The organism is Streptomyces sp. NPDC028910 (assembly GCF_055564955.1).
On the sequence record NZ_JBVHVF010000006.1, the window covers coordinates 1 to 57,671 of the forward strand.

At 72.4% G+C, this 57,671-nt stretch carries 44 protein-coding genes (1 of these 44 running past the window's edge); 31 read left to right on the plus strand and 13 right to left on the minus strand.

Translation table 11 applies throughout. From position 1 onward, the window contains the following. Positions 1 to 142 precede the first annotated feature (142 nt). A complete protein-coding gene (locus tag ACZ4TV_RS10575; protein WP_468132879.1) occupies positions 143 to 934 on the minus strand; it encodes a metal-dependent hydrolase in 792 nt (263 codons plus the stop codon). Positions 935 to 1,076: 142 nt separating this feature from the next. On the opposite strand from ACZ4TV_RS10575, the gene ACZ4TV_RS10580 reads away from it, so the two are divergent. From ACZ4TV_RS10580 to ACZ4TV_RS10590, 3 genes are read left to right on the plus strand one after another with little or no spacing between them, the layout of a single operon-like run. Continuing rightward, positions 1,077 to 3,599, plus strand: a complete 2,523-nt coding sequence (locus ACZ4TV_RS10580; RefSeq protein WP_468132881.1) for a DEAD/DEAH box helicase — start codon at positions 1,077 to 1,079, stop codon at positions 3,597 to 3,599. Between the two features lie 52 nt (positions 3,600 to 3,651). Next, positions 3,652 to 4,575, plus strand: a complete 924-nt coding sequence (locus ACZ4TV_RS10585) for an acyl-CoA thioesterase (protein ID WP_468132883.1) — start codon at positions 3,652 to 3,654, stop codon at positions 4,573 to 4,575. Positions 4,576 to 4,583: 8 nt separating this feature from the next. Then, positions 4,584 to 4,985: a YchJ family protein gene (locus ACZ4TV_RS10590; protein WP_468132885.1), complete on the plus strand. Its 402-nt coding sequence runs from the start codon at positions 4,584 to 4,586 to the stop codon at positions 4,983 to 4,985. Here the strand turns inward: ACZ4TV_RS10590 and ACZ4TV_RS10595 are convergent. From ACZ4TV_RS10595 to ACZ4TV_RS10625, 7 genes are all read right to left on the minus strand, one after another. After that, a complete protein-coding gene (locus ACZ4TV_RS10595) occupies positions 4,949 to 5,851 on the minus strand; it encodes a DUF6397 family protein (RefSeq protein ID WP_468132887.1) in 903 nt (300 codons plus the stop codon). The genes ACZ4TV_RS10590 and ACZ4TV_RS10595 overlap by 37 nt on opposite strands. A 112-nt stretch (positions 5,852 to 5,963) precedes the next feature. Further along, the gene (locus ACZ4TV_RS10600) at positions 5,964 to 6,362 is read right to left on the minus strand and encodes a roadblock/LC7 domain-containing protein (protein ID WP_328924404.1); all 399 of its coding nucleotides are present in this window, start codon (positions 6,360 to 6,362) and stop codon (positions 5,964 to 5,966) included. A 191-nt stretch (positions 6,363 to 6,553) separates the two neighbouring features. Further along, positions 6,554 to 7,234: a GTP-binding protein gene (locus ACZ4TV_RS10605; protein ID WP_468132889.1), complete on the minus strand. Its 681-nt coding sequence runs from the start codon at positions 7,232 to 7,234 to the stop codon at positions 6,554 to 6,556. Continuing rightward, positions 7,234 to 7,614: a DUF742 domain-containing protein gene (locus ACZ4TV_RS10610; RefSeq protein WP_468132891.1), complete on the minus strand. Its 381-nt coding sequence runs from the start codon at positions 7,612 to 7,614 to the stop codon at positions 7,234 to 7,236. The genes ACZ4TV_RS10605 and ACZ4TV_RS10610 overlap by 1 nt, the downstream gene beginning before the upstream one ends. Before the next feature lie 17 nt (positions 7,615 to 7,631). Next, positions 7,632 to 8,075 carry a roadblock/LC7 domain-containing protein gene (locus ACZ4TV_RS10615; protein ID WP_468132893.1) on the minus strand — a complete coding sequence of 148 codons (444 nt, stop codon included), beginning with the start codon at positions 8,073 to 8,075 and terminating at the stop codon, positions 7,632 to 7,634. Then, entirely contained in the window at positions 8,075 to 10,624 is a 2,550-nt protein-coding gene (locus ACZ4TV_RS10620) for a sensor histidine kinase (RefSeq protein WP_468132895.1), read from the minus strand. The genes ACZ4TV_RS10615 and ACZ4TV_RS10620 overlap by 1 nt, the downstream gene beginning before the upstream one ends. Positions 10,625 to 10,900: 276 nt before the next feature. After that, positions 10,901 to 11,680, minus strand: coding sequence for an MHYT domain-containing protein (locus ACZ4TV_RS10625; RefSeq protein ID WP_468133293.1), 780 nt, complete (start codon positions 11,678 to 11,680; stop codon positions 10,901 to 10,903). A 177-nt stretch (positions 11,681 to 11,857) separates the two neighbouring features. Here ACZ4TV_RS10625 and ACZ4TV_RS10630 point away from each other — a divergent pair, with 177 nt between their 5' ends. Continuing rightward, the gene (locus ACZ4TV_RS10630; protein ID WP_468132897.1) at positions 11,858 to 12,457 is read left to right on the plus strand and encodes a class I SAM-dependent methyltransferase; all 600 of its coding nucleotides are present in this window, start codon (positions 11,858 to 11,860) and stop codon (positions 12,455 to 12,457) included. Positions 12,458 to 12,508: 51 nt separating this feature from the next. Here ACZ4TV_RS10630 and ACZ4TV_RS10635 read toward each other — a convergent pair whose 3' ends face one another. Next, entirely contained in the window at positions 12,509 to 13,423 is a 915-nt protein-coding gene (locus ACZ4TV_RS10635) for an oxygenase MpaB family protein (RefSeq protein WP_468132899.1), read from the minus strand. A gap of 135 nt (positions 13,424 to 13,558) precedes the next feature. Here ACZ4TV_RS10635 and ACZ4TV_RS10640 point away from each other — a divergent pair, with 135 nt between their 5' ends. Both ACZ4TV_RS10640 and ACZ4TV_RS10645 read left to right on the plus strand, forming a co-directional pair. Beyond that, positions 13,559 to 14,338 carry a hypothetical protein gene (locus ACZ4TV_RS10640; protein ID WP_468132901.1) on the plus strand — a complete coding sequence of 260 codons (780 nt, stop codon included), beginning with the start codon at positions 13,559 to 13,561 and terminating at the stop codon, positions 14,336 to 14,338. Between the two features lie 201 nt (positions 14,339 to 14,539). Further along, the gene (locus ACZ4TV_RS10645) at positions 14,540 to 15,538 is read left to right on the plus strand and encodes a polyprenyl synthetase family protein (RefSeq protein WP_468132903.1); all 999 of its coding nucleotides are present in this window, start codon (positions 14,540 to 14,542) and stop codon (positions 15,536 to 15,538) included. Positions 15,539 to 15,653: 115 nt separating this feature from the next. On the opposite strand, the gene ACZ4TV_RS10650 is transcribed toward ACZ4TV_RS10645, so the two are convergent. Beyond that, complete coding sequence (locus ACZ4TV_RS10650) at positions 15,654 to 15,836, minus strand: hypothetical protein (RefSeq protein WP_266938332.1); 183 nt, start codon at positions 15,834 to 15,836, stop codon at positions 15,654 to 15,656. A gap of 182 nt (positions 15,837 to 16,018) precedes the next feature. On the opposite strand from ACZ4TV_RS10650, the gene ACZ4TV_RS10655 reads away from it, so the two are divergent. Together ACZ4TV_RS10655 and ACZ4TV_RS10660 are read left to right on the plus strand one after the other, a co-directional pair. Then, positions 16,019 to 19,030 (plus strand): DEAD/DEAH box helicase, encoded by a 3,012-nt coding sequence (locus ACZ4TV_RS10655; protein ID WP_468132905.1) that lies wholly within the window; start codon positions 16,019 to 16,021, stop codon positions 19,028 to 19,030. 3 nt (positions 19,031 to 19,033) lie between these two features. Beyond that, complete coding sequence (locus ACZ4TV_RS10660; protein WP_468132907.1) at positions 19,034 to 20,296, plus strand: SWIM zinc finger family protein; 1,263 nt, start codon at positions 19,034 to 19,036, stop codon at positions 20,294 to 20,296. 310 nt (positions 20,297 to 20,606) lie between these two features. Here ACZ4TV_RS10660 and ACZ4TV_RS10665 read toward each other — a convergent pair whose 3' ends face one another. After that, positions 20,607 to 21,347 (minus strand): AfsR/SARP family transcriptional regulator, encoded by a 741-nt coding sequence (locus ACZ4TV_RS10665; protein ID WP_468132909.1) that lies wholly within the window; start codon positions 21,345 to 21,347, stop codon positions 20,607 to 20,609. A gap of 214 nt (positions 21,348 to 21,561) precedes the next feature. On the opposite strand from ACZ4TV_RS10665, the gene ACZ4TV_RS10670 reads away from it, so the two are divergent. Genes ACZ4TV_RS10670 through ACZ4TV_RS10760 form a run of 19 tightly spaced genes read left to right on the plus strand, consistent with a single transcriptional unit; the run spans position 21,562 to position 45,654 of the window. Continuing rightward, the gene (locus ACZ4TV_RS10670; RefSeq protein WP_468132911.1) at positions 21,562 to 22,101 is read left to right on the plus strand and encodes a Pvc16 family protein; all 540 of its coding nucleotides are present in this window, start codon (positions 21,562 to 21,564) and stop codon (positions 22,099 to 22,101) included. Further along, complete coding sequence (locus ACZ4TV_RS10675) at positions 22,098 to 22,679, plus strand: hypothetical protein (protein WP_468132913.1); 582 nt, start codon at positions 22,098 to 22,100, stop codon at positions 22,677 to 22,679. The genes ACZ4TV_RS10670 and ACZ4TV_RS10675 overlap by 4 nt, the downstream gene beginning before the upstream one ends. 23 nt (positions 22,680 to 22,702) lie before the next feature. Then, positions 22,703 to 25,261: a phage tail sheath family protein gene (locus tag ACZ4TV_RS10680; RefSeq protein ID WP_468132915.1), complete on the plus strand. Its 2,559-nt coding sequence runs from the start codon at positions 22,703 to 22,705 to the stop codon at positions 25,259 to 25,261. A gap of 31 nt (positions 25,262 to 25,292) precedes the next feature. Continuing rightward, positions 25,293 to 25,742 carry a phage tail protein gene (locus tag ACZ4TV_RS10685; protein WP_468132917.1) on the plus strand — a complete coding sequence of 150 codons (450 nt, stop codon included), beginning with the start codon at positions 25,293 to 25,295 and terminating at the stop codon, positions 25,740 to 25,742. 4 nt (positions 25,743 to 25,746) lie between these two features. Further along, a complete protein-coding gene (locus tag ACZ4TV_RS10690; protein WP_468132919.1) occupies positions 25,747 to 26,211 on the plus strand; it encodes a phage tail protein in 465 nt (154 codons plus the stop codon). A 1-nt stretch (position 26,212) separates the two neighbouring features. After that, positions 26,213 to 26,383 carry a hypothetical protein gene (locus tag ACZ4TV_RS10695; RefSeq protein WP_468132921.1) on the plus strand — a complete coding sequence of 57 codons (171 nt, stop codon included), beginning with the start codon at positions 26,213 to 26,215 and terminating at the stop codon, positions 26,381 to 26,383. Next, positions 26,380 to 27,054 carry a CIS tube protein gene (locus ACZ4TV_RS10700; RefSeq protein ID WP_468132923.1) on the plus strand — a complete coding sequence of 225 codons (675 nt, stop codon included), beginning with the start codon at positions 26,380 to 26,382 and terminating at the stop codon, positions 27,052 to 27,054. Before ACZ4TV_RS10695 ends, ACZ4TV_RS10700 begins: the two co-directional genes overlap by 4 nt. Continuing rightward, on the plus strand, positions 27,051 to 28,790 hold the full coding sequence (locus tag ACZ4TV_RS10705) for a phage baseplate assembly protein V (RefSeq protein ID WP_468132925.1): 1,740 nt from the start codon (positions 27,051 to 27,053) through the stop codon (positions 28,788 to 28,790). Before ACZ4TV_RS10700 ends, ACZ4TV_RS10705 begins: the two co-directional genes overlap by 4 nt. Positions 28,791 to 28,799: 9 nt before the next feature. Next, positions 28,800 to 29,075 (plus strand): PAAR domain-containing protein, encoded by a 276-nt coding sequence (locus tag ACZ4TV_RS10710; RefSeq protein WP_468132927.1) that lies wholly within the window; start codon positions 28,800 to 28,802, stop codon positions 29,073 to 29,075. Next, positions 29,072 to 29,488, plus strand: coding sequence for a GPW/gp25 family protein (locus ACZ4TV_RS10715; protein ID WP_468132929.1), 417 nt, complete (start codon positions 29,072 to 29,074; stop codon positions 29,486 to 29,488). Before ACZ4TV_RS10710 ends, ACZ4TV_RS10715 begins: the two co-directional genes overlap by 4 nt. After that, complete coding sequence (locus ACZ4TV_RS10720; RefSeq protein WP_468132931.1) at positions 29,485 to 32,193, plus strand: hypothetical protein; 2,709 nt, start codon at positions 29,485 to 29,487, stop codon at positions 32,191 to 32,193. The genes ACZ4TV_RS10715 and ACZ4TV_RS10720 overlap by 4 nt, the downstream gene beginning before the upstream one ends. Further along, positions 32,190 to 34,013, plus strand: a complete 1,824-nt coding sequence (locus ACZ4TV_RS10725; protein WP_468132932.1) for a hypothetical protein — start codon at positions 32,190 to 32,192, stop codon at positions 34,011 to 34,013. The genes ACZ4TV_RS10720 and ACZ4TV_RS10725 overlap by 4 nt, the downstream gene beginning before the upstream one ends. Further along, positions 34,006 to 34,851, plus strand: coding sequence for a hypothetical protein (locus tag ACZ4TV_RS10730; RefSeq protein WP_468132934.1), 846 nt, complete (start codon positions 34,006 to 34,008; stop codon positions 34,849 to 34,851). Before ACZ4TV_RS10725 ends, ACZ4TV_RS10730 begins: the two co-directional genes overlap by 8 nt. Positions 34,852 to 34,866: 15 nt before the next feature. Beyond that, entirely contained in the window at positions 34,867 to 36,915 is a 2,049-nt protein-coding gene (locus ACZ4TV_RS10735) for a hypothetical protein (protein ID WP_468132936.1), read from the plus strand. Beyond that, positions 36,912 to 38,243, plus strand: coding sequence for a contractile injection system tape measure protein (locus tag ACZ4TV_RS10740; RefSeq protein WP_468132938.1), 1,332 nt, complete (start codon positions 36,912 to 36,914; stop codon positions 38,241 to 38,243). The genes ACZ4TV_RS10735 and ACZ4TV_RS10740 overlap by 4 nt, the downstream gene beginning before the upstream one ends. Further along, the gene (locus ACZ4TV_RS10745; protein ID WP_468132940.1) at positions 38,231 to 39,535 is read left to right on the plus strand and encodes an ATP-binding protein; all 1,305 of its coding nucleotides are present in this window, start codon (positions 38,231 to 38,233) and stop codon (positions 39,533 to 39,535) included. The genes ACZ4TV_RS10740 and ACZ4TV_RS10745 overlap by 13 nt, the downstream gene beginning before the upstream one ends. Next, positions 39,532 to 44,643 carry a hypothetical protein gene (locus ACZ4TV_RS10750; RefSeq protein WP_468132942.1) on the plus strand — a complete coding sequence of 1,704 codons (5,112 nt, stop codon included), beginning with the start codon at positions 39,532 to 39,534 and terminating at the stop codon, positions 44,641 to 44,643. Before ACZ4TV_RS10745 ends, ACZ4TV_RS10750 begins: the two co-directional genes overlap by 4 nt. A gap of 16 nt (positions 44,644 to 44,659) precedes the next feature. Then, positions 44,660 to 45,289, plus strand: coding sequence for a hypothetical protein (locus ACZ4TV_RS10755; RefSeq protein WP_468132944.1), 630 nt, complete (start codon positions 44,660 to 44,662; stop codon positions 45,287 to 45,289). Further along, positions 45,286 to 45,654 carry a hypothetical protein gene (locus tag ACZ4TV_RS10760; protein ID WP_468132946.1) on the plus strand — a complete coding sequence of 123 codons (369 nt, stop codon included), beginning with the start codon at positions 45,286 to 45,288 and terminating at the stop codon, positions 45,652 to 45,654. The genes ACZ4TV_RS10755 and ACZ4TV_RS10760 overlap by 4 nt, the downstream gene beginning before the upstream one ends. Here the strand turns inward: ACZ4TV_RS10760 and ACZ4TV_RS10765 are convergent. Beyond that, a complete protein-coding gene (locus ACZ4TV_RS10765) occupies positions 45,613 to 46,332 on the minus strand; it encodes an AfsR/SARP family transcriptional regulator (protein ID WP_468132948.1) in 720 nt (239 codons plus the stop codon). The two genes, ACZ4TV_RS10760 and ACZ4TV_RS10765, sit on opposite strands and share 42 nt — an antisense overlap. Before the next feature lie 495 nt (positions 46,333 to 46,827). Between ACZ4TV_RS10765 and ACZ4TV_RS10770 the strand changes: the two genes are divergently transcribed. Continuing rightward, complete coding sequence (locus ACZ4TV_RS10770; RefSeq protein ID WP_468132950.1) at positions 46,828 to 47,280, plus strand: DUF2690 domain-containing protein; 453 nt, start codon at positions 46,828 to 46,830, stop codon at positions 47,278 to 47,280. A gap of 104 nt (positions 47,281 to 47,384) precedes the next feature. Here the strand turns inward: ACZ4TV_RS10770 and ACZ4TV_RS10775 are convergent, their stop codons facing one another. Further along, on the minus strand, positions 47,385 to 48,383 hold the full coding sequence (locus tag ACZ4TV_RS10775) for an AraC family transcriptional regulator (RefSeq protein WP_468132952.1): 999 nt from the start codon (positions 48,381 to 48,383) through the stop codon (positions 47,385 to 47,387). 452 nt (positions 48,384 to 48,835) lie between these two features. Between ACZ4TV_RS10775 and ACZ4TV_RS10780 the strand changes: the two genes are divergently transcribed. From ACZ4TV_RS10780 to ACZ4TV_RS10790, 3 genes are all read left to right on the plus strand, one after another. Continuing rightward, on the plus strand, positions 48,836 to 50,401 hold the full coding sequence (locus ACZ4TV_RS10780; protein WP_468132954.1) for an integrin alpha: 1,566 nt from the start codon (positions 48,836 to 48,838) through the stop codon (positions 50,399 to 50,401). Positions 50,402 to 50,430: 29 nt separating this feature from the next. After that, positions 50,431 to 54,057: a LamG domain-containing protein gene (locus ACZ4TV_RS10785; RefSeq protein WP_468132956.1), complete on the plus strand. Its 3,627-nt coding sequence runs from the start codon at positions 50,431 to 50,433 to the stop codon at positions 54,055 to 54,057. A 183-nt stretch (positions 54,058 to 54,240) separates the two neighbouring features. Beyond that, positions 54,241 to 57,671 carry the 5' portion of an HYD1 signature containing ADP-ribosyltransferase family protein gene (locus ACZ4TV_RS10790; RefSeq protein ID WP_468132958.1) on the plus strand. It continues 3,412 nt past the right edge of the window, so 3,431 of the gene's 6,843 nt are visible here — the first part of the coding sequence; its start codon is at positions 54,241 to 54,243; its stop codon lies off the right edge, out of view.

Below are 57,671 nucleotides of genomic sequence, written 5' to 3' on the forward strand. Positions count from 1 at the left end.
CCCCCCCCCCCCCCCCCACCCCCCCCCCCCCCCCCCCCCCCCCCCCCCCCCCCCCCCCCCCCCCCCCCCCCCCCCCCCCCCCCCCCCCCCCCCCCGCAGGTCAGCCGGTCGCTTCCGCGGCGGTGAACGCCTAGGTGAACGCCTAGACGAAGCCGAGGGCGGACGCGCCGCCGAAGCCGCCCAGCAGGATGAACACCGGCATGAGGAGCTTGAGCTCCACCCAGCTGCCGGCCCGGAAGCGCATCACCTTCGGCGGGCCGATCGGGTACCAGCGCTTTCCGGCGATCGGGAGGGGCCACAGGACCGGGCAGCCGGAGACGGTCAGCGCGTCGCCGATGTCGTGGACCAGGGCCCCGAGCAGGATCGGCAGGCCGAGCCACAGGTACTCCTGGCCGGGTCCGGTGAAGAGCCAGTTCGCGCCGTTGCCGGGCTGGTCGAGCACCCCGGCCAGGATCCACGCGCTGGTCGCACCGAGCAGCCAGACCAGGACGTCGCTGGACATCCGGGCCGCCCGCCACAGCAGGCCTTCGACCGCGAGCACCAGGTGCACGAAGAGCAGCGTGAGCACGCCCCAGCGGTCGGCGGTCACGGCGAGCGCGGAGGCGCCGCCGCCGATCAGGACGGCCCAGAGCCAGGTGTGCGTCAGGGTGCGGTGGCCGCCGGTGCGGCGGGCGTCCTTCTTGGAGCGGGTGGCCTTGTAGACGGCGTAGGAGATCTTGTCGACCACCTCGCACAGGCCTCTGGAGAGCGGGCCGAAGGCGCGCGAGATCGTCGCCGATTTGTGGTCGAGGTCGGGGGCGAGGGCCGCCCCGGCACAGATCAGTGCGCCGACGACGAGGACCGGCCAGGGCATGGGGTGCCCGGCAGCCGCGGTCGCGGCGCCCACCCCCAGCCAGGCCGCTGCCCCGGACAGTGAGTGCGCCGGACCCATCATGGTCGTTCCCCGCCCCGGTGGTGTGCTCGGGCCCTGTTGACTGTTTCGTTCGGGCCGCATCGACGGCACAGCGTACCGTCGGTGATCTTCCTTCCGTCCGCCGGTTCCCTGATCCGGGCGGAAGCCAGGCAAGATGGGGGGTGTGACCCTCATTGATCAGCTCCCGCCGAACGCCGACCCCGACGCCCTCTTCGAGGCTTTCTCCTCGTGGGCGGAGGATCAGGGCATCACCCTGTACCCGGCTCAGGAGGAGGCGCTCATCGAGGTCGTCTCCGGGGCGAACGTGATCCTGTCCACCCCGACCGGCTCCGGCAAGAGCCTGGTCGCGGCCGGCGCGCACTTCACCGCGCTGTCTCAGGACAAGGTCACCTTCTACACCGCCCCGATCAAGGCGCTGGTGTCGGAGAAGTTCTTCGACCTGTGCAAGCTCTTCGGCACCGAGAACGTCGGCATGCTGACCGGCGACGCTTCCGTGAACGCGGACGCTCCGGTGATCTGCTGCACCGCCGAGGTGCTGGCCTCCATCGCCCTGCGCGACGGCAAGTACGCCGACATCGGCCAGGTCGTGATGGACGAGTTCCACTTCTATGCCGAGCCGGACCGCGGCTGGGCCTGGCAGATCCCGTTGCTGGAGCTGCCGCAGGCGCAGTTCATCCTGATGTCGGCGACCCTCGGCGACATGAAGCGGTTCGAGGAGGACCTGACCCGGCGCACCGGCCGGCCCACCTCGGTGGTCCGCTCCGCGACCCGCCCCGTCCCGCTGTCGTACGAGTACGTCACCACGCCGATCACCGACACGATCACCGAGCTGCTGGAGACCCGGCAGGCTCCCGTCTACATCGTGCACTTCACCCAGGCCCAGGCGGTCGAGCGCGCACAGTCGCTCATGAGCATCAACATGTGCACCCGCGAGGAGAAGGACAAGATCGCCGAGCTCATCGGCAACTTCCGCTTCACCACGAAGTTCGGCCAGAACCTCTCCCGCTACGTCCGGCACGGCATCGGCGTGCACCACGCCGGCATGCTGCCCAAGTACCGGCGCCTGGTGGAGAAGCTCGCCCAGGCCGGTCTGCTGAAGGTCATCTGCGGCACGGACACCCTGGGCGTCGGCGTCAACGTCCCGATCCGCACGGTGCTGTTCACCGCGCTCACCAAGTACGACGGCAACCGGGTCCGCACGCTGCGCGCCCGCGAGTTCCACCAGATCGCCGGCCGCGCCGGCCGGGCGGGCTTCGACACGGCGGGCTACGTGGTCGCGCAGGCGCCCGAGCACGTCATCGAGAACGAGAAGGCGCTCGCGAAGGCGGGCGACGACCCGAAGAAGCGCCGCAAGGTGGTGCGCAAGAAGGCCCCCGAGGGCTTCGTCGCCTGGTCGGACACCACCTTCGAGAAGCTCATCGCCGCCGACCCGGAAGCGCTGACCTCGCGCTTCAAGGTCACCAACATCATGCTGCTGTCGGTCATCGCCCGGCCGGGCGACGCCTTCCAGGCGATGCGCCACCTCCTCGAGGACAACCACGAGCCCCGCAAGGCCCAGCTGCGGCACATCCGCCGGGCCATCGCGATCTACCGCTCGCTGCTGGACGGCGGTGTGGTCGAGAAGCTCGACACCCCGGACGCCGAGGGCCGCACCATCCGGCTCACCGTCGACCTCCAGCAGGACTTCGCGCTCAACCAGCCGCTGTCCACCTTCGCGCTGGCCTCCTTCGACCTGCTGGACCCGGAGTCCCCCTCCTACGCGCTGGACATGGTGTCCGTCGTGGAGTCCACGCTGGACGACCCGCGCCAGATCCTGGCCGCCCAGCAGAACAAGGAACGCGGCATCGCGGTCGGCCAGATGAAGGCCGACGGGATCGAGTACGAGGAGCGGATGGAGCGGCTCCAGGACGTCACCTATCCCAAGCCGCTCGAAGAGCTGCTCTTCCACGCCTACGACGTGTACGCCAAGAGCCACCCGTGGGTGCGCGACCACCCGGTCTCCCCGAAGTCGATCATCCGCGACATGTACGAACGCGCGATGACCTTCACCGAATTCACCTCCTTCTACGAACTGGCCCGCACCGAGGGCATCGTCCTGCGCTACCTGGCGAGCGCCTTCAAGGCGCTGGACCACACCATCCCCGACGACCTCAAGTCCGAGGACCTCGAGGACCTGATCGCCTGGCTCGGCGAACTGGTCCGCCAGGTCGACTCCAGCCTGCTGGACGAGTGGGAGCAGCTGGCGAACCCGGAGGTGGAGACGGCCGAACAGGCTCAGGAGAAGGCCGACCAGGTCAAGCCGGTCACCGCCAACGCGCGCGCCTTCCGCGTCCTGGTCCGCAACGCCATGTTCCGCCGGGTCGAACTGGCCGCCCTCGACCACGTCAACGTGCTGGGCGAGCTGGACGCCGAGTCCGGCTGGGACGCCGACGCCTGGGGCGAGGCCATGGACGGGTACTGGGACGAGTACGACGACCTGAGCACCGGCCCCGACGCGCGCGGCCCGAAGCTGCTGCAGATCGAGGAAGACCCCGCGCACGGGCTCTGGCGCGTCCGCCAGACCTTCGCCGACCCCAACGGGGACCATGGCTGGGGCATCAGCGCCGAGGTCGACCTCGCGGCCTCCGACGAGGAGGGCCGGGCGGTCATCCGGCTCACCTCGGTCGGCGAGCTCAGCGCCCTCTGACCCGCTCCGGCAACCCGCCGGCCCGCCCGGACCCGACCGTGGAGATCCTCTGATGACGAACCCCGCCGAGAGACTGGTCGATCTGCTCGATCTGGAGCAGATCGAGGTCAACATCTTTCGCGGCGCCAGCCCGCATGAGTCCCTCCAGCGCGTCTTCGGCGGCCAGGTGGCCGGCCAGGCACTGGTGGCCGCGGGCCGCACCGTCGAGAGCGACCGCCCGGTCCACTCGCTGCACGCGTACTTCCTGCGCCCCGGCATCCCCGGGGTGCCGATCGTGTACCAGGTGGAACGGGTGCGCGACGGGCGGTCCTTCACCACGCGCCGGGTCACCGCGGTCCAACAGGGCAAGACGATCTTCAATCTCACCGCCTCCTTCCATCATCCGGAGGAGGGCAGCATCGAACACCAGCTGCCTCCTCACCACGTTCCCCACCCGGACACGCTCCCCAAGGTCGCGGACGAGATCCGCGAGCACCTGGGGGCGCTGCCGGAGGCGCTGGAGCGGATGGCCCGCCGCCAGCCCTTCGACATCCGGTACGTGAACCGGCTCCGCTGGACGCCCGAGGAGCTCAAGGGCGCCGATCCCCGCAGCGCGGTGTGGATGCGCGCGGTCGGCCCGCTGGGCGACGACCCGCTCGTGCACACCTGCGCCCTCACCTACGCCAGCGACATGACCCTCCTCGATGCCGTGCGCATCCCCGTGGAACCGCTGTGGGGCATGCGCGGTTTCGACATGGCCTCGCTGGACCACGCCATGTGGTTCCACCGGCCCTTCCGGGCGGACGAGTGGTTCCTGTACGACCAGGAGTCGCCCATCGCGCACGGCGGGCGGGGCCTGGCCCGGGGCCGTATCTACGACCTGGAGGGCAGGCTGCTGGTGTCCGTGGTCCAGGAGGGCCTCTTCCGCCCGTATCCCGCCGAGCGGCCCCGCCCGGCCCAGCAGTCCCAGCAGTCCGAGCCCGCCCCGAAGAACTGAGCACGCGCATGTCCATCTCCGCCCTCCCCTGCCCCTGCGGGCTGCCCGCCGCCTACCCGGAGTGCTGCGGCCGCTTCCACTCCGGTGCTCAGCAGGCACCCACCGCCGAGCGCCTGATGCGCTCCCGGTTCAGCGCCTTCGCCGTCGGCGACACCGCCTACCTGCTGCGCTCCTGGCACTCCTCGACCCGTCCGGCCCAGCTCGACCTGGATCCTGGGCAGCGGTGGGAACGGCTGGAGATCCTCGCCACCGAGCGCGGCGGGATGTTCGAGACGGAGGGCTCGGTGGAGTTCCGGGCCCACTACCGGGAGGGGCGGCACGCCGGCTCACTGCACGAGCACAGCAGCTTCTCCCGCGAGGCCGGGGCCTGGGTCTACGTCGGCCCCCTGTCCCCCGTCGACTTCGACTGACCCCGCGCCCCCGTCAGGGCGAAGTCCAGGCTGGTGCGGTACCAGTGGATCTCCCCCGGCGGCCCGGCCTTCAGCAGCCGCTCCGCCACCGCCGCGGCCGCCGGGACCTGCGGATGCCCGTACGGCGGGGGTGGAGCGAGCGCGGCCAGGACGATCCGTTCCGCCGGGTCGGGCACAGCTTCCCGCAGCTCGCCCTCCGGGAGTACGGAGGCCAGTACGGCGGCGCGCTGCCAGGGGTCGGCGGTCCGTCTCAGCAGCAGCCCGACGTGCCGCCCCCGCCACTTGCGCGGGCGCAGATCCGCCTTGGCCGCCATCAGCTCCCGGTCCGCCGGGGGCGCGATCCCGCGCAGCATCCCCGACTCCCGCGCGGCGAAGCCCCGTAGCTCCGCGGCCAGGTAGAGCCACACCACGGCCCGGTACCGGTTGATCCGGTAGCCGACCGGGATGACGTGCCCGCAGCGCGCGAGCCGGGTGAACCGGCTCGGGCCGATCCCCAGCACCCCGGCCGCCGCCCCCGCCCCGGCCACCGTCTCGACCCGCTCGCGCAGCGCGTCCGGCCGGCCGGCGGCCGACCTGACCCGATCCAGCTCGGCTCGCGCGTACCGCGCGGCCCCGCCGATCGTCGGCGGCCCGGCTCGCACGATCCCCAGCTGGACGGCCCTGGCGAACTCGCTCCGGCTCAGCCCCAGTTCCCCGGCGGCCCGCGCACTGCCCACCAGCATGTCCACGTCGCGGGCGGCATCGAGAGCGCCGGCCCCACCGCTGTCGGCGCGCACGGGACCCACGGCGCCCACACTCACGCCGCCCACGGGCATATTCACGGCCACGTCCACGTCGTCCCGCAGCACGGTCCCCATCTGCATCATCACGGTCCTCCCCCACGAGCTTTGATTACTCTGTGTGAAGACCGTAACTCAGCGCCACAACACCCCGCGAGGCCTGTGGATAACTCTCCGAAGAGGGCCCGCCCTGCCGGAATCAACCCCCGGTGATGCGCCGCTCCGCGACCCCAAGATGCTCGCCCACGCGGTTGACCAGCAGCGTCATCTCGTACGCGACCTGGCCGATGTCGGCCTCGGAGGCGCTCAGCACGCACAGGCAGCTGCCCGCCCCCGCCGCCATGACGAAGAGCACCCCCTCGTCGTATTCGACCATCGTCTGGCGGACTTCGCCGGCCCTGAAGTGCCGTCCCGACCCCTTCGCCAGGCTCTGCAGACCGGCCGCGACGGCCGCCAGGTGCTCCGCGTCCTCCCGCGCCAGCCCCGCACTCGCCCCCGTGACCAGGCCGTCATTGGACAGCACGACCGCGTGCCGCACCTGCTGGACCCTGCGCGTCAGGTCGTCCAGCAGCCAGTCCAGTTGCTTGTCCAGTGCCATTCCCAGCCCCTCCCCGTTGACACGGCCGACGCGGCCGCGCCCCACCCCGCGTACTCGTCCCGCAAGCCTTCCCCACCAGCGCCTTTCCGGCAAGGAGGACGTCCCCATGGCGAAGAAGATGACTCAAGAGGCATGGCGGTTCTGCGACGCGGACGACGACCGGACCGAACGACCCTCGAAGCCGGGCCGGTTCACACGGAATCGGCCTGCGGCTCCACCGAGTCCAGGAGCCGGGCGGTGTGTACCCGCCCGGCGTACTCGACCAGCCTGATCAGCACTTCCTTCCCCGAGTCCTTGTCCCGCGCGTCACACAGCACCACCGGCGTCCCCTGGTCCAGGTCCAGTGCCCGCGACACGTCGTGCGCCCCGTACCGCCGCGCGTCCGTGAAGCAGTTGACGGCCACCACGAACGGAATGCGCCGGTGCTCGAAGTAGTCCACCGCCGGGAAGCAGTCCTCCAGCCGCCGCGTGTCGGCCAGCACCACCGCCCCGAGCGCGCCCTGCGACAGCTCGTCCCACAGGAACCAGAACCGGTCCTGTCCCGGGGTGCCGAACAGGTACAAGGACAGCCCGGACCGGATGGTGATCCGGCCGAAGTCCATGGCCACGGTCGTGGTCCTCTTCTGGTCCACGCCACCGGTGTCGTCGACCAGTTCGCCCGCCTCGCTCAGCAACTCCTCGGTCCGCAGGGGCCGGATCTCGCTCACCGCGCCCACGAGCGTGGTCTTGCCGACCCCGAAACCGCCCGCCACCAGGATCTTCAGCGCGAGCGCGGCCAGTTCGGTGTCCTCCCCGGGACCGGTACCGGGACCGAGATCCCCGTCCTGGGCAGGTCCGGCAGGTCCGGCAGGTCCGTTGTCATGCTGTCCCATCAAAGCGCTCGCAATCCCTCGATGACTTCACGCAGAATCCGCTCGTCCGGCAGTTGCGCGGGCGGTACCGGTCGGCTGACCTTGACGTGCCCGCCCTCCAACAGGTCCCCGAGGAGCACGCGCACCACCCCCACGGGCAGGTCTGCGTCGGCGGCGAGTTCCGCCACCGACTGGGTCTGCGACCGGCAGAGCCCGAGCAGTGCCCGGTGTTCGGGGCCGAGCAGCGACTCGGCCGCCTCGTCCGTGACCTCCGGGTCCACCGCGACCAGCGCGATCAGGTCGAAGCGGACCCCGTGGGGTCCTGGCTTCGTACGCCCGCCGGTCATGGCGTACGGACGGACGAGCGGGCCCGCGTCGGCGTCGTACCACTGGCCGTTCATGTGCCGGACCGCCGCCCTCAGCCCGCGGCCGGCGGGCGTGCGGCGAACCGGGGCGGGGTGTAGAGGTGCTCGCCGACCCGCTTCACCAGCCGGGCCATCTCGTAGGCGATCAGCCCGATATCGGCGCTGGCAGCGCTGAGCACCGCGAGGCAGGAGCCGTCTCCGGCGGCCGCGACGAAGAGGAAGCCCTCGTCCATCTCGACCATCGTCTGGCGCACGCCCCCGGAGTGGAAGTGCCGGCCCGCGCCCTTCGCCAGACTGTGGAAGCCGGAGGCCACCGCCGCCAGATGTTCGGCGTCCTCCCGTCCCAGCCCGCTGGAGGCGCCCACCGCCAGCCCGTCGTTGGACAGGACCACGGCGTGCCGGACCTCGCGGACCCGGAGCACCAGGTCGTCGAGCAGCCAGTCCAGTTCGCCGGACCTGCGGATGCCGTCGAGGTCGATCCTCTGGTGTTCGATCATCACACTTCTCCTTCGCTGCCTGCGTGAGGGGAGTTGTCCTGGGCGCCGCGGACCCAGCCGGCCCGGTAGGCCTCCATCCGGTCCCGGGCCTGCTCCGGGCTGCGGCCCGGCGGGTCCTCCGGGGGCCGCGCACCGGCCGGGGCCTTCGGGGCGGGGGCCTCCCGAAGCTGCGGGACGAGGCTGGCCTGGCGCACTCGGCGCGGCAGCTCCCGCACCGAGGCAGCGGGGCCCGTGGCCGCCTGGGTACGGGCGACCGCGCCGCCGGGAGCGCGCGGTCGCAGCGACGCCACGGGGGCCGGGCGCGGCTCCTCGGGTACGGGGGTCCGCTCCGGGGCCGGGATGCCACGCGCGTCCTCCCGTACCGGCGAGGCGTGCCCGTCCTCCCGTACGACGGCCATGGCGGGCGGCCGCTCCGCCCTCGCGAACGCCTTCGGCGCCGGCGGCGGGGGCTCCGGGGCGGGCGTCGGATCGGCCGTCGGATCGGCCGTCGGACCGGGGTCGTGGGTGCCGGCCGTGATGGCACCCTGGAGCACGGAGTTCGGCAGGAGCACCACCGCGGTGGTGCCGCCGTAGGGCGACGTGCGCAGGTGCACCCTCACCCCGTGGCGGGACGCGAGGCGGCTGACCACGAAGAGCCCGAGCCGGTCGCTGTCGAAGAGGTCGAGCGCCTCGGACTGCTCGATCCGCCGGTTGGCGTCGCTCAGGGATTCGCGGCCCATGCCGAGTCCGCGGTCCTCGATCTCGAGGACGTAGCCGGCACCGACGGGTTCGCCGCTGACCCGGACCTTCGTGTGCGGCGGCGAGAACTGGGCGGCGTTCTCGATGAGTTCGGCGAGCAGATGGGTGAGGTCGGCCACGGCGCCCCCGACCACGGCGGCCTCGGCGAGCTGGCGGACCTCGACGCGCGGGTAGTCCTCGATCTCGGAGACGGCGGCCCGTACGACGTTCGTGAGGGGGACCGGCATGCGCCAGGCCCGGCCCGGGGCGGCGCCCGAAAGGATGATCAGGCTTTCCGCGTGCCGGCGCATCCGGGTGGTCAGGTGGTCGAGGCGGAAGAGGTCGCCGAGCTCGTTCGGGTCGTCGGCGCGCCGCTCCATCGAGTCGAGCAGGGTGAGCTGCTTGTGCACCAGGACCTGGCTGCGGCGGGCGAGGTTGACGAAGACCCCGGAGATCCCGCTGGCGAGTTCCGCCCGCTCGACGGCGGCGCTGAGGGCGGCCCGGTGGACGGTTCCGAGCGCCTCGCCGACCTGGGTGATCTCGTCGTCCGCCGGCGGCCCGGGCGGGGTCTCGGCGGTGACGTCGATGTCCTCGCCGGCGCGCAGCCGTTCCATGGCCTGCGGGAGCTTGCGGTGGGCGATCTCCAGGGCGGTGTTGCGCAGCGAGACGAGTTCCACGACCAGGGCGCGGCCGATCCGGACGGAGATGACCAGCGAGGCGGCCACGGCCGCCAGGCCCAGCAGTACGGCAGCGCCTGCCGGGCCGAGCGCCCCCTCGGAGAGCGGGTCGGACCGGTCGGCGGCCGCGGCGTGCGCGGCCTCCTCGATCTCCCGCATGGAGGTGCCGATGCCGTGGTGGGCGGCCTCCCATCCGGCGGGCGCCCCGCGGCTCTCCTTCGCCGTGCCGGCGGCCAGCGCCCGGTCCTCGGCGCCGGTGAGGTCGGCGTAGGCGGCGCTCTTGGCGACGGCCTGCCAGGCGGCCTGCTGGGCGGCGGGGAGGTCGCCGGCCGCGGCGTCGGTGAGCGCGCGGCGGGCCTCGATGGTGCCGGTCAGCTGCCGAAGCGTTTCGGCGCTGCGCGGGCCCGGTACGGCGAGCAGCGCGTCCTCCCGGGACAGGAGCTCCCCGGCTCGGGCGAATTCGAGCAGGACCCGGGCGCCGGGCCCGAGTTCGGCGTCCTCGCCGCCGGTCAGGGCGCCGCCGACGGCGAGGGCGGAGTCGACCACGCGGGTGTAGATGGCGTAGGCCGCCTCGGGGGTGGCGCGGCGGTCGGTGATGTCCTTGCGGGCCGAGGCCAGCGCTTCGGCGGCGGCGACGAACGCGCCGAGCCGGACCACGATGTCGGAGCGGTAGTCGCCGGAGTCGGCGACGGTGTGGCGGTCGCCGAGCCGCAGCCGCCGGACGGCGGTGTCGGTGCGGCGGGCCTGCTGGTCCAGGGCGGCCGCGTCGGCGGCGGGGTCGGCCAGGAGGCGGACGGCTGCGCGCCGTTCGGCCTGGAGTTCGGTGACGGCGGCGGCGACGGGGGTGCGTATCTCGGCGTCGACCTGCTGGACCCGGCTGAGCCGGGCCATGTCCTGGGCGGTGTTGACCGTGGCGAAGGCCCAGAGGGCGAGGAGCGAGACGACCGGGACCATCAGCAGCGAGACGATCTTCGCGCGGACGGTGGCGGGGCGCAGCCGCGGTCCGCTCGCGCGCGGGGCGGCCGGGAGGGGCGGGTGGGTGTGCGGGGCGGCCGGTTCCTCGGCCGGCGGCCCGGCGTGGGCCCGGCGGCCGCGTGCCGGGGGCGCGGGCAGCCGCGGCGCCGCTGCTTCCGGTTTTCTGCGGGGTGTTCGCATGGGCTCCTCGTTCCGGGGCGGTGCGTACGGGTGCGGTGGTGCGGGTGCGGTGGTGCGGGTGCGGTGCCTACGGGTGCGGTGGTGTGGGTGGGCGGTCGTGTGGTGGACGGTGCCTGCGGCTGCCGGTGGTGCAGGGCGACAGCCGTGCGGGGCGACGGTCCTGCGGTGCGAGATCGCTGCGGTGCCCGGTCGTCGAATGCGCGGTTGTGGGAGTGCGCGGTCGTGCAGGACACGGCCCTGGCCCGCACGCTCGTGCGGTGCCGCGGGATCACCCGCTCAGTGCGCCGTCACGGCGTGCTCCCCCAGGTTCTGGACGGAATCGGAGGCGGCCCGCTCGTCGGCCGTCGGGGAGAGCGCGACGAAGGCGGCGGTGATGAAGAGGTAGGAGCCCAGCCCGACGGCGAGCGGGAAGATGAACTGCATGGCCGTGGCGCCGGGCAGGGCCGCGTCCGAGGGGCTGACGCTGACGGCGACGGCCGTCATCCCGGTGTAGTGCATGCTGCTGACCGCGGCGCCCATGACGAGCGAGGCGACGGCGACCGCCACCGGTGACTTGATGTTGAGCGCGGCCCACAGGGCGGCCGTGGCCGCGACCACGGCGATGGCTACGGACAGTCCGACGGTGAGCGGCTCGTAGGAGACGTCACCGTGCAGGCGCAGGGCCGCCATGCCCAGGTAGTGCATGCTCGCGACGCCGAGTCCGGTGGTGAGTCCGCCCAGTACGAGCGACCGGCCGCGGTCCTTGCCGTAGCCGACGGCGAAGACTCCGGCGCCGACGACCAGCATGGCGACGAGCAGGCTGAGGAGGGTGAGCGGCACGTTGTAGTGGATCTCGGTGCCGGTGACCTCGAAGCCGAGCATCGCGACGAAGTGCATCGTCCAGATGCCCGTGCCGATGGCGGAGGCGGCGGTGAGGAGCCAGTTGCGGCGGGCGGTCCCGGTGGCGGCGAGCGCGCGGACGGTGCAGCGCAGCCCGAGGGCGGCGCCGATCGATGCCATCACATATGACAGCGCGGGTGTCAGCCACCCGTAGGCGGCGTGGTCCAGATGTCCCAGGTGTCCCATGGCCACCGGACGCTAGTCCGGGTGAGGGCGCGAACAGGGGGCGCATTTCGAAAGCAGCTGGAACTGCTGGAATATGACAGAGCTACGTTCATCTCCGATCACACCACGTGCCACCTTGCACACCGTCCGCAGGGACACGGGCGTGCGCCGGTGGGGGATCATGGGCGCATGAGCGAAGACCACACACACGTGCAGGAGTTCTTCGGAGCGCGCGCCGCCGACTGGGACCGCAAGTTCCCGGAGGACGCGCCCGCGTTCGCCACCGCCGTGGCCGAGTTCGGCCTGCGGCCCGGGGACCGCGTGCTGGACGCGGGCTGCGGCACCGGGCGGGCCCTGACCGCGCTGCGGGCGGCCGTCGGGCCCACGGGGATCGTGCTCGGCGCGGATCTCACCCCGCAGATGCTGGCCGCCGCGCAGCGGGCCGGGCGGACCGCCGCGGGCGCCCTGATGCTCGCCGACGTGGCCCGGCTGCCGCTGCGCGACGAGGCGCTGGACGCGGTGTTCGCCGCCGGGCTCATCGCCCACCTGCCCGACCCCGCGGCGAACCTGCGCGAGCTCGCCCGCGTGGTCCGCCCCGGCGGCCGGCTCGCGCTCTTCCACCCGATCGGGCGAGCGGCCCTCGCCGCGCGCCACGGCCGGGAGCTGACCCCCGAGGACATGCGGGCCGAGCACAACCTAGGCCCGCTGCTGGCCGGTTCGGGCTGGCACGTGACCTCGTACGCCGACGAGGACCACCGGTTCCTGGTGCTGGCCGTACGTCATCCGTGACATACACCTGTACGTCGGCCCCGCGCCCGGGATCCGCGGACGCGCCCGGGATCACGCGGGAGGCTGTGCCTCGGCTCCGGCGGGCCGGCGGGGATGCGGAACGGGGCAGCCGCCCGAGCCCGGCACCGGGAACGTGCCGAGCTCGCCCACGTCGTAGCCCCCGGGGTAGCTCTTGATCTCCGGGTTCTGGCGGGCGTAGTGCGGCGCCCGGCGCGGGGGCAGCAGCCGCACCGCGCGCCCGCGCAGCCGCAGGGCGCCCCGGACCAGCCGCCGCACCTGAGGGCGCGGGGCCCCGTACCGGAAGGCGTCGAGCAGCGGCTCGTCGAGGAGGGCGAGGCTCGCGCCGCGCACGGCGGGGGCGAGTGGCGTCGGGTACCAGGAGGCCATCAGGTCGAGGGTGGAGTCGGCGACCTCGCGGGCCCCCTCGTCCCACCCGAAGTGGGCTTCCTCGTAGGCGTCGAGGGTGGCTTCGAACTCCTCGTAGGAGCCCGGAATGTCCGTGATGCCCATGTGGCGGCCGAGGGTGGCGTAGTAGTTCGCGCACGCCCGGCGCTCGTGGTGGGTCAGCGGGCGCCAGCCGTAGGCGTCCAGCCAGCGCGCCGGGATCACCACGAAGGTGCACAGCACGTAGCGCATGTCCTCGTTGGAGATGTCGTAGCTGCGGTGCATCTGGTTGACGCGCCGGATCGCGGTGCGCGCGGTGTCGCTCTCGAAGCCGTGCTCGACGACGGCGTCGAGGAGCAGCGCCGTGTCGTCGTAGCGCTTCTGCGTCCGCTCGGTGAACTCGGCGGTCTCGGCCAGCAGGCCACCGATGCTCGGGACGGCATATGTCCGGAACAGGGCGAGTTCCAGGGCGCGGGTGAAGTCCCAGGGGAACTCGTAGGTGGCGGTGAGCCGGTAGATGGCGAGGAAGTCCTTGTCGGGGTCGAGACGGAGGATTTCCCTCAGCCGGTCGTAACGCTGCACCGGGTGTCCCTTTCTGTGGCGGGCTCCCAACTCTACGTGTACGCAGCGACCTTGGAAATCGTGGCCCTCAAGCCCTCGACGGGTGGGTTACCCGCTGGTTAAGGTGCGCCGACGAGAGAGCTACCAGGAGGCCAGGTGTCCGACGACGAGGGTGGCGGCTCGCTGTACGTGCTGACCGCCGTGCTGCTGACCCCCGCGCAGTTCCCCAGCGTCCTGGGCGACGACTTCCCCGAGGCCTGTTCCCTGCTGGGTGTGGCGCCGAACGGGGACGGGTACGGGCTGGTGCTCGGCCAGGACGAGGAGGGCGCGCGCTGGACGGTCGTCGTGGACGACGTCTCGCTCGTGGCCACGGCCATCGCGTCCTGGGACTGCGGGATGGAGTACGACCTGTCCCCCGACGAGCGGACGATCGTGGTCTCGCTGGCGGGCTGGCCGCTGGAGTTGTCGGTGGCCGCCCCGGGCATCCCGCAGCCGCACGATCCCGAGCAGGGCGCGGACGGCACGGGGCGGGTGCCGCTGGCGCCGCCCTCGGCGGAGGCGTGGGGTGCGGTGCAGCGGCGGATGGGCGCGGACCAGATCGCGCGGGAGTGGACCGACTGGCGCGAGCGCGTGGCCACGGACGGCGGGGCGGCGGCCGCCGCGCATCCCGGGCTCGCGCGGGCGCTGGAGGAGGCCCTGGGATACACGCGGACCCCGCCGCCGCCTGGCCGCGTACGGTCCTCCTTCGCGGGCGAGGGTGCCCGGACTCTGCGGGTGGACGGGCCGGGCTGGTCCCTGGTGGCCCGTACCGGCGAGGCCGCGTTCGTCCTGCTGGACGAGGAGCCGAGTGAGGTCCTTGCGGTCCCCCAGGAAGGGGACCCCGACCTGCCGCAGCTGCTGGAGGCGCTGGAGCGCGTCGCGGTCCGCCCCGCGTGAGCGGAGCCACGCGTGCACCGGCCACGCGTGCACGGGTGTTACCGGCACCGACCCCTTAATCGAAAAGAATCGGACAAGGGGGCTGAAAATCGCTCTGGATCCACTTCCTCCGGAATGATCGAATCGGCCAGTCACGCGGCTCAAAGGGTGCGCACGCCGCCCCTTCGGCCCATTCCACGACGGAGGCCACTCTTGAATTCCATGTCGTACCTGGACCTGCACCGGGAAGTCTCGCAGGACATCGATGCGGAGATCGAAACCGCCCTCGAGCGGCTCGGCCCACTGGCGGCCACCACCAGGAGCTCAGTGGCCAAGCTCTTGGAGCACCGCAAACTGAGACATCCCCTCTCGGTTCTGCCGCTGCTCGCGCACGCCATAGAGACCGGAAATCCCAGGCCGGCCGTTCCACTGTCCGCAGTGCACCTGCTGTGGTGGACCTCGGCCTGCTACCTCGACGACCTGGCCGACGCCGATGGCGCATCCATCTCCGGTGAACTCAGCGAGAACGAAGCGCTGCTCGCGTCCGTCATCACCGGAAACGCGCTCCCCCTTCAGATCATTCTGTCGCAGGAGCTGCCGGAGCCGTCCCGCAGCGCACTGATAACCGAGGTCCTGAACGGCTGGATCATAGGCGTCGACGGCCAGATAGACGACATGCGCGGGGACATCGGCGGCGCCTCGCGGAAATCGGTGATCGAGACGTATCGCGGGAAGTCCGGAGCACCCTTCGGAATGATCACGGCAATGGCCGCGATATTCTCGGGCACGACCGCCGAGAGGGTGGAGCTGTGGCGTGAATTCGGGTACGTCTTCGGCATCCTGTGGCAGATTTTCAACGACCAGGAAGACATCCTGTCCGGTCGCGACGAGGACCTGCTCAACGGCACGGTGACGTATCTCCTCGCCTCCGTCCTCGAAGACGCCTCTCCCCGTTCCAGGGATCACATCCTGAGCCTGTGCGCCGCCGCGGGACGCTCGTATCCGGCCAGAGCCGAGCTCGCGAGCCTCCTCCGGACGCCCACCGCCCTGGACCGGTACCGAGCGGAGATCGACGGCTTCCGCGCGGAGGCGTACCGCATCCTGGACGAACTGGGTGGCGACCAGACCTACTTGCCCGTACTCCGGCACCTCGTGGACCACGCGTCTCAGATGCTGCTCGAAACGGACCTCGACCCGGTCGCCGCGAGCGGCGCCGCCTGACCCGGCCGCCCGGGCGGGCCACCCCCAAGACGCCCGCCCCGCGGCCACGCCTGCCGGGCTCCACGCCGGATCCGGAGCCCGGCCAGCCCACCGGACGGCTATGACCCTGCCGCCGTCAGCGGCCGATCTGCTTCCTGGATATACCCCGCAGACGACGACGCTGGGAGGAGTCCAGCAGGAGGTAGGCCGCAGCCGGCACACCGATCAGGACCAGCAGCCCCGCCCAGAACCCCACCGTCCAGAACAACACGATGGCTGCCACGACTCCGGCAACCGCGACCTTTCCGCTCGTGGACATCTGCGGACACCTCCTTCTGTCGTCGACCACTACCCACCTCAACGTGCCGCCGCGACCGCGCGTTCCCCGGCACGCGAACGGTCTTCGACGTGACCCGGGTCACGCTCCGGCGCCGCCCCCGGGCCTCTTGGGTGGGGTAATCTCGGCCGCCCCGGTACCCGGTAGTCAAGTTTGAGGAATGCGTGCTCTCCGAGATCTCCGGCCTCATCCACCACTCCGCCGTCTTCCTTCCCGCCGATCCGGCCCGCGGCGGCCGGATCGCCCTCTGGCAGGCGGACGGCGAGATCCCGTGCACCCGCAGCAGCGGCACCGACCGAACCGACGGAACCGGCAGAACCGGCGGAACCGACCAAACTGGCGGAACCGGCGGAACCGGCGGAACCGGCACCTTCGAGGAACTCACCGTCATCACCCCCGACCTTCGACGGGCCACCGTGAGCGCGCTCGTACTGTCCGTGGACGAGGCCCTGCCCCTGCTCACCCGCGCACGGGCCGCCGCCGACGGGACCGGCACCTCCGCCACCGCCTTCTGGGGCGCCGCCGCGCTGCTGGCCCTACGATTCGCCGCACGCGGGCAGTTGCTGCCGGGGCTGAGCCCCGCCGGCCACGACGCCTGGCGGATCGGACCACTGGAGACCGCCGACCTCGACGAGGTTCGGGAACTGGCCGCCGCCATGCCGCCCGGCGCCCACTGCGTACCGCTGGACACGGACGGGCCGCCCCGGCTGCCCGCCCCGGAGCCGCTGCTGCGCGCCTTCCTCGACGCCGTCGCCGACACCCTGCCCCGCTCCCCCGCCGCGCCCGCGGCCGCCGGCGGCCCCGCCTTCGCGGGCCGCCCGCCCCGGCTCCACCCCGAGCTGCGCGACTGGGCCGCCGAAGTGGCCGCCGGTCACGACGCCGGAGTGCGGATCTCCCTGCGGATCGAGCTCGCCCGGGCCCTCGGCCAGGCCCCCGACCAGCTCCTCGACCAGGCCCCCGAAGCCCCTCCCTCCTTCCGGGCCGTCCTCCAGATGCACGGCCTGGCCGACGCCGCCCTGGTCGCCGACGCCGCCGACGTCTGGGCCGGTTCCGGAGCCGCCGCGGCCGCCTTCCCGCCCGGCGCCCGGATGGACGCCCTGCGCGCCCTGCGCCGCGCCGCCCGGCTCTGGCCCCCGCTCGCCCCGCTGCTGGGCGCGGCCGTCCCGGACTCCGTCGAACTCGCCGACGAGGACGTCACCGAGCTGCTCGGCGAAGCCGCCGCGGCCCTGGCCGCCGAGGGGGTGCAGGTGCACTGGCCGCGCGGGCTCGTCCGCGGCCTGAGCGCCCGCGCAGTCGTGGCTTCGGCGGACACCACCGGAACCGGCCTCCCCTCCGGCCTGCTCTCCCCCGGCGCCCTGCTCTCCTTCAGCTGGCGCCACGCCCTCGGCGACCAGGGCGATCTCACCCGCGCCGAGCTGGACCGGCTCGCCGAGGCCAAGCGTCCCTTGGTCCGGCTGCGCGACCAGTGGGTCCTGATCGACCCGGCCGAAGCCCGCCGGGCCCGCGCCCGCCGGGACCGTGAGGTCGCGGCCTCGGACGCGCTGGCCGCCGTACTCACCGGGTCGGCGGAGATCGACGGCGAGCGGATCGCCGTAGCGGCCACCGGTCCGATGGAGCGGTTGCGGGCGCGGCTCACCGCCGACCCGCAGGAGACCGACGAGATCTGCGCACCACCGGAGCTGCGGGCCACCCTGCGCGACTACCAGCTGCGCGGCCTGCGCTGGCTGGCCCGGATGACCTCACTCGGCCTCGGCGCCTGCCTCGCCGACGACATGGGCCTCGGCAAGACCGTCACCCTGATCGCGCTCCACCTGCACCGCAACCGCCCGGGCGCGGATCCCGCCACCGCCGGGCCCACGCTGGTGGTGTGCCCGGCTTCGCTGCTGGGCAACTGGCAGCGGGAGATCGAGAGGTTCGCACCGGGCACGCCCGTACGCCGCTTCCACGGTCCCGGCCGCAGCCTCGCGGACCTCACGGCCCCCACGGACCTCACGGACCTCACGGACCTCACGGCCCGCGGCGGGGGCTTCGTCCTCACCACGTACGGCACGATGCGCCTGGACGCGCCCGAACTCGCCGTCCCACGCTGGGGCATGGTCGTGGCCGACGAGGCCCAGCACGTCAAGAACCCGCGTTCCTCCACCGCCAAAGCCCTGCGCACCATCCCGGCCCCGGCCCGGGTGGCCCTGACCGGCACTCCCGTCGAGAACGACCTCTCCGAGCTGTGGGCCGTCCTCGACTGGACCACCCCCGGACTCCTCGGCCGCCTCGGCACCTTCCGCTCCCACTACGCCGAGCCGGTCGAAAGCGGCCGCGATCCGCAGGCGGCGGCCCGACTGGGTGCGCTCGTGCGGCCGTTCCTGCTGCGCCGCAAGAAGTCGGACCCCGGCATCGCGCCCGAGCTGCCGCCCAAGACGGAGACCGATCACACCGTCGCGCTCAGCCGCGAACAGACCGCGCTCTACGAGGCCGTCGTACGCGAGACCCTCGCCGCGATCTCGGAGGCGGACGGGATGGAGCGGCGCGCTCTGGTGGTCAAGCTGCTGACCTCCCTCAAACAGATCTGCAACCACCCCGCCCACTACCTGCGGGAGCACCACCCGAGCGAACACGGCGCCAGTGAGACCGGCGGCGCACGCTCCGGCAAGCTGGAGCTCCTCGACGAACTCCTCGACACCATCCTCGCCGAGGACGGCTCGGTCCTCGTCTTCACCCAGTACGTGGCGATGGCGAGGATCCTGGAGAGGCACCTCGCCGGGCGCGGGATCGCCTCGCAGTTGCTGCACGGCGGGACGCCGGTGCCGCGCCGCGAGGAGCTCGTCGACCGCTTCCAGGCGGGCGAGGTCCCGGTCTTCCTGCTGTCCCTGAAGGCGGCGGGCACGGGGCTGAACCTCACCCGGGCCGGCCATGTCGTCCACTTCGACCGCTGGTGGAACCCGGCCGTCGAGCAACAGGCCACCGACCGCGCCTACCGGATCGGCCAGACCCAGCCCGTGCAGGTCCACCGGATCATCGCCGAAGGCACCGTCGAGGACCGGATCGCGCGGCTCCTGGAGCGCAAACAAGCCCTGGCCGACGCCGTTCTCGCGGGCGGCGGCGAGGGTGCGCTGACCGAACTCACCGATGGCGAACTGGCCGAACTCGTGGCGCTTCGCCCGACGACCCCCGGGGAGTGACGGATGAGCACCCGAGACCCGCACCCGCACCCGCACGAGAAGACCTTCCCGGCGCTGCCGCCCGCCCCCGGACGCGGTTTCGCCCGCACCTGGTGGGGTCACAGCTGGCTGCGCGCCCTGGAGGACAGCGCGCTCGACGGGGAGCAGCTCAAGCAAGGCCGCCGGTACGCGCGCTCGGGCGCCGTCGGCGCGGTCTCGGTGCGTCCCGGCGGGCTCACCGCGGTCGTGCGCGACCGGGACGGGACGGCGCACCGGACGGACGTGCTGGTACAGGAGTTCACGGAAGCGGAATGGGACAGGCTGTTGACTCTGGCGGCCTCGGAGTCGGGGTACATCGCGGCGCTGCTGGACCGGGAGGTGCCGCCGGAGCTGGCCGAGGACGCGGCGGCCGCCGGGGTGGAGCTGCTGCCGGGCATCGGGGACCTCGATCCGCGATGCGACTGCGGCGAGTGGGACCACTGCCCGCACACGGCCGCGCTCTGCTACCAGGTGGCCCGGCTGCTGGACCACGACCCCTTCGTGCTACTGCTCCTGCGCGGCCGGGGCGAACGGCAGCTGGTGGACCAGCTGGAGGAGCGGAGCACGGCGGAAGCGGAAGCCCCGCAGGGGCCCGCCGACCCGGGCGTCCCGGCGGCGGAGGCGTACGGGGGGCGGGGCGCCCTGCCGCCGCTGCCCCCGCTGCCGTCGCTGCCGGACACGCCGGGGCAGCCGCCGACGCTGGACACCGAGGGCGAAGCGGAACCGGAACTCGACGTGAGCGCAGTGGAGTTCCTGGCCCAGGCGGCGGCGTCCGAGGCGTACCGGCTGCTGGCGGAGGCGGTGGCTCCCGGCCACGCCGACCGCGTACCGGCGGCCCCCCTCACGGCTGCCGAAGACGCCGTACGACTCACGGCCGAGGCGGATGACTTGCGGGTCCGGTCCCGCTTGGCGGCGGCTACCGGACGCAGCCGGGCCGATATGGAACTGGCCGTACTCGCCTGGGGCTTCGGTGCGGCCCCGGGCCTGGCATCGCTGGAGCACGACTGGACGCCGGACCGGACGACGCTGGCCCGCGCCCGGGCGGCACTGGCCGCGGCCTGGGCGGACGAGGAGGCTCCGGTGCTCCGCCGGGTCCGCGCCCGCTGGACGGAGGCGGGCTCCGGCCGCCAGCTCCGGCTCGGCCGGGAGGGACGCTGGTGGCCGTACCGCCGCGAGGCGGGCCGCTGGATCCCGGCGGGCCCGTCGGCCCCGGACCCGGCCTCGGCCCTGGCGACGGATCCCCCCTGACGCGCGTCGACGCGGACTGGCCGACGTACCGCCTGCCGGGTCAGGTGCCGGGACGACGATCGGGGCACTGCGCTCGGGGTACGCGGCAGCACGGCACCGGCTCCGAGTACCGCGACACCACGTAGCACGGCAGCACGACGGCACGACGGCACGGGAGGGTGACATGGGCGATCCGTCGGGCGGGGCCGATCCAGCCGTCCGCACGCGCTAACTGCGGCGTGCCCATGCCGCGTTCACACGGGACCGGGCGGATCCCGGCCCCGTTTCGTGCGGTCATCGCGAGGTCCTGACGGCGGTGCGCGCAAGTGAGTCAGCCAGCCATGGTGGGTAGGTCGCTGTTCGACTCCGGCAGGAGCGTCTGAACGACCGCGATGAGTTCGCGGCTCGGCCTCAAGCCGAGCTCGCGGCGCAGCATCGTGCGGCACAGCTCGAACTGGCGCAGTGCCTCGGCCCGGTTGCCCAGCCGCGCGTGCGCCTCGATCACGATCAGGTAGGCCGCCTCCCGAAGGGAATCCGCCGCGATCACGGCGCACGCGGCCTCGATCGCCCGGTAGTACTCACCCGCCGCGAGCAGGGACTCCGCCATCCGTTCCAGGCCGCCAAGGCAGAGCAGGCGCAGCCGCTCGCGCTCGACGAGCACCCACTCGTCGTCCCAGCCGGGCAGCAGGTTTCCGCCCATCACGGCGGGATCGACCGGAGGGCGACCGACGAACTGATCGTGTGCCGCCGCGGCGGCCACTCGGGTGTCGAGGCGGTGCGGGCGCAGTGCCACGCCGGTGCGCCCCGCACGCACCAGCGCCTGCTCCACCCCGCAGTTCGCGCGCCAGATCGCCGAACGCAGACAGGCCGCCGCACGTTCCTCGCTGCGGTCCTGCCACAGCGCTCCGGCGAGCTGTGACCGGGTGAGCGCGCTGCCGCGCAGCGCCAGGTAGGCGATGAGCCGGGCGGCCGCGGGGGCGACATCGTGAGCGCGTCCCTCGACTTCGAGTGCGAAGCCGTCGAGCAGGCGCACGCTCATGTACGCCTCGGGGCGGGTGTCAAACAGCGTCATGCGAGGACGATCGGCCGGGCGGCGTCTCTCCACCGTCACCGCCGCGTCAACGGCACACGGTCGGTTTCCGTCAGCTTTCCTCGCTCACGGACGCCGGCCGCCGACGTTACGAGCGCTGCGTCCCCGCATCGGCCTGGCACCGTCACCGGCTTCGCGACGGCCGGGTGACGCAAGGGTGACGATCCGGTGATGGTGTCCGGTCACGATGTCCGGCGTGATCAGGGAGGTGTCCGAGCTGCTCGTCGACGTGGTCAATCGGGCCAGGCCGGCCGACGCGCCGTGGGCCGAGCTGACTTCGCTGTCCGCGGCCGATCCCGACCCGGTGAGCTCCAAGTTGGCGGTCGCGCTGTACGCCGTCGAAGAGCACCCGCACCTGCGCAACCGGCCGTTGGTCCGCTCCCCGAACGGGCACGTGCGCCCTCCGCTGGCGCTGCGCCTGCACTACCTGATGACGTTCATCGGCGCCCACGGCGAGGCGCAGACGCGGCTCGCCCTCGTCGCGGCCGCTTTTCACACCCTGCCGGTCATCGGCGGTGCCGATCTGCCGCCCGACCTCGCCGGGAAGGTCCAGTCGGTCACCGTCCGGCTGGTCAGCCCGAGCAACGACGAGCGCAATCAGATCTGGGGGGTGCTCGGCCGGCCCGGCCGGCTCGCGCTGTACTACGAGGTCGACGTGGCACCGGTCGACCTGCTGGTGAAGGACGGCCCGGGCTCGGTGGTCACGCACCGGATCGACTACGTGGACGCGTCATGAGCGGACTCGGCGGTCGGCAGGTCGGGAGCACCACGGTGCGGCTCGCACACACCGTACGGGTGCTGCACGCGGTCACCGGCGAGCCGGTCGCACCCCTGACGGCGCGGCTGGACGCCCCGCGGCCCGGCTGGTCGGTGCGTACCCGGGGGCACGAGGTGGCGGTCAGCGTCCGTGACGGGGCACCGGCGCGGACGGGCACGCCGGTGCTGAGCATCACCGTGGCCGACCGGGAGCTCGCGGCCGCCCTGGCCACCCCGGCAGTGGACGTCGCGCTCACCGGGGCCGAGCGGGAGCTGCGGCTCACTCCGGTGCCGATGACGCTGTGCGTCGAGCTGACCGCGTCGGACGATCACGCCGCGACCGGGCGGGTGCTGATCGCACGTGCGACGTCAGGGCCGAGTCCGCGGCCGACCGTCGACCTGGACGAGACCGAACCCGGGGTCTACGTCTCGGAGCCGGTCGTGTGGACCGCTGCGTTCCAGCCGTTGGAGCTGTTCGTCGACGAGCACCCGCTCCACCGGATCACGCTCGACGTCACGCGTGGGTCGACCCGTGTCCGGCTCGTCGCCACTGCCTGAACCGTTCATCGAAGGAGCCCACCGTGATCTACCAGTCGCCCGGCGTCTACATCGAGGAGGTCCCTTCCGGGCCCCAGCCGATCGCCGCCGCGTCCACCAGCGTGGTCGCCGCGATCGGCAGCCTGCGCAAGGGACCCGTCAAGGTGCCGACCCGCGTCACCGGGTGGGCTGACTTCGTCCGTACCTTCGGTACGGCGCATTCCCGTGGCTTCACGCCGGAGGCCCTCTACGGATTCTTCGAGAACGGCGGTACGGCTGCCTGGGTGGTCCGTGCCGATCCCTCGGTGGCCGCTGCGTGGCGGATCTTCGACGGCGCGGCCACCGCGGCACCCTCCTTCGACGCCCATGCGACCTCCCCCGGTGCCTGGGCGAACGGCGTGACGCTCGGCGTCTCCCCGGACCTGACCGGCGGCGCCGGGACGATGGCCCAGGCGGTGGTCTCCGGCCCGGTCAGTGTTCCTGCGGGCACGATCAGCATCCCGGTGCGCAGCTCGGGCGGGTTCCTCGCCGGGGACACCGTCATGCTGATCAACGGTGACGGAGACACTGCCGAGGCCACGGTCAACACGGTGGGCGACACCTCCCTGAACGTCACATCCGGCGACCCGATCACTCTCGCCGCCGATGATGTCGTCGCCGCCCGTACCACCGCGGCACCGACCACGATCCTGCTCGCGAGCGGTTCCGGTCTGAAGCCGGGCGACCTGCTCGCGGTCCAGCGCGCGGACGGGTCGCGGGTGACGGGGGTGATCGCGAGCGTGGTGAAGCAGGGCTCGCGTACCGCCGTCACGCTGACCGCTCCGCTCGGATCGGCCGTCGTGGGTGCCGGTCTGGCGCGGCGCATCGCGCGCTTCCGCGGCACCATCGCCGGCGGCGCCGCCACCTTCACGCTCGGCCAGATCACCTGGGAGGCGGACCCGGGCCTCGTTCCGGTGAACTCCGACTCCCAGATGGCCAACGCCCGCGCCACGGTCAGCTCGGGCGCCGTAGCGGAGTTCAGCGGGACGCACTTCGCGATGCCGGGCGGCCAGAACGCCCCGGCCGGGACCGTCCTCGTCGACGCCCAGGTCAGGGCAGCCGTCTTCACCGAGACGATCGACCTCACCGCCAACAGCGTCGGGGACGTGCTCGCCCGCTTCGCGTTCCTGCCCGTGGACACCACGATCGAGCTGACCGCCGGGACCGACACCACCAAGGTCACCCGGACCGGCGAGGCCACCGCCACCACCACCGGCGCGGCCCTGCCGAAGACCTTCACCAGCGCCCGGTTCGTGCTTCCCGCGAACGCCTCGAAGGGTGTGGTGGTGCGCTGTGCCGTGGCGCCGCGCGTCGGCGAGTTTATCGAGTTCGACGCGACGAAGCGGCTGCGCGTCACCGGGGTTGAGAACCCGACCGGCAGCGTGTATGTGCTCCGGTTCGACGAGACGAGCAATCTCTCCGCGGTCGACGCGTCCCGCCGGTTCCCGCTGGTGGCGTTCACCTCGACGGAGTTCTTCCCGGTGCGGTTCACCCTGACGGTGTCGGACGGCGGCACCGTGGCCGAGACCCACGCCGGTCTGGCCCTCGACCCGTCGCATCCGCGGTACTTCGCCCGCGACGGAGTGGTCAACGGGGGCTCGGCCTACATCACCGTGGCGCCGCGGGCCGCCGGGGCGGGGGCGATCAGTGAGACCACGACGCCGGCTTTCGCGACCTCGACCCAGGCGGGGATCGATGTCACTCCGTCCAACGCCGACTTCAAGTCCGGCCTGGACGCGCTGGAGACGCAGCAGGAGCCCGCGCTGGTGATCTGCCCGGACAGCGTCACGCTGGACGATCCGCTGCTCCAGGCGGACCTGGTCGGCGCGGTGGTCGACCACTGCGAGGAGTTCCGGCGGTTCGCCGTCGTCGACGCGCCCGACCTGTACGACACCGAGTTGCTCGACTGGCGCAACAAGACGGTGGCGAGCACGTACGCGGCGGTGTACGCGCCGCATCTGAAGGTGGTCACCATCGATCCGGAGTCGACCGACCGGTTCCGCACGGTTCCCCCGTCGGGTTTCGTGGCCGGTGTCTTCGCGCGGACGGACCGCGAGCGAGGTGTTGCCAAGGCCCCGGCGAACGAGCAGGTCAACGGCATCGTCGGGCTGTCGCAGGCGTACACGACCCGGCGGCAGGACCTGCTCAACCCGGCGGCGGTCAACCTGCTGCGGGCGTTCCCCGGGCGGGGCATCCGCATCTGGGGCGCGCGGACCGCGACGGACGACGTGACCTGGCGCTACGTCAATGTCCGGCGGCTGTTCAACTTCGTCGAGCTGTCGGTGGAGAACGGCACCCAGTGGGTGGTGTTCGAACCGAACACGGCCTCGACCTGGATCCGGATCAAGGTCTCGCTGGAGGGGTTCCTCGACCAGCTCTGGCGGGCCGGTGCGCTGGCGGGCACCAAGCCTGAGGAGGCGTACCGGGTGTCGGTGGGGCTCGGGGAGACGATGACCGAGACCGACATCGACCTGGGGCAGGTGATCACCGAGGTGGCCCTCGCGCCGGCGAAGCCCGCCGAGTTCGTCATCTTCCGGTTCAGTCACAAGCGGCAGTCCGAGTGACCGCGCACCGCCCGTTCCGAAGGAGCCCGAGATGAGTACGCCGATCAACTATCCGCTGACCACCCTGCACTTCGAGGTGCAGTGGGACAACAACCAGACGTCGAGTTTCTCCGAGGTCAGCGGCCTGACCATGGAGGCGGAGGTGGTCGAGTACCGCGGCGGCAACGACCGTGCCCTGACGGTGCAGAAACAGCCCGGTCTGAAGAAGTTCGGCCCGGTCACCCTCAAGCGCGGGATCATCCCGGCCGAGTCGGGCAACGGGCTCTTCGCCTGGTTCAACACCATCGTGGCGGGTAGCGTCGAGCGCCGCGACGTCTCGGTGAGTCTCCTGAACGAGGCGCGCCGTCCGGTCATGACCTGGAAGATCCAGTCCGCCTGGCCGACCAAGATCGAAGGTCCCGGTCTGAAGGCCACCGGCACCGACATCGCCCTGGAGACACTCGAGTTCGCCTGCGAGAACATCACCATCGAGGTGAGGTGAGCCGATGCTGCCCGTCAGCGCACCCAATGTCCGCCCCTACCTCGGCGCGCATTTCGTGCTCGCCGTGGAGGGGCTGAGCGCGGTCGCCTTCTCCAAGTGCTCCGGCCTCGCGGGCGAGGTCGGCGTCGAGGAGTATGCGGAGGGCGGGGAGAACCGCTTCGCGCACCGGCTGCCGACGCGGGCGTCGTTCCCGAATCTGGTGCTGACTCAGGGGACGGGCCCTTCCACGGAGTTGTGGAGCTGGTTCTTCGAGTATCACACGACCGGGGTGGTGACCCCGCGCGCCGGTCAGATCTCGCTGCTGTCGCACGTGGACGGCGCGGTCGTGCCGGTGCGGGTGTGGGCGTTCCGGCGCGCCTGGCCGGTCAAGCTCACCGGGCCCGACCTGGACGCGCAGGCGAGCGCGGTTGCGGTGGAGTCGCTGGAGCTGGCGCACCACGGTCTGGTGCTGGCACCGGTGGGGGTGTGACATGGCGGTGGTGATCTCGGAGATCGTCACGGAGTTCGTGACGGCGCCGCGCCCGGAAGGGGCGGGTAGCGCGCCGGGCGGCGCCGACCTCCCCGAGGAGGTCGTGGACGCGATCGTCCGGCGGGCGGCGGAGCGGGTGCTGGAAATCCTGAGACGGGAGTGGGACCTGTGATCCTCGACGCGGCGCTGCTCACCAAGCTCACCCTGGAGCCTTACCGGGACCAGGAGTTCCAGGAGCCGGCCGGGGCGCCGTGGCGGGCCATGCTCAACCCGACGGAGCTGGCGTTCTCGCGGAAGAACACCTACCAGGCCACGCCGTCCGCCGGGTCCTCGGCGCCGCAGCAGTCCTTCGGCGGCGGCGAGCCCGACCAGGTGCAGATCGACCTGCTCCTGGACGGGACGGGCGTGATCGAGTCCGCCGAGACGGTGGGTGAGCGGCTCGACGCGTTGCTCGCGCTGACCGAGTTCCAGTCCGACACCCACCAGCCGTACTACGTGCACGCGTACTGGGGCCGGTTCGACTTCCGAGGGGTGCTGACCCAGGTCGACGTCACGTACAAGCTGTTCGACCGGGACGGGGAACCGCTGCGGGCCGCGGCGAAGCTGACCCTGAAAGAGGTCGTCGCCCCGCAGGAGGCCGCCGCCCAGGAGCGCCGCGAATCCCCCGACCTCTACCAGACCTGGGAGGTACGGGAGGGCGAGCGGCTCGACACGATCGCGTACCGGGTCTACGGCGACGCCGCGTTCTGGCGGCCGCTCGCGGAGGCCAACCGGCTCGTCAACCCGAGCGGGCTGGTGCCCGGGCAGGTGCTGCTGCTGCCGCCGAAGGCGGCCGACCGGTGAGCCGCTACGGTGACGGGGCGACGCCGGACCGGCCGGAGTTCGAGGTCCGGATCGGCGGGACGGCGCTGGCGCCCCTGGTCCAGCGCGACGTGGTCGAGATCGATGTGTCCGAGGAGGTAGGGCGGCACGGCCGGCTCAGTCTGCTGGTGCAGAACTGGGACGCGGACACCCGCACCGTGCGGCACAGCGACGGGGCCGCTTTCGCCCCGGGTAGCGCCGTGGAGGTGCTGCTGGGCTACCACAGCGACCTCGCCCCGGTCTTCACCGGTGTGATCACCTCACTGACGGCGCACTTCCCGTACGACGGACGTCCGCTGCTGCGGGTCGACGCCCGGTCACGGTCGGCCTTGCTGGCCCACCCGGCGCGCTCGCGTCAGTTCACCGACGTCACCGACGCCGATGTGGCCGCCGCCATCGCCGCCGACCACGGCCTGACCGCTGACGCCGCGACCGGGGTGAGCCGACCGGCCGTGGTGCTCGACCGGATCAGCGACTGGGAGTGGCTGACCGCGCGTGCCGGGGAACTCGGCTGGGTCACCTACGTGCGTGACACCACCCTGGTATTCCGCGCACCGTCCGGCGAGTCCGCGCGGCACTCCCTGGAGTACGGCCTGAACGTCACCGAACTGCACCTCACCCAGGACCTCACCCACGCGGTCGACCCGGTGGTCGCGGCTGGCTGGGACGTGGCAGCGGTGGAGGTGATCGAGCAGGAGGCCGGCCCGTCCCAGGCGGACGTGGAGCTCGGCCGCCGGCCGGACCACGGCGCCGCGCTCTCCGGCGCCGGATGGCCGCTGCGCGGAGCTCGGCTGGCCGATCCGGCCATCGGCTCGGCGGAGGCTGCCGACGCGCTCGCCACCGGAGCACAGCGCCGGGCGGCCCTGGGCCATCTGCACGGCACCGGAAGGCTGGTCGGCAACGCGGCCTTGCGCTGCGACCAGTGGATCTCCGTATCCGGGGTCGGCGAGCGGATGTCCGGTCCGCACTACCTGACCGCGGTGCGGCACCGGCTGTCCGGCCAGGGCTACCGCACCGAGATCCAGGTGGGGCGTCCGCCGGTGCTCGCGCCGCGGGAGGCCCGCGCCGGCGCCGCCCCCGGAGGGCTCGTGGTCGGCGTGGTGGCCTCGTTGGAGGACCCGGAGGGCCTCAACCGGGCCAAGGTGACGATGCCGTGGCGCGGCGACGACGGCGAAGGGGTCTGGGCCCGGCTCGCCACGCTGGACGCCGGGGACGGCTACGGCACGGTGTTCTCGCCCTCGGTCGGCCAGGAGGTGCTGGTCGGGCGGCTGAACGGGGACGCGGCGGAACTGGTGGTGCTCGGCTCGCTCTACAACGGCACCCAGCAGCCGCCGGTGCCGGTCTCGGACGACGCCAACCAGGTCCGGGCGATCGTGACGCCCGGCGGGCACACGCTCCGGCTGGAGGACGGCGACTCCTCGGCCGTGACGATCGACACGCCCGCCGGCAACCGGCTGCTGCTGGCGGAGGCCGACTCCGCCGTGTCGCTCACCCACGGCGACAGCGGGAACAGCCTCACGCTCTCCGGCGACGGCATCGAACTCAAGGCCGCGCAGGGCGACATCGTGCTGAAGAGCTCCGCGGGAGCGGTGAAGCTCGACGGCATCCGGATCGAGGGCGCCTCGACCGGCCCGTCGAAGTTCGAGAGCTCCGCCACCTTCGACCTCAAGGCGTCCGCGACCATGAAGGTCTCCGGCGCCCTCGTCACCATCAACTGAGGAGGGACCATGCCCGCTGCTGCCCGGGTCGGGGACCCGACCGTGCACGCCGGGACCGTCGTCGGCCCCGGCGTCGCCACCGTGCTCGTCGGCGGGATGCCGGCCGCGGTGCTGGGCGACATGCACGCCTGCCCGATCCCCCCGCCCTCCCATGTGCCCTCCGCGCCCTTCGTGGCCGGGTCGGCGACCGTGCTGATCGGTGGCCGGCCCGCCGTACGCGCGGCGGACCCCTGCGGCTGCGGCGCGAGCGTCGCGGTCGGCTGCCCCACGGTGGTGTTCGGATGACCTGGGCCGCCGATCCCCAACTCGGCCGCGGCTGGGCCTTTCCACCGCGCTGGGAGCCGTACGGGGACGGCACTACCGCCGTCGTGCAGAGCGACGGAGCGGCTCGGGTGCAGGAGGCGATCCGGGTGCTGCTGCGTACCGAGATCGGCAGCCGCGTCATGCGCCCCACCTTCGGCGTGGGCGTCGAACGGTACGTGTTCGAGCCGTGCACCGCGGATGTCTGCCACCGGCTGGCGTCAGCGGTGGAGCGGGCGCTGCTGCTCTGGGAGCCACGGGTGATCGTCGACGAGGTGGAGGCCGTGCCGTCGGGTGAGGCCGAGGGCCGGATCGACGTCCGGATCGTCTACCGGACCGACCGGCACAGTCGGCCCGACAACATCGTGCTGCCGTTCTGGGCCGGGGGTCCGGCATGACCGAGGCCATGGGGGCTGGGCAGGACGGCGCGTCGGGCCCGCGTGCCGAACTCGCGATCGTCGCGGGCCTGACGCCCTTCGACGAGGACGGGCGGAGCTGGCGCGATGTGCTGTTCGCGCCGGACGGCAGGTTCTCCCGCGCCGGTGACCCGGACCGCATGCTGCTCGCCGCCCTGCTGGCGGAGTACCCACGGCTCGACCGGCACGCGGCCACCCTGCCCGAACGCGCGCACCTGGACTGGCTGGAGCGCGTCCTCGGGGTGCCCCGACTTCCGGTGCTGCCCGACCGCGTGGTCGCCCAGGCCACCGTCGACCCGCGGCTCGCGCCCGCCGTGATCGAGCGGGGTGCACTGCTGCGCGGCGGGAAGGACGCCACCGGGGCGGAGCGGCGGTACGCCACCGAGGAGGCGCTCACCGCGCACGGCGCGGCCCTGACCGGCGTACGCACTCTGGTTCCCGGCGGGCCGTCCCCGGCGCTGCCGGGCCTGGCCGGATCGGCGCCGGACTTTCCCCTCGATCCGCACGCCGGCTCCCCGGCACCGCACCGGATGCGGGTGCACAGTCCGCTGCTCGCCTTCGAGGGCGGCTCGATGACGGTGGAGCTCGGCTTCGCCGGGGCCGCCGACGCGGCCGGGCTGGCCCCCGCCGTCTGGCACTACCCGCGCCCGGACGGCACCGAGGGGGAGACCACGTGCGCCGTCTCCGCCGCCACGGTCACCGTCGTACTGGCCGGGGGGTGCACGGCGGCCCCCGGCGGGATCCCGTGGATCGAGGCCCGGATCCCGGCCGCGGCGGACCTCCCTGTCGACCTGGCCTTCCAGCGCGTCGAGGTGAAGGTGGTCGCCCGGCCGGTGCAGCCCCAGGCCGGCTACTTCAACGACGGCGCACTGGACGTGACCAAGGAGTTCCAGCCGTTCGGCGCGGTCGCCAAGCGCGGCGACGCCCTGTACCTGCGCTCCGACGAAGCGTTCGGCAAACCCCTTTCGGCGCTGGAGGTCACGGTCGAGGTGCTGCAGGAGGAGGGCGCGCTGCTCAGCGCCGCGTTCGGCGGCAGCGGGGTCCCCTCGTCCGTGAGCCGCGCCGTCGCGCAAGAGATCGAACGCCTCCAGGAGACCACGCCGCTCGGCACGTCCCACCCCGTCTGGCACACCCTGGAGAAGATCCGGGATCACCTCAGACCGGGCTCCGAACCGAGGGTGCAATGGCAACGGTACGAGGACGACGGCTGGGTCACGATCGCCACGGTGGAGGACGCCTTCAGCGGCTTCAGCGCGACCGGTCTCGGCGGTGTCACCTCGTCTCCGAGCCTGGCTGGCGGCGAACGGGGGCACCTCATCCGGGCCTTCCTCGCGGAGGGCGACTTCGGCTGGACCGACTACCAGGCGGCGGTCGCCGACTTCGCGACCAAGGCGGTGGCCGGCGGTAAACCCACGATGCCGGTGCCGCCGGTCGCTCCGGTCTGCTCCCGGATCTCGCTGCGCTACACCACCGTCGCGGTGCCCGCCGCACGCGTCGAGGTGCTCAACGGCTGGGCGAGGCGGGTGAAACCCGCGGACGAGGAGCCGTTCCGGCCGTTCACCCGCACGGTGTCCGACCGGGGGGACACCGGCATGGTCGCGATCGGACTCGACCTCGCGGAGAGCGCCGCCGGCTCGACCGTCTCGCTCTACCTCGACGTCGACTCCGCGGCGCCCTGCGACAGTACGGAGGACCCGGACGCCCGCTGGGAGTGGTGGGGGGAGGGCCGTTGGCGTCCGCTCGCCGTTGCGGATGGGTCCTCACTGCTGCGGGAATCCGGCCTGCTGCGGTTCCTCGCGCCGTCCGGCCGGCCGAGCGGCTGCCCGGACGCCGACGCCGGGAGCGGCCGCTGGATCCGGATGGTCACCACGACCCCGGAACGGATCGGCGGGCTGCGCGCCGTGGTCCCGGACGCGGTGACCGCGGCGTACGTCAGCACGTCGGCGGTGCCCGGGCTCGACCCGAGCTCCCGCGCGGCCCTGCCCCCCGGCACGATCAAGGGCACGGTCGCCAAGGTCACCGGGGTGAAGAAGGTGACCAATCTCGCCGGCGTCGCGGGCCGGGAGCCGGAGGGCGACGCCGGATACCGCCGCCGGGCCTCGGGGCTCACCCGGCACCGCGGCCGGGCCCTGACCGCCTGGGACTACGAGGAACTCGTCTCGGTGGGCTTCCCCGAGGTGGCGACCGTACGCTGCCTGCCGCACACCGCCACCGACGGCACCCGCCGGCCGGGCTCGGTCGGACTGGTCGTCCTGCCGGACCAGCGCTCACATCCGGCGCCGCGCCCGTCCGTCAGCCTCTCCGGACGGATCGCCGACGCGCTCGCGCCCCGGCTGCCGCTGCACGCCTCCCCCGCCGTGATGTGCCCGCTCTACGTCGCCGCGACGGTCGAGGCCGGCATCACGCTGCGGCCCGGGACCGCCGCGCTGACCGGGCTCCGCGACATCACGGCGGCGCTGGAGAGCTGGCTTCACCCGCTGAACACCTCGCCGGCCCGGTGGGGCGTCAGCCTCTACCGTTCCTCGCTCGTGGCCTTCCTCGACCGTCTCCCCTGGGTCGCCGCGCTCGACTCGCTGGTCCTGCGCGGACCGGACGGCGTACCCGCGCAGTCGCTCCCGGTCGACGCCTGGCGGGGCCTGTACTGCTCGTCCGCACTGCACACCCTCGACGTCCGGGAGCACCTGTGAGTGGGGAAGCGGTCCCGTCCGCGGCGCCGCCCGTCGATCCGCTGACGGTGCGCCCGATCCTGGTACGGCGCCCGGCTGACCCGGACGCGGACTGGACGACGCTGCGCGACCGGATCCTCGCCGCCTGCGGTGCGCCCGCCCCGGGCTGGAGCGACCAGAACCCCGTCGACCCCGGCACCACCTTGGCCGAGGCAGGGGCGTTCGCCCTGGCCGATCTGCACCACCGCACGGCGTCCCGGGTGCCCGCCTGGCCGGTGGAGGTGCCCGCGTGGCTGCCCGAGGAGGAGCGCCACTGGTACGCCACGCTGCCCCAGGGTGAGTTGGCCGAGGCCGCCCCGGCCGACGCCGTCACCCCGACGACCGCCCTCGCCGACCGGCTCGCGGCAGCGGCGCCGGCGGCCGCCGGTGCGGGCAGTACCGCCGCCGTCCTTGAACCGGTGATCCGGCGGTGCGGCTCACCCGACGAGGCCGCCGCGGTCCTCGCCCGGGCCCCCTGGGCGGGGCGGTTCACCGCCGAGCAGGTGCCCGTCGTGATCGCGCTGATGCGGGCCAGGCTGGTCCGCGCGGCGGCCCACGAGCTCTCCGGGCAGGTCGCGGACGCGGTGGAAGAGCAGCGGGGGACGGGCGGCACCGTGGCCGAGCGCGACGCGCGCGCGGCGGCCGCGCTGGGGAAGGTGGTGCCCCTGTGGCCAGAGGAGCTCGTGGCGCTGGTACGCCGGGAGCGTCGCCGCCGCAGTGTCGAGACCGTCCTCGGCAGGCTCTCCGAGGTGGCCGCCGCCACCACGCCCGAGGCGGCGGCCGCCGTGCGCGCCCGGCTGTCGGCGCCGGAGTACGAACTCACCGAGGCCGAGGTCGATGCGGCGATGGCGGGCGCCCGGACGCCGCCGGATACGGTCCCCGAGGACCTGGAGTACGAGGACGGCAGGAGCCGGTTCTGGCCCCCGCATCCGGTGCAGGCCCTGACCTGCGAACCGGTCACCGCCGAGGACTACGCCCGCCGCGCCCGCAGCCACCCCCGGGTGGGCCGGGCATGGGCGGTGGCGGGCAAGCTGCCAGGCGTCGGCTGGGACGGACGCAAGGCCACGGAGGCGGAGAGCCGGGCGGGCACCGTCACCCTCGTGGTCGAGCGGGTCGTCGGCACGGGGCCCGAGGAGCCGTTCCTGCGCGAGGTACTGGCCACCGCGATCGGCTCGGAGGTGATCCAGCCGCACCCGACCTGGCGCGAGGATCTGAACGCGCTCGACCCGCGCCGGGTGATCGGCGACGAGGTGGGCGCCGCGCTCCTGCGGAAGGTCCCGGTCGTCCTGCAAGGGTGGCTGGTCGCCGGGGTGGGTACCGACCGGGAGGCGCTCGTACTCCGTGCCCGGTCCCGGGTGGAGGCCCTTTTCGACGAGGGCCCGGAGTCGCGGCGCCCGGCCGGTCAGGGGCGTTCCGCTTCCGGCGCGGCGGCCGCGGAGCGGATCGACGGGCCGTGGCCGCGGGTGGACCAGCCGCAGGCCGGGTGGACGCCCGGTGACCCGATCCGGTTCTCCGATGTGGTCGAGGCGCTGGCCGACGATCCCGCCGTGCTCGGTGTGGAGGACCTCGCGATCGGGGTGGACGGCGCACCGCCCCTCGACTTCTCGGCGGGCGCGGTCCTGCTGCCGGCCGGCTCGGTGCCCGCCGGGTCGGTGCCCGCCGGGTCGGTGCCCGCCGGGTCGGTGCCGGAACCCGCCGGTGCGGTGGCGGTGCCGGCCGGGGCGGTGCCCGATCCCGAGCTGATCGACGTCCGGTGCCTGCGGGTCCGGCTCGCACTGACAGCGGGGTGCGGCGATGCGTAGCGCCGACTACACGCGCGTTGCCTCGCTGCTGCCGCCCGTCTACCAGGAGGACGCGCTCTCCTTCGCGCAGCTGGACGCCTTCCTCGGTCTCGTGGACGAGCTCAACCACGCCTACCTCGAACGGCTGGAGGATCTCGCCCTCGCGCTCGGCCCGGACGCGGCGCTGCGCTGGCCCGCGGGCCTGCCGCTCGACGCGGGCGCAGACGCACTGATCGCCGCGTACCTGGCGGTGTACGACGAGATCGCCCGGCGGGTGGCGTTCACGTTCCCGGGCAGCTGGCCCGCGGACGAGCGCGGCGTGGGCCTGCGGCGGGCGTTCCTCGCCCGGTCGGCCCGGATGTGGCGCCGCCGCGGCACTCCCCGCGGCTTCCTCGACTGGTTCTGCCTGGCCTTCGGGATCGCCGCCGCCGACCGGCCCTATCTGCTGGAGCACTTCAAGGTGCCGGGGCCGCGGATCGCCGAACCCGGGCTCACCGGGACCCTGTTCGTGCCGACCACGACCCGATTCGAGGACCACCACCAACAGGCCGAGGCGATCAGCTTCGTCCAGCGCTACGCCCCGGCACACGTGGCGCTGCGGGTCTGCTGGACCAAGCCGGGATTCGTCCCGCCGCAGCCGCCGGAGCCCCCGGTGCCGGGAGCGGGCAGTGACCTCACGCCGGCCGAACGGGCCGCGTTCGAGACCGGGATCGACCAGTACCGCAACGATCTGCGCGCCCTGCTGTGCTCGATCACCTCCTTCGTCGACCACTCCCACGGCATCCGGATCTGGGAGTGCGTGGACGAGGGCCGCACCATCGACCGTCTCGACGTCGGGCGCCTGCCCGACGAGGAATGACCCGAGGAGCGTCACGTGGAGACCAGTTACCCCGTGTTCGAGGGCGGACAGACCCTCACCGCGGACGACCTCAACCGGCTCGGCTCCTTCCACCGCGATCGCGAGCGCCTGCTCGGTCTCCTCGTCGGCTTCGGGGTCAACGCGGGGCTCACCGGGGCGGTCCAGGGGGACGTCCTGACCATCGCGCCGGGTCTGGGCGTCGACCACGCCGGGGAACCACTCCTGGTCGGGGCCCCCACCACGATCCCGCTGCCGCCCACCGCCTCCGCGGAGGTGTTCCCGTTCGTCGACCCGGCACAGGGCGGCTTCAGCATCGTGCTGCAGGGCACCGACACGCCCTCGGAGGATCCGGACTGCGACGATCCGGACTGCGCCGGACACGCCGTACAGCACACCCGGGGCACGGTGCTCCACATCGTCGCCGGCCGGATCACCGGGCCCCGCTTCGACTTCGGACAGGAACCGCTGCTCGCTGTCAATCCGCTGACGCTCGACGCGACCCCCACGGCGTACGCGACGCTGCGCGAGGCGATCGCCACCCGGCTGACGAATTCCGGTGGCTCCCCGCTGATCTCCCCGGCCGCGATCACCGCGCTGCGCGCCACCTCGCTGGAGACGGGCGACCTGCCGGGGGCGCGCGGCTACAAGGCGGGCTTCCTCGACCAGGTGCTGTTCGCGACCCTGGACCTGCTGCGGATCTCGCGGCTGCTGGCACTGGAGACCGACCGCAGCGCGGTGACCCGGCCCGGTCTCGTCCTCGGCTGGCTGAACCTCGTGGGCACGCGGTGGGAGTGGGACTGCGAGTTCCGGCATGCCTGGGAGCCGCCCACCGGTCTCGTCCGCTCCCTGCTCGGCGGCGGGTGCGGCGATCCGGCGAAGCGGTACCGGGACACGATCGAGGCACTGATCGCCACCTACGCCCCACCGAACCCGCCGCCGGCGACGGGCGGTGGCGGCGGCACCGGGCCGATCGTCATCCATCCGGGGGACATCCACTACTGCCCGGACGGGAAGTGCGTGACCTACTACCCGCCGAAGGTCATCCCGGAGGTCTGGCCGCCGGACATCTACGTCAGGCCGATCGATCTCGTGTGGGAACCGCCGGACTACCCCGAGCGGTTCGAGGAAATCGTCAAGGACGTATACCGGCAGGAGACGTTCGCGTTCTTCGGCGACGGCATGATCGACCAGACGTTGATGCTGGGCCGCCCGGCCCAGACCGTCAAGCCGATCCTGGAGACGCGGCTCACCGAGCTCTCCGGATCGGCCAACGTGGTGATCGCGACGCAGACCGAGGCCCAGGCGCTGGCCGGGTTCGAGGCCGCCGGCAACCTCAACCTCGCCGACACCGCGGTGCTGGTCACCAACAACCAGGGCACCGTGGTGGCGACCGGGCGGATCCCCGCCGCGCACAGCGCCCGGGAGATCGGCACCCAACTGCCCGCGGCAGCCGCGAAGGCCGACCAGGCGATCGCGATGTCCACCGAGCAGGACGCGGCGATCGGCACGCTCCGGACGACGGTGACGGAGTTCTCCGGGAAGATCGAGGACTTCACCGCCTTCACCGAGACCGCGACCCAGAAGTTCGCCACGCTGGACGGCCGGCTCGCCGGGCTGGGTAAGGCCCAGGAAACGCTCACCCCGCTGGTGAACACGTTCCATACCCGGCTGGGCGAGGTCGAGGGCCTGACGAAGAACCTCCAGGGGGCGGTGACGACCCTCAATGCGGTGGCCGCGAAAGGCGGCGGTCCGGCGTTCACGGGCCGGGTCGGCGCCGACGCCGGGCGCGGTCTGGTCAATTTCGCCGGCCTCATCACCGAGGGCCTCACGGCGCTGGTCAACTCCGACAACGAGCGGACCCTCGGCCGTGCCCTCAAGGACGCCAAGCAGGCCGCCGTCGCCCTTGACGTGGTGACGGCCACCGGCGGCGAGGCCGAGATCGGCACGGCGGCCGTCGCCCTGCTGGGCACGATGCGGACGGCGGTCAAGGCCTCCGGGATCGCACCCGAGCAGGCGCGGGCGATCGACGCCCAGTTCCAGGTGGTCAAGGGACTGCTGGGATGACCGACATCGTCGTCGACCGGCTCAGCATCCGCGGCCCGGCCGGACGCCGCCTCGCGGGGATCGCCGCGCGGTCCCTGCCGGCTGCCCTGGAGGAGGCCCTCGGCGATCTGGAGGACGCCGAACTCGGCCGGCTGCACGTGCGGATCGAACTCGACGTCACCGGCTACGACGAACGGACTCTGGCCGTGCTCTGGGCGGACGCGGTGCGCCGCAGCGCCCTCGAAGCGGGGGCCAGGATCGCCGTACGCCAGGAGACCCGACGGGAGGCGGGGCAGCACGCCGCGCCGGCCGGCCCGGGCCTCCCCGGGCAGCCCGTGCGCCCCCTGCCCTCCCGGGCGGGCGGGCACGGGGGCGCCGCCACGGGCCGCGACGCACGCGTCGAGGAGGTGGTCTCCGCCGCCCTGGCCTGGCTCGGCGCGGGGGCGCCGCCGTCCGACGTGCCCGTCGCGGTGCTGGGGGCCGCCGAACCCGACGTGGCGCGGGCGGTCTGGGAAGGGCTGGGCCCCTCGGCGGGCAGGTCGCTGGTCGCACGCCTCCACGGGCTGCGCCGCCCCGGTGGCCGGGCGCCGGCCCGGCCCTCGGTAGCGCCCGGCGCCGCCGGTGTCCCGCGTCAGGCCGGCGCCCCGGATCGGAAGACGGGGCCGGGCGAGGCGGTCGCCGGCCGGTCGGCGGCTCCCCCAAACGGCCGGCCGGGCCCGGAGGCCACCGCATCGGCCTGGGCCGCGTCGCTGGCCCGGTCCGCTTCGCCGCTGCGCGAGCTCTCGTACCTCGCGTCGGCGCCGGGCGCCACGGTCGACCTGCGCCATGTGACCCGGGTGGCCGGCCTGTTGCTGCTCTACCCGTGGCTGCGCGACCTGTGCCGCGAGACACTCACCGGCGACCCGGGCCTCGCTGCCGCGGCCATCGACGCGGAGGGCACCGACCCGGTCGCCGTCGGCCTGCGACGGCGGGTGCTGGCCCGGCTCGCCGACCCGGGCGACCCGGCCCTGGCCGACGATCCGCTGGTCCTTTTGCTCGCCGGGGCCCCGGTGGCCGGCGTACCGCTCCCGCTCGACGCGGACGAGGCCCCGCCCGCGGCGACGGACGAGGGTGCCGAGCGGGTGCTGCGTGGTTTCGCGGCGCTGTTGCCCGGGTTCGGCGCCTCCAGCCCGGAGTTCGTACGCTCCGCATGGCTGCGCCGCGACGGCCTGATCGAGGGCGACGGCCCGATGGTCCGGATCGCCGCGCGGACGCTGCCGCTCGACATCGTCCTTCCCGCCCTGCCCTACCCGCTGGGCCTGGTCCGGCTGCCGTGGACGCCGCCGATGTCCCTGGCGTGGCAGCGGTGAGGGCCGTCCTCGAACTGCGCACCGCGCTGGAGGCACTGGAGGCGCTGATCGCCGTCCGGCTGGAGGAACGCCGTACCGACCCGGCCGACCGGCCGCTCCAGATCGCCGTGGACGACCCACTGCCGCCGCTGGACGGCTACGGCCGTGACGGGCCGCTGGCCACCGCGGTCGCGCGGGCCGGGCTCAGCGCTCCCGAGGCGCTGGTGCTGCTGGCGGCGCTGGCCCCGCACGTGGACGAGAAGTTCGACGTGCTGTTCGGGCGGCTCACCGACCGGCCGGGAGCGGCGGGCCTGACCGGCGAGGTGGCCCGCACCCTGATGGCGCGCAGCTTCGCCGGGCGCCTGCACGCGACCGCGCTGCTCGGGCCGACCGCGCCACTTCGGGCCTCGGGCCTGCTCGTCCTGGAGCCCCCCGGTGATCTCTCGGGCCGGCTCGTGCTCGATCCAGAGCTGCGGGCCTGGCTGCTCGGCCTGCCCGCGGCGGGCTCGTCGCTGCCCGCGGGCTCTCCTGCCCGGCCGCTGCACACCGTGCACACCCTCGACGACGTCGTCCTTCCCGGGGCGGCGCGGCGGCGCGTCGCCGAGCTGGTGGACCGGATCGCCTTCCGTGACCTGGTCGTCGACGACTGGGGTTTCGGCGCGCACCACGACAACGTCTCGGGGCTGATCGTGCTCTTCCACGGCCCGCCGGGCACCGGCAAGACGATGACGGCCGCGGCGCTGGCGCGCACCTGCGAGCTGCCCGCCTACCTGATCGACCTGTCCGCCCTCGTCTCGAAGTACATCGGAGAGACCGAGAAGCACCTGGCGTCGGTGTTCGACCGGGCCTCGCGGGAGCGTTGCGTGCTGGTCTTCGACGAGGCCGACGCGGTGTTCGGCAAGCGCACCGAGGTGTCGGACGCGCACGACCGCTACGCCAATCAGGAGGTCTCGTACCTGTTGTCCCGGGTGGAACGGCACCCAGGTGTCGTGGTGCTGACGACCAATCTGCTGGCCAACATCGATGAGGCCTTCCTGCGCAGGATTCACGTGACCGTCGAGTTCCCCAACCCGGGGCCGGCGGAGCGGTCCCGGCTGTGGCGCAGCGTGCTGCCCCGGCAGCTCCCGGTGGATGAGGCGGTCGACCTCGACGGGCTCGCCCGCGGGTACGACCTGACCGGGGCGCAGATCCGCGACGCGAGCCTGGACGCCGCGTACCGCGCGGCCGCCGATGGGCGGCGGGTCGGCGAGCAGCACCTCCTCGCGGGGATCCGGCGGCAGTACGAGAAGTCAGGGCGGACGGCGCCGCGATGACCCCGCCCACCGCGGCCCGCACGTCGGCGGCCGGGCCGGATGCCGACGCCCGGCACGGTCCGACGACCAGCACCGCGCCGAGCACGGCGACCGGCACGGCGACGAGCACGGCGCAGCCGTGGGAGGCCGCTTCGGCAGCCGCGGCCACGCCGCTGGACCGGGTGCCGGTGGCCGCGGCCGGGGAGCGCGTCGACCTGACGGGCAGGCGCGCGGGCGGCCTGACGGCCCGCCACGCCGAGTGGTCGGTGGCCGGTGGCCGCGTACTGCTCACCGGCGCCGCGCCGTTCGTCGCCCTCTCGGGCCGGGCCGGGGTGCGCTCCGACGGGAGCTTCGACGGCACGGTGGAGATGCGGGCCGCCGTACGGCTGCTCGGGCTCGACGTCGCGGATGCCGAGTGGACGGTGGCGGGCTGGGCGGGCGAGCCCCTCGCGGCACCCGCGGTCACCCTGCGCGGGACCACCCTGAGCATCGACCTGAGCCCGGTCGGCGCCGATGTCGTGACGCGCGCCGGCCCCGCCCTGCCCGTGGCCCGCGAGGGCGCGACGCTCACCGTGGATCTCCCGGCCGGGACGCTGCCACCAGGGCTCCCGGTCGAGCCCCGGATCGTGGAGCTGTTCCGGGGGATCCGCGGATGGGACCTCTCCGGCGTCCGGGTCCACCCCGACGCGCCGGTTGAGGGAGCTCCGGCGTTCGTGACACGGCAGGACCTGTTCTTCGCACCCGGCGCGTACGGCGTCGACAGCCCCGCGACGGTGGCCCTGCTCGACGCCGCGTTCCGCGCGGCCCTGGCCGGTGTGCTGGGCCCGGTGGAACCGACCCCGCCCGCGCCGCCGCCCCAGCCCGCCGGACCGGAGTCCGCTCCGGCCGCCGCCACCTCCCTGGTCCCGGCAAACGTGCCGGCAAACGTGCCGGCGGGCGGGTCGGCGGGCGGCCCGGCCCCGGCCGGTCCGGAGCCGACTGCCGTGCCGGCCCCGCCCGCTGAGGAGGAGTCCGCCGGGGGGGCTCCGGCCGAGCCCACGCCGGAGTACGAGGAGGAGTCCGGCGCGGCGGGGGCTCCCCCGGCACCGGTAGAGCTGCTGATGCCGCCCGCCCCCAGTGCCCTCGGGCCCGCGGCCCGCGCGCGCGGTGACGCGGTCGGAGCGGGTGCGGGAGCCGCGGCGCGGGCCGCACGCGATCTGCCGCCCGCCGGCGCGACGGTCGACGCGGCACGCGGAGCAGTGACCGAGCCGGCCGGCGAAACCGCCGCCCGCGCCCAGCAGGAGCTGGCCGCCGAGCTGGGCGCGCAGCCGGCACCCAGCCCGGAGATCGTCGAGCTGTGCGAGCGGATCCGGACCGCGATCCGGGAGCACCGGCCCGTCGACGAGGACGAGTTGCTGCGCAGCGATCCGACCCGGGAGGCCGCGGCCGCCGGGGCGACGGTCTCCGGCTCCGTCGACACGCAGGTGCGGCAGGCCGGGTCCGCGTACGAGGGCATGGGCAGCCCGCCGGCCGGGACGCCCGCGCTGACGCCGCAGCCGATCACCCCGCCGCCGACTGCCTCGCCGGGTATGGGAGCGGACGCGGCGGGCGCCGCGCCCGACCCGATTCCGGCGGAGAACCTCTCGCTCGACGCCGATGTCGCGGCCACCGACGCACGGATCGCCGAGTCCGGCGTGGACACCCTGGTCACCCGGGAGATTCCCACCGAGCCGTTCTCCGCCGTGCGCGAAGGCCGCGGTGAGCTGGGCGAGATGGCGCAGACCACCCCCCAGCAGCTCGCGGCGCAGCAGGCCGAGGCGATCGCCTCCGCCCAGGCCGACATGGCCTCGCTGCAGGCACAGGCCACGCAGGCGCTGCGTACCGCTCGCGCCACGACGGTGAAGTCGGTCGGTACCGGTCAGGGCGCGGCGGTGACCACCGAGCAGGAGACCCGGGAGGCGGTCTCCCGGCGCGCCCAGGCGATCTTCGACGCCGCGCAGACCCGGGTCGGCGGCCTTCTCGACCCTCTGTCCCGCACCGCCATGGCCCGTTGGGAGACCGGGCTGGCGCGTGTCTCGCGGGAGTTCCACGACTCCCTCGACCGGGTGCAGCGGTGGATCGACGACCGGCACTCGGGGGTCGGCGGCCTGGTCGTCGGGATCGGCGACGCCGTGTTCGGCCTGCCGGACTGGGTCACCGCGGAGTACGACCGCGCCGAGCGCGCGTTCGGCGACGGCGTGTGCGATCTGCTGCTGAGCATCTCCACCGAGGTCAACGGCGTACTGGCGGCCGCGCAGGCGGTCATCCAGCAGGCCCGGGACGACATCGACGCCGCGTTCACGGCGATGGAGGGCGAGTTCCCGGAGTTCGTCGCGCAGGAACGGGCCCGGTTCGGCGGAATGCTGGACGGGCTGACCGAGCGGGTGAGCGCAGCTCGGACGAGCTTCGTGGAGGACCTCTCCCGGCGCGCCACGCAGGCGGTCGCCGAGGCGCAGACGGCGGTCGAGGAGCGCCGGGAGGCGGCCCGCGGGGTGCTCGGGCGGATCGTCGCCGCGATCGAGGCGTTCATCGACGATCCGGTACGGGCCATCATCAACGGCCTGCTCACCCTGGTCGGCATCCCGCCCGGCGCGTTCTGGGCGCTCGTCGCCCGCATCCAGCAGGTCGTCTCGGACATCGCCGACGATCCGGAGAACTTCGTCAACAACCTGGTCGCCGGGGTCAAGCAGGGCTTCGAGCAGTTCTTCGAGCATTTCGGCAGCCACGTGCTGAACGGCTTCTGGGACTGGCTGTTCTCCGGCTTGCAGACCCCGATCCCGATGCCGACCGATTTCTCGGCGCGGGCCCTGTTCTCCTTCGCGCTGCAGCTGATGGGGATCACCTGGCCCCGGGTCCGGGAGATCCTCGTCCGGCACATCGGCGCCCAGAACGTCGAGATCATCGAGGCCGCCTGGCAGTTGATCTCCGTGCTCATCGAGCGCGGCCCGGGCGGCCTGGTCGAGATGGTCAAGGAGCGGCTCAGCCCTGAGGTGCTGGTACAGACGATCCTCGAGGCCGCCGTCGAGTACCTGGTCGAGACGCTGATCCAGCAGGTCGTCGTACGGGTGGTCGCGTTGCTCAACCCGGTCGGCGCGGTCGCGCAGGCCATCGACCTGATCTACCAGGTGTGCTCGTGGATCTTCCGCAACGCGGCCCGGATCTTCCGCTTCGTCGAGGCGGTGGTGAACGGTATGGCGGACGTCGTCGCCGGCAACATCACCGGCCTCGCCAACGCGGTCGAGCGGGCGCTGGCCTCGCTGATCCCACCGGTGATCGACTTCCTGGCCGGGCTGCTGCACCTGGGTGACCTGCCCGACGAGGTCGCCGAGGTGATCGGCGCCCTGCAGGCCCGTGTCTTCGAGGTGATGGAGCTGGTCATCGGGGAGCTCGCCGAACGCGGGCGGGCCCTCATGCGCACCCTGGGCCGGGGTGGCGACGGCGAGGAGGCCGAAGGGCGCGAGGACACCGAGCTGGGCACGACGGTGCGGTTCGCCGCGGCCGGGCACCCGCACCGGGTCTGGGTGGCGACCGCGGGGGGCGACGCCACGGTGATGGTCGCCTCGACACCGCAGTCGGTGTCCGAAGCGCTCGCCGGCTGGCGGGCCGACCTCGCCGCCGGCAAGCCCGCCGCGCCCGAGGCACACGCGCAAGCCACGGCTCTGATCGGGGAGGCGGAGGCCGTCGCGGACGACACGAACGCAGAGGGCGATCGCATCGCCGCGGAGTTCCTGGCCGCCGCGGCGAACCCCCAGGACGAGATCCGGCCGCCGTCCGACGACGCCGTGGAGAACCGCGAGCGCGCCCTCGCCGGGCTGTTGCACCGGCTGTTCGAGCTGATGGAGCAGAAGGACCCCGAGGAGTACGTCCAGGACATCGCCACGCACCTGCCCCGGCACGGAGCCCGCTACGCGGGGACCGTACGGGACCAGTGGCTGCCGCGGATCCGGCGGGTGCAGCGAACTCCCCCGGGCGGCCCGGGCGGTGCGCAGGTGTGGCCGGACACGGTCCTCGCGGGCACGGCCACCAGCGGGCTCGACCAGCTCGCGCAGGACTCGACGCACCGGATGCTGCTGCCGTGGTTCCTCGTCGGCAGCCAGTCGAACCCGCGGCAGGCCTCGGGCGGCCCGTTCTCTGCGCAGGCCCTGCAAACGGACAGCCCCGACCCGCCGCACTCCGTACGGACCATGTTCGTCACCGCCCTGGGCACCGACGCGGCGCGCAGCCTGCGCGACGCCGGACTCGCCGAGGTTTCCGAGGAGGAGAACGCCGCGCTCCGCGCCGTCATCGGGCAGATCCAGTTTTCGATGAGCGGCGGGCGCTGGGGCACGTTCGAGCCGTGGCCGGTCGACGAGGTGAACCCCATGGTCAGGGCGGCGGTGACGGCCGCGGGCGGCATCATCCAGTTCCTGCGGAACATGGTCCGCGGGTCGTCCGGTGGGCTCACCTGGGCGCAGCTTGCCGCGCTCTGGACTACCAGCCCCGAGACCAAGAACTGGGTCAAGGCCCGATTCCGGGGCGAGGCTCCCGGCGCACACGAGTGGATTCCCACCGGGTTCATCCCGCAGGTGATCGAGACCGCGATGGCGGTCTTCGCGCAGGGGGACGTGGACAACGCGCTGCGCTGGATCACCGCGCACACCAGCTTGCGTTCCCCGACGAACTACGTGCTGCACAAGCTCACCATCACCCGCACGCGCGCTCCCCGCGGAGTGTCCGCCCGCGAGAGCACGATCACGTCGGTCACTCCCTCGGGTCACGTGGGCGCCTTCCGGGTACCCGACCCTGACGACCCCACCCGAACCGTGACGACCGGAACCATCGGAACCGAGCAGTTCCATGACTGGCTGCGGGCCGAGTTCACCGCCAACAACGGCCTCGGCCCGGTCGGCTACATCTCGTACCTGCAGCAGCGACTGCCGGTACACGTCTGGGACGGAAGCATCGCCGACGTGCCGGAGGACGCGCTCGACCGGCCTGTCGGGATGCTCTACCGGGTGGCCCCCGGCGTGGACGTCGCTCTCACCCTGAACCAGTTGGCCTTGCGACAGAGACTCAACTGGCAACGAATCCAGCAACAGTTCGCGGCCGCCCTCGCGGCGACGTCCGCATGAACGCACCGGAGGATCCATGGACGAGGCGCTGCGCTCGGCGATCGCCGATCTGACCGCGATCGGCGAGCTGTCGGCGGATACGGAGCCGGGCGAGGTGGTCGACCTCGTCGTCCGGCACGCGCGGGGCCTGGCCGGCATCGAGGAGTTCACGGCCCTGCGGACCCTGTCGCTCATCGGCTGCGATCTCGACGACTGGTCCGGACTCTCGACTCTACGCAAGCTCGAGGTGATCGCCGTCGAGTACTCCACGCTGTCCGACCTGACCTGGGTGCACGGACTGCCACTGACCGTGGTCTCCCTCCGCTGCAACCGGATCACCGACCCAGGGCCGCTGCCCGGCATCGCGTCGCTGCAAACGGCCGATCTGCGGGGCAACCCGCTGCACCTCTCGGCGTACGCCTGGGCGTCCGCCGCGCCGGCGGTCCGGGTGGACGACGAGGAGACCTGGCAGCTGTGCACGGGCCTGCATGCGGCCGGCTTGCCAGCGGTGGTCTACCGCGACGATCGAGGGTTGCGCGCGGCATGGACCGGGCTGGGGAGGTCGAGGGCGCCGGAGGCGGGGCACCCCATGGTCACGGCCGGGCAGGTGACCTGCGCGATCGAGACCGGGAACGTGGACGGGCTTTTTGCCGAAGGCACCCGATGAACGCGGTTCCCGACGAAGGCGGTCAGCGGAAGCCCGGCTACGGGCCGGGTGTGTCGTGGCTGGCCGAGCGGACCGGACGGCCTCCCACCGAGCTGCTCGCCGACCCGGCCGGGCTCGTCGCGGCAGTTGCCTCCGCGACGCGCGCGTGCCTCGAGATCGCGGCGGGTGTCGTCTCCGACGATCCCGCCGTCCGCGCGGACGCCGAGCGGCGCCGAGTCCGGCTGCTCGCCCGGTTCGACGGGGCGACCACGCCGAGCGAGACCTTCGCCGCTCAGGTGGCCGCCGAGCTCCGCGCCGCGACCGCGCGCGTGCGTGACGCGGGCTCAGCCCAGGACGGACCGCCGGACCGAGGCGACCAGCGCTGAGGTCTCGGCCGAGGGTCTCATGCCGAGCTCCCGGCGCAGGACGGCGCGGCAACGCTGGTACGCCTGCTCGGCCAGCCCTGCGTTCCCCTCGGCCACATGCACCTTGATCACCGCCCGGTGGGCGCTCTCACGCAGCTCGTCCCCACGGCGCGCGGCGATCGCCGCTTCCATCGCCAGCCCGTACGCTCCCTCGACCGCGAGCCGTTCCGCCAACGCCTCCAGAACGTGCAGGCGCAACTGGAGCAGCCGCTCGCGATCGACGACGAGCCAGTCGTCCTCCCAGTCCGGCAGCAGTTCGCCATCCAACCCGAGCAGCTCGATCGGGTCACGGCCCGGACCGGATCCGGAAAGGGTCGCGTGGGCTATGGTCGTCATCCGTTGCGCGTCGACTTGGACCTCAGGGCTCAGCCAGAGCGCGCGCGGCTCACTGAGCACCAGCCCGGGAAGGGTGCGGTTCGCCCGCCAGACAGCAGTGCGCAGGTTACCGAGGGCTTGCCCTTCACTCTGGTCGGGCCACAACGCACCGGCCAGCCGGCTCCGGCCGGACCGCCCGCGAAGGGCAAGGAACGCTACGATGCGCTGGACCGTGCCCGGTAGCCGGACATCCCCCTGGACCCCGGCCAGCCGGAACATGCCGAGCAATGTGAGCCGAAAGGCGCTCAGATCCGTCTCAGGCACTATGCAGACCCCTCCGCCGCCGGGCACCCGTTAAGAGGAGTCCGTCGCGGCCTAGACAATGTGCATGTGCACGAGTTTGCGGTGTGACCCTTCGACCCGCGGCTCCACCCGGTAAGCCGGTGGCAGGAGCAGGTGAACAACTCCCCGGACCCAGCACACCACGACTCGTCCGTCCAGCATCGAACACGAACAGTAAACGAACGACCACCAGCTGACGTAACGGAAGTATCAGGGCCGTGGCCGTTGGGGTCCAGGCTCATGGCGAAGCACGATTCGGACCGTTCTCGGAACGTCCCGCCCGCACCGGCGGCCGGCAGCCCGCCGCGGTCAGCTCGACCGTTCACGCTCCGTGCATGGCCTCCGCCACGGAATCCGGAGACAGTCGAGAAGCACGCGGCCCATCCACTGTTGACGCGCACAGGACTATCGACCATGATCCACTTCGGCCTCCACGAGCGGGGCGAAGACGAGTTCTCATAGGAGGTTCCACCACCCATGAAGCGTGTTCTCGCGAAGATGGCGACGGTATCGGCCGCCGCCATGACGATGGCTCTCATACCGCTGTCGGGAACCTCTTACGCGGCCGGCTGCACCGGCGCCGGCTGTGACAACCTCGGCCCCGTGTCCCAGGGCTGCGACACCGACGCCGTCACCAAGCAGACCGCCTACGCCGACGGCAGCCTCAAGGCCGAGCTGCGCTGGTCGCCCAAGTGTCAGGCGGCCTGGGTCCGCGTCACCGATCCCGCCGGCCCCAACAACTGGTGGGACAAGTACGGCTACATCGAGAAGCACGACGGATACGCCGGCCCGCTCGTGCGCAGCCTCTCGGTCAAGTTCCCCGACCCGGGCACGGACTGGTCCAACATGCTGGGCGGCAGCGGCTACTACTACCGCGTCTGCATCAAGGACACCGGCACGGGCAAGATCGACTGCAGCGGCTACTGGTAGGCCAGGCCCCTGGCCAAGGAAACGAGGTCACAGCCCCTCCGGGCTGTGACCTCGTCCTGCGTTCCACCTCTGCCCCCGGCCGTCTGCGACCGCCACAGCTGGTCTCAGCGGTCGCCGCGCGCACCGCGTACCGTCTGTGAAGGGGTCTCGCCGTAGGCGTCGCGGTAATGGCCGGTGAACCGGCCCAGATGGGTGAACCCCCAGCGCAGGGCCACGTCGGTGACGGTCTCGCAGGCGTCGCCGTCCGCTACGGCGAGAAGGTCACGGCGCGCGAGATCCAGGCGCACACCGCGCAGGTAGGCCAGCGGGGTCTTGGCGAGGTGGGTACGGAAGCCCTCCCTCAGGCTGCGCACGCTCACCTGGGCGGCCGACGCCATCTCGGCCACCGATACGGGTTCGTGGGCGTTTTCGGCGCAGAAGCGCGCCGCGCGGCGTACCGCGCTGGGCAGGGCGGCGGGGCCGCCGCCCGCCACCGTATCGCTGAGCCCGTGGGGCTGGGCGTCCAGCAGGGCGTCCACCAGGAGGCGCTCGAAGTTCCGTACCGCCAGGGGTGATCGGGCGGCCAGGCCGGAGTCGGCGAACGCGGCGAACTGCTCCACGAGACTCAGCCAGACCCTCACCGCGTCCGTGCGGTCGTCGAGGACGGGGACGAAGTCCAAGGGCCGCTCGGGCAGGTCACCGAGCCGTACGGCAAGGGCCTGGTCGAGTACGGGGCGCGGAATGATCAGGATCCGGTTCACGCTCTCCCGGTTCCAGCGCATCGACAGCCTCTGTCCCGGTCCCGCGATGCTGAGCGGGGAGGAGAGCGTTCTGCCGTTCACTGTGACCGCGCCGTGGCCGCTGAGCGGGATGTGGATGTTGTAGAAGTCCAGTGGCGCCCCGGGCGCGACATCGACCTCAGCGCCGTAGCCGAGTTCGTACAGCCCGAGCTCCCCTTCATGCGCACAGCGGAAGCGGCCGTCGAGCCGGTGGTCGTCCAGGACCGACATCCGGTTCGGCGCGAACCGTGTGCTGATCAGGTCGTGCAGCTCCTCGACGTCGTTCCCCCGGAAGAGCAGGCCCGGCTCTGCCTCGTCCAAGCTGACTGCCCTGATGTCAGACATGGCCTCACCGTCTGCTGATCCCGGATGGAGTTCGGAATCTACCTGTCCGGTTGTCCGAGCACCAACCGTCGCCGGGCCGATACCCACGAGGGCCTCTCCTGACTATCCAGAATGGTGTCCACTATTCCGCCAAGAGTGGATAGTCGCAGGGCTCGGGCCGGGCGAAGCTGTGGTCTGCCCGAACGCTCGAACCCCCTCCGAGATCACCAGCCGGCACGAAGACGGCTGTTGGACCGTGTCCGACTCGGATGATCAAGGCACAGTTCAGATTCGCTTCATGCGGCTGTCACGAGTGGAGCTCAGTGACAGGGAGATGGGTCGGCGCACCTGGCGCTTTCTGCGCGTGTGTGTCCGGGTCCCTCCGGCCGTGTGCGCGTCATTCTCCGGATCACTCCACACCCGTTGACGGCCGCTGCCCGGCGTCCTGAGAACAATGGAGATGGATCCAGACAGTGAAGAACCCACTCTCCGCGCCCAGAAGCGCGGGCCCGCACCAACTCGTCCGGGGGGCGATGGCCGTCTCCGTGACGGCCTGCCTGTTCACCGTGGCGTCAGGAGTCACGCCTCTGGTTTCGTCCGCGGCGGCCGCGGCCTGTTCCGGCACGGAGTCCGACTTCAACGGTGACGGCGTCCGTGACATCGCCATCGCGGACCCCGAGGCGACCGTCAACGGCGCGGCCAAAGCCGGAGTCGTCCACATCGTCTACGGCGGCGGCAAGGGCGTGCTCGACCTGACCCAGGAGGCCTCCAACTCGGGGGCCTCCGAGGCCGGCGACCAGTACGGCTTCGCCCTCGCCTCCTATGACGCCGACCTCGACGGCTGCAGCGATCTCGCGATCGGCTCCCCCTACGAAGACCTCGGAACCACCGTCGACAGCGGCCGGGTCCTGGTCGTCTACGGCTCCCCGAGCGGGCTCGGCGCGGTCAAGGCGCCCAAGGAGCACCGCCAGGGCAGTGGTTACTCGCTGGGCGGTTCCCTGGAGGCCGGTGACTGGACCGGCTACGCGGTGGCCGCCGGCAAGACCTCGGCCGGAACGCCGTACCTGCTCGTCGGGAACCCCGGGGAGGCGATCGGCACCCGCGCCCAGGCCGGCAGCTTCTTCTACATCCACGGCACGGCCCAGACCGTCGCGGGCGTTCATCAGGACACCGATACGGCCGGAGCCGTTCCCGGTGAGGCGGAGGCCGACGACCGTTACGGCGCGTCCCTGGCCGCTTCGCCGACCCATTTCGCCGTCGGTACTCCGGGCGAAGCCATCGGTACCAAGGTGCAGGCGGGTGGCGTGGGCGTCTTCAGCCACACGCTGGTGTCCGGATCGCCCAAGCCGCTCACCGGCGTCGACCAGGACAGTGCGGACATCCAGGGAGCGTCGGAGACCGGGGATCTCTTCGGCACGTCGATCGCCATGGTCCCGTACCGGCCCTCTTTCGGCGCGACGGTGACCAACGAATCCCTGCTGGTGGTCGGCATCCCCGGCGAGGACCTCTCGACGACCGTCGACGCGGGTGCCATCCAGGTCTTCCGGGTCGCCGCCACCGGGGCCGTCACGGAGACGGCCTGGGCCGACCAGGACACGGCCGGTGTAGGGGGTGCGGCCGAGGCGGGCGACTACTTCGGTCAGCGCGTCGTCGCGGTCAACACCTCACCCAACACCGTGAGTACGGCGAACACCACCCGGGTCGCGGTCGGTGTACCCGGCGAGGACAGCACGGACGAGTTCCGGGACCGGGGCCTCGTGCAGATCCTCCCGCTCATCGGGGAGCCCGGCTCCAACGACACCTACCTCCAGCCCGGCGACGGCATCCCCTCGCCGGCGGCCCCCCGGCAGTTCGCCGGGCTGAGCCTTGCCGCCTCCCAGTCGGCCCTCTACGTCGGTATGCCGTTCGGCCCGGTGGAGGGACGCGCGGTCTACGGCTTCCCCTGGTCCGTGGAATCCCGAGCCCCCACCCAGACCTGGAAGCCCGGTGAAGGCGGCCTCCCGGCCACCGGCACCGCCTTCGGCGCGACGGTCCGATGACCGCGATGAACGACATGGAGAGTGGACGCGTGTCCAGACACATCCGGCGCGGCGTGGTGCTGCGCGCCTCGATCGCGGCCGTGGCGGCGGGCGCCGTACTGGCGACCGGGATCGCCGGACCGCAGCCGCGGTCCGGCGACGAGGCGGACCAGGCGCCCGTCGCCTCGACCGAGCCCGTACAGACCGAGGAGCAGGCGCTCACCGCCGCCAAGAAGAGCGGCAAGAGCGTCGAGGTAATCGGCAAGCGGACCGACCAGCGCGAGGTCTTCGCGGCGCCGGACGGAACCTTCACGGCCCGCGAGTACACCGAGCCGATCCGCACCGTCCAGGCGGGCAAGTGGGTCGACATCGACAAGAACCTGGTCAAGAACGCGGACGGCAGCTGGAGGCCCAAGGCGGCCACCGTCGGGCTGACGTTCTCCAAGGGCGAGGCCGGCAAGCCGTTCGTCTCCATGCGGCGCGCCAACCGTGAGATGGCACTGGTCTGGCCCTACGGGAAGCTGCCCGAGCCCGTGGTCGAAGGTGACACGGCGACGTACGCCGAGGCGCTGCCCGGCGTGGACCTCAAGGTGCGCGCGGAAGCGAACGGCTTCGGTCATCTGCTGATCGTCAAGACCCCGCAGGCGGCCGCCAATCCCCAGCTGGCCCGCCTCGACCTCGGTCTCAAGACCGAGGGCCTCGCCCTGAAGGAGGACGCCACCGGCGCCGTGACCGCCGAGGACAGCGCGGTGGGCGGCATCGTCTTCCAAGCCGGTCAGCCGACCATGTGGGACTCCGCCGCGGTCAAGGAGGCCTCGGCCCGCAAGCAGGGCCCGAAGGCGGTGGCCAAGGCTCTGTCCGCGGCGACGGCCGGCGCTCCGGCCGCACCGCAGACCGCTCCGGAGGCCGCGCTCCAGGGCCCGGGCGGTGGCGGCAAGACCGCCGCCCTCGGCATCGAGGTGGCCAAGGACCGTCTGACCCTGGTCCCCGACCAGAAGCTGCTCAAGAGCCCGGACACGGTCTTCCCCGTGGTCATCGACCCGATCCAGAAGACCACCGGCCGCTCGGCGTGGACCGCCGTCATGGACGGAAAGCCGACCACCGCGGAATGGCAGTACTCCGGCAGCGCCGGCGTCGGTAAGTGCCCGATCGACTACCACCCCGTGTCCTGCAACGGGGTCGGTGTGCGCCGGACGATGTACACGATGCCGCTCTCCTTCTACAAGGGGAAGCAGATCCTGAGCGCCACGTTCAGCGCGCGCGTGGAGCACGTGTACTGGGCGGACGCGACGGCCGAGCCGATCAAGCTGTACCGGGTCGGCGGCAAGGACTACAAGATCACGTCCAGCAGCAACTGGTCGAACACCGAGGCGAGTTGGACGGACTACCTCCAGACCGTCGATACGAAGATCCAGCCGACCTCGTGCTCCAGCCAGGCCAACCTCCATTTCGAGGGCGGCGACTCGGGGGAACTGACCTCCGAGATCAAGACGGCCGCCGCCGACGGCTGGAGCTCGATGACCCTGGGTCTGCGGGCCGGTGACGAGAGCTCGGTGGCCGGCTGGAAGCGGGTCTGCGGCAACGCGTACCTGTCGGTCAGCTACAACAACCTGCCGCGCCAGATCAAGACGAGCGACATGTTCACGGACAACGGTCCCTGTGTCTGGGGAGCCGCCCGCGAGTACTCGGAGACCCCGCCGCGCCTGCAGGTCATCGCGAGCGACCCGGACCACGGCAACGGCCGGACCGACCAGGTGAAGGTCGAGTTCAAGGTGGAGTGGACGAGTCCCACGGACGGCACGCCGCAGTCCTACACGCACGAGACCGGGTTCCTGGCGCCCACTTCCCAGACGAAGTTCGCCCACACCGTGCGCTCCACGATCCCGGAGAACACGGTCATCTACTGGCAGGCCCGGGCGCACGACCGTAGCGGCCCGGGACCTTGGAGCTCCGCCGGAGAGACACCGCAGCGCTGCGAGTTCATGTACGACAAGACGTGGCCCGGAAAGCCGAAGGTGGGCTCCTTCCAGTACCGCAACGACGACAAGCCCCACCACGGGGTCGGCATGTACGGCAGCTTCACCTTCTCCCCCAACCCCAACGACACGGTGGCTGACGCGGATGTCGTGAAGTACAGGTACACGTTCAAGGGCTCGGTGCCGGTGGAGGTCGACGCGATCAGCCCCGGTGGCCCGGCCATCGTGCAGTGGGCGCCCACGAGCCCCGGCCGCAAGTACGTCCAGGTGTCCGCGATCGACAAGGCCGGGCACTCCAGCGCCCCGAACTACTACGACTTCCTGGTCACCGAAGGCACTCCGGCCGTCGCCCAGTGGAACCTGGGCGACGCGCCCGGTACGAAAGAAGCGCACGAAGAGGGCGAGGACTACCCGGCCAATGTCGGAAACGGCGTCACCTTCGGTGTGGAGGGGCCGGGCGGCAAGGTGGACTCCGCCGCCCGCCTGGACGGCACGGCAGAGGCCTACCTCGCCGTCGGCAGCCCGGTGCTGGACACCGAGAAGGGCTTCAGCGTCAGCGCCTGGGTCCGAACCGACTCCCTCAACCGCGATATGACGGTGATCAGCCAGGACGGCTCCGGCGAGCCGGGCTTCAGCCTCGGCTACGACGCGGTCGCCAAGACCTGGGCCTTCTCGGCTCCGGTCACGGACGTGGAGTCGCTCGGTGAGTGGAAGGTCCTGGCCAAGAACTCCGACGGCCAGCCGCTCACCGTCATCCCGAACGAGTGGGTCCTGTTGACGGGCGTCTACGACGCCCACACCACCGAGATGCGCCTCTACGTCAACAAGGACGAGAAGGGCAAGGGCACGCGCGCCACGGCGTGGCAGTCCTACGGCCCGATGCAGATCGGCCGTTCCACCGCGCGAAGCGGTTACCGGGACAACTTCGCCGGCGACATCGCCGAGGTGCGCGTCTTCGAGCGCGTGATCAGCGCGGCACAGGTCGCCGAGCTCACGACGGTCAAGCCCGCCCGCAAGGCCTACTGGCAGCTGGAGTCGGCGACCGACGGGGTCTCCCCGGCGACGGGCGGCGGCCAGGGACTGACGCTCGCCGGAAACGCCCGGCTGTACTACCAGGCGGACGCGGCGTTCGACGAGCCCGGGCTCGTGGACCGGGGCCACCTCGTGCTGGACGGCGACGGCGACTACGCGACGAGCGCGACCGCGCCGGTGACCGGTTCGGGAAGCTTCACCCTGTCGGCGCGAGCCCAGCTCTCCTCGACGGGCTCGACCAGGTCGCAGACCGTCTTCTCACTGCCCGGCACGGCGGCGAACCGCCTTCAGGTCCGCTACCAGGCCACCACCCAGCAGTGGGAACTGGCGGTGGCCGGCTCCGACACGGCCACCGCGCCGGTGAAGATCTTCACCAACGATGTGGAGACGGCCGACGCGACCAATCCCGGCCAGCACCTGGCCGTGGTCTACGACGCCGTGGCCAATCAGATCAAGCTGTACGTCAACGGTGACCTCGTCTCCAAGGCGCACGGCGCCGACACCACCCTGTGGCCCGCCACCGGCGGCCTCCAGGTGGGCCGTTCGGCCCTGGGAGTCGACAAGGAGTACTTCGCCGGTGCCATCGACGAGGTCCGCGTCTACTCGGGTGCGGCCGACCCGGGTGCCATCCGTCAGATGTCCGGCCTGATCGGACTTCCTGACCTGTAAACGGCAGTCCCCGGGTGTGCCGGCTCCGTTCGCGGGACCGGCACACCCGGGCCTTTTCTGCCCCTTTCCCGCTCATCACCTCCTTCATCGCGGAGTGCACAGATGTCTCAACGCGGCCGATCACTGAATCGGCGCATATCCAGACGGTCGGTCGGTCTGATCGTCATCGGTCTCAGCCTGGCCATGTCCGCTTCGACCGTCCAAGCCGCCGAGTCCGCCAAGGGCAGCGGCCGGCCCGGCGTCCAGGACGTCGGCGATCCCGTCAAGGGGTCCAAGGCCAAGGCCAAGGGCCGGCCCGCGGACGCCGCCCGCAAGGCGGCCGTGAAACAACTCGGCAAGACGTCCTGGCCCGGCCGCGGCAGCGCCGACGTACCGGTGTCCCCGGAAGGGGCCAAGAACCCGGCCGAGGTGAAGATCGGCGGTCTGCCGGTCAGCGTCGCGGCCGCCCCGGCCGCTTCCCCGGCGCCGTCCGCCAAGCCCGGCGGCTCCGGTATCCCGTACACGAGGGAGCCCGGCCCCGCTCAGGTGAAGGTCGATGTCGTCGACCCGAAGCGGGCGGCCCGTCTCGGGGCCGGCGCGCTTCTGCGTGTCCACCGCGCGGACCAGGGCACCAAGGGAGCCACGGTCCGGCTCAACGTCGACTACGCGTCCTTCGCCGAAGGCTTCGGCGGGGACTACGCGTCCCGGCTGCGCCTGGTCCAGCTCCCGGCCTGTGCGGCGTTCGCCGACCCGGGCAGCGCGGCCTGTCCCGAGCTGCCGCGTCCGCTCCCGACGGTGAACGACACCACGTCCCGTACCGCGAGCGCCGAGGTCACCGCCGAACCGACGACGGCCGGCATGTCGGCGATGTCCACGCAGAGCACCTCGCTCGTCGCGCTGTCCGCGGGCAGTTCCTCCTCGCAGGGCAACTTCGGCGCCACGAACCTCGCGCCGTCGGCCAGTTGGAGCGTCGCGAAGTCCACGGGCGGATTCTCCTGGTCGTACCCGATGCGGTCGGTGCCGGTTCCGGGCTCACTCGCACCGTCCGTGAGCCTGTCGTACCACTCCCAGTCGATCGACGGCCGGACCTCCGCCACGAACAACCAGGGCTCCTGGATCGGCGAGGGCTTCGGCTACGAACCGGGCTACATCGAGCGCCAGTACAAGCCCTGCACCGAGGACGGCCACGACGGTTCGGCCGAGCAGTGCTGGGCGTACGACAACGCCACCATCATGCTGGGCGGCAACGCGTCCCAGATCATCAAGGACGACACGACCGGCCAGTGGAAGCTGACCGGCGCGGACGGCTCGAAGGCCGAGCGGTCCACGGGGGCGACCAACGGTGACAACGACGGCGAATCGTGGAAGATCACGACCGCCGACGGCACCGAGTACTCCTTCGGACTGAACCGGCTGCCCGGCTGGGCCACCGGAAACGAGGAGACGGGCTCCGTCTGGACCACCCCGGTCTTCGGCGACGACTCCGGCGAGCCCTGCTACAACGCGACCTTCACCAGCGCGCACTGCAAGCAGGCCTGGCGGTGGAACCTCGACCACGTCAAGGATCCGCACGGCAATGTGATGTCCTTCTTCTACGCGAAGGAGACCAACCACTACGCGCTGAACGGCAAGACGGACGTCAACGGCACGGCGTACGACCGCGGCGGCCACCTGAAGCGGATCGACTACGGTCAGCGCGACAACGCCGTCTACACCACCAAGGCCCCGGCGCGCGTCGTGTTCAACGTGGCCGAGCGCTGCCTCCCCGACGCGGCGTTCGACTGCGCCGAGACCAAGCGCACGACGGCCAACGCCGCGCACTGGCCGGACACCCCGGTCGACCGTGAGTGCAAGGCAGCCACGAAGTGCCAGGCCGACCAGATCTCGGCGACGTTCTTCACCACCAAGCGGCTGACCTCCGTCGTCACGCAGATGCGCAAGGACGCCACCCTCTACCAGGATGTCGACGCCTGGCTGTTCACCCACCTGTTCACCGACAACGGTGACGACTCGAAGACCCTCTGGCTCTCGAAGATCAACCACGAGGGCCGGGTGGGAACGGTCGCGAAGCTTCCGTCGCTGGAGCTGTACGGCATGCAGTTCGCGAACCGTGTCGACAAGACCGGCGACAACATCGCGCCGTTCCACCGCTTCCGCCTCGTCACGGTGGTGAGCGAGACGGGCGCCCAGCTCAACGTGAACTTCGCTCCCACCGATTGCGTCGCGACCGCTCTGCCCGCGCCGGGTGAGTCCGTCAAGCGCTGCTACCCGGTCAAGTGGGCGCCTCCCGGGTCCCTCGACCCGATCGACGACTGGTTCCACAAGTACGTCGTCGCGGAGATCACCGAGGTCGACCGCACCGGTGGCGGCGACAACATGACCACCCGCTACACCTACCAGGGGCCTGCCGGCTGGCGTCATTCCAAGCCCGACGGCATCACCCCGGACAAGTTCCTGACCTGGGGCGACTGGCAGGGGTACGGGAAGGTGACCGTCACCAGCGGTTCCCACGAACTCCAGCGCTCGCGCGTGGACTACACGTACTTCCAGGGGCTGAACGGGGACAAGCTCCCCGCGGGCGGGACCCGCTCGGCCAAGGTCACCGACTCCACGGGCGTCGAGTACACGGACGACGAGGACTACGTCGGCTTTGAGCTCGAAGCCGCCTCGTACGACCGTGGCGCGATCGCCAGCAAGGTCGTCAACACTCCGTGGAAGCACGACACCGCCACCCAGACGAAGAGCTGGGCCACGACGAAGGCGACCCTGGTCCGGACGGAGACCATCCGCGGATTCACGGCGCTGGCTTCCGGCGGGTGGCGCGAGACCCGCTCCAAGAGCAGCTTCGACACCGCGACCGGCACCGGCCGCGTCACCCAGGTCGACGATTCGGGCTGGGTCGTTCCCGCCACCGCTCCGGCCGCCGACATCGCGGCAGCGGCCAAGGACGACACGTGCACCCGCACGTGGTACGCGGACAACACGGCCGCCGGGAAGAACTTCCTGGGCCGGGTCAAGCGGACCGAACAGGTCTCGGTCGGCTGTTCGGTGACGCCGGACCGCAAGACGCAGGTCCTTTCGGACGACCGCAAGCTCTACGACTCGCTCGCCTACGGCGCTGCCCCGACCCGCGGTCTGGTCAGTTCCAGCGAACGCCTCGTCTCGCACGACGGCACCACCGCCACCTACCAGCAGACAGCCGCCTACACGCATGACGGCTTCGGGCGGGTGCTGACCGCCACGACCCCCGGGGACGGCAAGACCACCACCACCTACACCGAGACCAACGGCCTGACGACGTCCCTCAGGGAGGTCAACGCGCTCACCCACGCGACGGTCACCGACTACGAGCCGGCCTGGGGCCAGGCCCGGGGCCAGACCGATCCGAACGGCAAGCGCTCGGACCTCACGTTCGACGGCCTGGGCCGTGTCGCCTCGGTGTGGCATCCGGGACGGAGCAAGGCCACCGAGACCCCGACGACGAAGAACACGTACCTGGTCAGGACGGACGCCCCGCTCGCGATCAAGACGGAGAAGATCGAGAACGACGGAACCTACGGCGTCGAGTACACGCTGTACGACAGCCTGCTCCGCTCGCGTCAGAAGCAGTCCGAGGGCCCGGGCGGCAACCGCCT

Bases quoted from the DNA above. Each gene is read 5' to 3' on its own strand.
- ACZ4TV_RS10575 (WP_468132879.1), bottom strand. From the start codon at position 934: ATGATGGGTCCGGCGCACTCACTGTCCGGGGCAGCGGCCTGGCTGGGG.
- ACZ4TV_RS10585 (WP_468132883.1), top strand. From the start codon at position 3,652: ATGACGAACCCCGCCGAGAGACTGGTCGATCTGCTCGATCTGGAGCAG.
- ACZ4TV_RS10590 (WP_468132885.1), top strand. From the start codon at position 4,584: ATGTCCATCTCCGCCCTCCCCTGCCCCTGCGGGCTGCCCGCCGCCTAC.
- ACZ4TV_RS10595 (WP_468132887.1), bottom strand. From the start codon at position 5,851: ATGATGCAGATGGGGACCGTGCTGCGGGACGACGTGGACGTGGCCGTG.
- ACZ4TV_RS10600 (WP_328924404.1), bottom strand. From the start codon at position 6,362: ATGGCACTGGACAAGCAACTGGACTGGCTGCTGGACGACCTGACGCGC.
- ACZ4TV_RS10605 (WP_468132889.1), bottom strand. From the start codon at position 7,234: ATGGGACAGCATGACAACGGACCTGCCGGACCTGCCGGACCTGCCCAG.
- ACZ4TV_RS10610 (WP_468132891.1), bottom strand. From the start codon at position 7,614: ATGAACGGCCAGTGGTACGACGCCGACGCGGGCCCGCTCGTCCGTCCG.
- ACZ4TV_RS10615 (WP_468132893.1), bottom strand. From the start codon at position 8,075: ATGATCGAACACCAGAGGATCGACCTCGACGGCATCCGCAGGTCCGGC.
- ACZ4TV_RS10620 (WP_468132895.1), bottom strand. From the start codon at position 10,624: ATGCGAACACCCCGCAGAAAACCGGAAGCAGCGGCGCCGCGGCTGCCC.
- ACZ4TV_RS10630 (WP_468132897.1), top strand. From the start codon at position 11,858: ATGAGCGAAGACCACACACACGTGCAGGAGTTCTTCGGAGCGCGCGCC.
- ACZ4TV_RS10645 (WP_468132903.1), top strand. From the start codon at position 14,540: ATGTCGTACCTGGACCTGCACCGGGAAGTCTCGCAGGACATCGATGCG.
- ACZ4TV_RS10650 (WP_266938332.1), bottom strand. From the start codon at position 15,836: ATGTCCACGAGCGGAAAGGTCGCGGTTGCCGGAGTCGTGGCAGCCATC.
- ACZ4TV_RS10660 (WP_468132907.1), top strand. From the start codon at position 19,034: ATGAGCACCCGAGACCCGCACCCGCACCCGCACGAGAAGACCTTCCCG.
- ACZ4TV_RS10665 (WP_468132909.1), bottom strand. From the start codon at position 21,347: ATGACGCTGTTTGACACCCGCCCCGAGGCGTACATGAGCGTGCGCCTG.
- ACZ4TV_RS10675 (WP_468132913.1), top strand. From the start codon at position 22,098: ATGAGCGGACTCGGCGGTCGGCAGGTCGGGAGCACCACGGTGCGGCTC.
- ACZ4TV_RS10685 (WP_468132917.1), top strand. From the start codon at position 25,293: ATGAGTACGCCGATCAACTATCCGCTGACCACCCTGCACTTCGAGGTG.
- ACZ4TV_RS10690 (WP_468132919.1), top strand. From the start codon at position 25,747: ATGCTGCCCGTCAGCGCACCCAATGTCCGCCCCTACCTCGGCGCGCAT.
- ACZ4TV_RS10695 (WP_468132921.1), top strand. From the start codon at position 26,213: ATGGCGGTGGTGATCTCGGAGATCGTCACGGAGTTCGTGACGGCGCCG.
- ACZ4TV_RS10710 (WP_468132927.1), top strand. From the start codon at position 28,800: ATGCCCGCTGCTGCCCGGGTCGGGGACCCGACCGTGCACGCCGGGACC.
- ACZ4TV_RS10715 (WP_468132929.1), top strand. From the start codon at position 29,072: ATGACCTGGGCCGCCGATCCCCAACTCGGCCGCGGCTGGGCCTTTCCA.
- ACZ4TV_RS10720 (WP_468132931.1), top strand. From the start codon at position 29,485: ATGACCGAGGCCATGGGGGCTGGGCAGGACGGCGCGTCGGGCCCGCGT.
- ACZ4TV_RS10730 (WP_468132934.1), top strand. From the start codon at position 34,006: ATGCGTAGCGCCGACTACACGCGCGTTGCCTCGCTGCTGCCGCCCGTC.
- ACZ4TV_RS10740 (WP_468132938.1), top strand. From the start codon at position 36,912: ATGACCGACATCGTCGTCGACCGGCTCAGCATCCGCGGCCCGGCCGGA.
- ACZ4TV_RS10750 (WP_468132942.1), top strand. From the start codon at position 39,532: ATGACCCCGCCCACCGCGGCCCGCACGTCGGCGGCCGGGCCGGATGCC.
- ACZ4TV_RS10755 (WP_468132944.1), top strand. From the start codon at position 44,660: ATGGACGAGGCGCTGCGCTCGGCGATCGCCGATCTGACCGCGATCGGC.
- ACZ4TV_RS10760 (WP_468132946.1), top strand. From the start codon at position 45,286: ATGAACGCGGTTCCCGACGAAGGCGGTCAGCGGAAGCCCGGCTACGGG.
- ACZ4TV_RS10770 (WP_468132950.1), top strand. From the start codon at position 46,828: ATGAAGCGTGTTCTCGCGAAGATGGCGACGGTATCGGCCGCCGCCATG.
- ACZ4TV_RS10775 (WP_468132952.1), bottom strand. From the start codon at position 48,383: ATGTCTGACATCAGGGCAGTCAGCTTGGACGAGGCAGAGCCGGGCCTG.